This window comes from Bacteroidota bacterium, assembly GCA_016718825.1.
GTDB lineage: Bacteria > Bacteroidota > Bacteroidia > J057 > JADKCL01 > JADKCL01.
Window position 1 is genome coordinate 1 of the sequence record JADKCL010000015.1, and the last position, 57,436, is coordinate 57,436.

The 57,436-nt window shown below is 52.0% G+C and carries 54 protein-coding genes and 1 pseudogene (1 of these 55 cut by a window edge); 24 read left to right on the plus strand and 31 right to left on the minus strand.

From position 1 onward, the window contains the following. Nucleotides 1-90: 90 nt before the first annotated feature. The 7 genes from IPN95_17635 to IPN95_17665 all read right to left on the minus strand — a co-directional run bounded on the left by IPN95_17635 (nucleotide 91) and on the right by IPN95_17665 (nucleotide 10,539). The gene (locus IPN95_17635) at nucleotides 91-261 is read right to left on the minus strand and encodes a hypothetical protein (GenBank protein ID MBK9451191.1); all 171 of its coding nucleotides are present in this window, start codon (nucleotides 259-261) and stop codon (nucleotides 91-93) included. Nucleotides 262-553: 292 nt separating this feature from the next. Further along, nucleotides 554-1,198 (minus strand): hypothetical protein, encoded by a 645-nt coding sequence (locus IPN95_17640; protein ID MBK9451192.1) that lies wholly within the window; start codon nucleotides 1,196-1,198, stop codon nucleotides 554-556. Nucleotides 1,199-1,332: 134 nt separating this feature from the next. Further along, nucleotides 1,333-2,676 (minus strand): hypothetical protein, encoded by a 1,344-nt coding sequence (locus tag IPN95_17645; protein ID MBK9451193.1) that lies wholly within the window; start codon nucleotides 2,674-2,676, stop codon nucleotides 1,333-1,335. Nucleotides 2,677-3,134: 458 nt separating this feature from the next. Then, nucleotides 3,135-4,184, minus strand: a complete 1,050-nt coding sequence (locus tag IPN95_17650) for a hypothetical protein (protein ID MBK9451194.1) — start codon at nucleotides 4,182-4,184, stop codon at nucleotides 3,135-3,137. A 584-nt stretch (nucleotides 4,185-4,768) separates the two neighbouring features. After that, the gene (locus IPN95_17655) at nucleotides 4,769-5,509 is read right to left on the minus strand and encodes a zinc-ribbon domain containing protein (protein MBK9451195.1); all 741 of its coding nucleotides are present in this window, start codon (nucleotides 5,507-5,509) and stop codon (nucleotides 4,769-4,771) included. 666 nt (nucleotides 5,510-6,175) lie between these two features. Further along, the gene (locus IPN95_17660) at nucleotides 6,176-7,945 is read right to left on the minus strand and encodes a S8 family serine peptidase (protein MBK9451196.1); all 1,770 of its coding nucleotides are present in this window, start codon (nucleotides 7,943-7,945) and stop codon (nucleotides 6,176-6,178) included. Between the two features lie 209 nt (nucleotides 7,946-8,154). Then, complete coding sequence (locus tag IPN95_17665) at nucleotides 8,155-10,539, minus strand: hypothetical protein (protein ID MBK9451197.1); 2,385 nt, start codon at nucleotides 10,537-10,539, stop codon at nucleotides 8,155-8,157. Nucleotides 10,540-10,705: 166 nt separating this feature from the next. Here IPN95_17665 and IPN95_17670 point away from each other — a divergent pair, with 166 nt between their 5' ends. Beyond that, nucleotides 10,706-12,139: a hypothetical protein gene (locus IPN95_17670; GenBank protein ID MBK9451198.1), complete on the plus strand. Its 1,434-nt coding sequence runs from the start codon at nucleotides 10,706-10,708 to the stop codon at nucleotides 12,137-12,139. Nucleotides 12,140-12,328: 189 nt separating this feature from the next. Here the strand turns inward: IPN95_17670 and IPN95_17675 are convergent, their stop codons facing one another. The 6 genes from IPN95_17675 to IPN95_17700 form a co-directional block, all read right to left on the minus strand. Further along, a complete protein-coding gene (locus tag IPN95_17675) occupies nucleotides 12,329-13,444 on the minus strand; it encodes a hypothetical protein (GenBank protein ID MBK9451199.1) in 1,116 nt (371 codons plus the stop codon). 566 nt (nucleotides 13,445-14,010) lie between these two features. Beyond that, entirely contained in the window at nucleotides 14,011-14,688 is a 678-nt protein-coding gene (locus tag IPN95_17680; GenBank protein MBK9451200.1) for a hypothetical protein, read from the minus strand. 139 nt (nucleotides 14,689-14,827) lie between these two features. Continuing rightward, the gene (gene mnmE, locus IPN95_17685) at nucleotides 14,828-16,351 is read right to left on the minus strand and encodes a tRNA uridine-5-carboxymethylaminomethyl(34) synthesis GTPase MnmE (protein ID MBK9451201.1); all 1,524 of its coding nucleotides are present in this window, start codon (nucleotides 16,349-16,351) and stop codon (nucleotides 14,828-14,830) included. Next, nucleotides 16,308-17,024, minus strand: coding sequence for a DUF4412 domain-containing protein (locus tag IPN95_17690; GenBank protein ID MBK9451202.1), 717 nt, complete (start codon nucleotides 17,022-17,024; stop codon nucleotides 16,308-16,310). Before IPN95_17690 ends, mnmE begins: the two co-directional genes overlap by 44 nt. A 188-nt stretch (nucleotides 17,025-17,212) precedes the next feature. Next, a complete protein-coding gene (locus IPN95_17695; GenBank protein MBK9451203.1) occupies nucleotides 17,213-17,884 on the minus strand; it encodes a DUF4412 domain-containing protein in 672 nt (223 codons plus the stop codon). A gap of 94 nt (nucleotides 17,885-17,978) precedes the next feature. Continuing rightward, nucleotides 17,979-18,359 carry a diacylglycerol kinase family protein gene (locus IPN95_17700; protein ID MBK9451204.1) on the minus strand — a complete coding sequence of 127 codons (381 nt, stop codon included), beginning with the start codon at nucleotides 18,357-18,359 and terminating at the stop codon, nucleotides 17,979-17,981. A 110-nt stretch (nucleotides 18,360-18,469) separates the two neighbouring features. Here IPN95_17700 and IPN95_17705 point away from each other — a divergent pair, with 110 nt between their 5' ends. Continuing rightward, nucleotides 18,470-18,967, plus strand: coding sequence for a tail fiber protein (locus tag IPN95_17705; GenBank protein ID MBK9451205.1), 498 nt, complete (start codon nucleotides 18,470-18,472; stop codon nucleotides 18,965-18,967). Nucleotides 18,968-19,454: 487 nt separating this feature from the next. On the opposite strand, the gene IPN95_17710 is transcribed toward IPN95_17705, so the two are convergent. Beyond that, nucleotides 19,455-21,011, minus strand: a complete 1,557-nt coding sequence (locus IPN95_17710; protein ID MBK9451206.1) for a lipopolysaccharide biosynthesis protein — start codon at nucleotides 21,009-21,011, stop codon at nucleotides 19,455-19,457. A 112-nt stretch (nucleotides 21,012-21,123) separates the two neighbouring features. Between IPN95_17710 and IPN95_17715 the strand changes: the two genes are divergently transcribed. After that, nucleotides 21,124-23,190: a hypothetical protein gene (locus IPN95_17715; protein MBK9451207.1), complete on the plus strand. Its 2,067-nt coding sequence runs from the start codon at nucleotides 21,124-21,126 to the stop codon at nucleotides 23,188-23,190. Nucleotides 23,191-23,244: 54 nt separating this feature from the next. Further along, a complete protein-coding gene (locus tag IPN95_17720) occupies nucleotides 23,245-24,276 on the plus strand; it encodes a hypothetical protein (GenBank protein MBK9451208.1) in 1,032 nt (343 codons plus the stop codon). A 1-nt stretch (nucleotide 24,277) separates the two neighbouring features. Here the strand turns inward: IPN95_17720 and IPN95_17725 are convergent, their stop codons facing one another. The 6 genes from IPN95_17725 to IPN95_17750 form a co-directional block, all read right to left on the minus strand. Further along, nucleotides 24,278-24,637 (minus strand): hypothetical protein, encoded by a 360-nt coding sequence (locus IPN95_17725; GenBank protein ID MBK9451209.1) that lies wholly within the window; start codon nucleotides 24,635-24,637, stop codon nucleotides 24,278-24,280. A 342-nt stretch (nucleotides 24,638-24,979) separates the two neighbouring features. Continuing rightward, nucleotides 24,980-25,960, minus strand: a complete 981-nt coding sequence (locus IPN95_17730) for a hypothetical protein (protein ID MBK9451210.1) — start codon at nucleotides 25,958-25,960, stop codon at nucleotides 24,980-24,982. Next, nucleotides 25,953-26,684, minus strand: a complete 732-nt coding sequence (locus tag IPN95_17735) for a DUF2071 domain-containing protein (GenBank protein ID MBK9451211.1) — start codon at nucleotides 26,682-26,684, stop codon at nucleotides 25,953-25,955. The genes IPN95_17730 and IPN95_17735 overlap by 8 nt, the downstream gene beginning before the upstream one ends. Next, nucleotides 26,681-27,433 (minus strand): hypothetical protein, encoded by a 753-nt coding sequence (locus IPN95_17740; GenBank protein MBK9451212.1) that lies wholly within the window; start codon nucleotides 27,431-27,433, stop codon nucleotides 26,681-26,683. The genes IPN95_17735 and IPN95_17740 overlap by 4 nt, the downstream gene beginning before the upstream one ends. 76 nt (nucleotides 27,434-27,509) lie before the next feature. After that, nucleotides 27,510-28,016 (minus strand): ArsR family transcriptional regulator, encoded by a 507-nt coding sequence (locus tag IPN95_17745; GenBank protein ID MBK9451213.1) that lies wholly within the window; start codon nucleotides 28,014-28,016, stop codon nucleotides 27,510-27,512. Nucleotides 28,017-28,275: 259 nt separating this feature from the next. After that, nucleotides 28,276-29,400 (minus strand): glycerate kinase, encoded by a 1,125-nt coding sequence (locus tag IPN95_17750; GenBank protein ID MBK9451214.1) that lies wholly within the window; start codon nucleotides 29,398-29,400, stop codon nucleotides 28,276-28,278. Between the two features lie 164 nt (nucleotides 29,401-29,564). Here IPN95_17750 and IPN95_17755 point away from each other — a divergent pair, with 164 nt between their 5' ends. From IPN95_17755 to IPN95_17775, 5 genes are all read left to right on the plus strand, one after another. Further along, nucleotides 29,565-29,864: a DUF1311 domain-containing protein gene (locus IPN95_17755; protein ID MBK9451215.1), complete on the plus strand. Its 300-nt coding sequence runs from the start codon at nucleotides 29,565-29,567 to the stop codon at nucleotides 29,862-29,864. Nucleotides 29,865-29,868: 4 nt separating this feature from the next. Then, on the plus strand, nucleotides 29,869-30,327 hold the full coding sequence (locus tag IPN95_17760; protein ID MBK9451216.1) for a hypothetical protein: 459 nt from the start codon (nucleotides 29,869-29,871) through the stop codon (nucleotides 30,325-30,327). Between the two features lie 44 nt (nucleotides 30,328-30,371). Then, nucleotides 30,372-30,695, plus strand: coding sequence for a hypothetical protein (locus tag IPN95_17765; GenBank protein ID MBK9451217.1), 324 nt, complete (start codon nucleotides 30,372-30,374; stop codon nucleotides 30,693-30,695). 183 nt (nucleotides 30,696-30,878) lie between these two features. Then, complete coding sequence (locus IPN95_17770) at nucleotides 30,879-31,598, plus strand: methyltransferase domain-containing protein (protein ID MBK9451218.1); 720 nt, start codon at nucleotides 30,879-30,881, stop codon at nucleotides 31,596-31,598. Nucleotides 31,599-31,603: 5 nt separating this feature from the next. After that, complete coding sequence (locus tag IPN95_17775) at nucleotides 31,604-32,032, plus strand: hypothetical protein (GenBank protein ID MBK9451219.1); 429 nt, start codon at nucleotides 31,604-31,606, stop codon at nucleotides 32,030-32,032. Between the two features lie 3 nt (nucleotides 32,033-32,035). Here IPN95_17775 and IPN95_17780 read toward each other — a convergent pair whose 3' ends face one another. Beyond that, on the minus strand, nucleotides 32,036-32,623 hold the full coding sequence (locus tag IPN95_17780) for a hypothetical protein (GenBank protein MBK9451220.1): 588 nt from the start codon (nucleotides 32,621-32,623) through the stop codon (nucleotides 32,036-32,038). 251 nt (nucleotides 32,624-32,874) lie between these two features. Here IPN95_17780 and IPN95_17785 point away from each other — a divergent pair, with 251 nt between their 5' ends. The 4 genes from IPN95_17785 to coaD all read left to right on the plus strand — a co-directional run bounded on the left by IPN95_17785 (nucleotide 32,875) and on the right by coaD (nucleotide 35,696). After that, nucleotides 32,875-33,711, plus strand: coding sequence for a DUF3822 family protein (locus IPN95_17785; protein MBK9451221.1), 837 nt, complete (start codon nucleotides 32,875-32,877; stop codon nucleotides 33,709-33,711). A 154-nt stretch (nucleotides 33,712-33,865) separates the two neighbouring features. Then, the gene (rsmD, locus tag IPN95_17790) at nucleotides 33,866-34,405 is read left to right on the plus strand and encodes a 16S rRNA (guanine(966)-N(2))-methyltransferase RsmD (GenBank protein ID MBK9451222.1); all 540 of its coding nucleotides are present in this window, start codon (nucleotides 33,866-33,868) and stop codon (nucleotides 34,403-34,405) included. After that, on the plus strand, nucleotides 34,402-34,842 hold the full coding sequence (locus IPN95_17795) for a hypothetical protein (protein ID MBK9451223.1): 441 nt from the start codon (nucleotides 34,402-34,404) through the stop codon (nucleotides 34,840-34,842). The genes rsmD and IPN95_17795 overlap by 4 nt, the downstream gene beginning before the upstream one ends. Nucleotides 34,843-35,207: 365 nt before the next feature. After that, nucleotides 35,208-35,696 (plus strand): pantetheine-phosphate adenylyltransferase, encoded by a 489-nt coding sequence (coaD, locus tag IPN95_17800; protein MBK9451224.1) that lies wholly within the window; start codon nucleotides 35,208-35,210, stop codon nucleotides 35,694-35,696. 25 nt (nucleotides 35,697-35,721) lie between these two features. Here coaD and IPN95_17805 read toward each other — a convergent pair whose 3' ends face one another. Further along, the gene (locus tag IPN95_17805) at nucleotides 35,722-36,099 is read right to left on the minus strand and encodes a hypothetical protein (protein ID MBK9451225.1); all 378 of its coding nucleotides are present in this window, start codon (nucleotides 36,097-36,099) and stop codon (nucleotides 35,722-35,724) included. 303 nt (nucleotides 36,100-36,402) lie between these two features. Here IPN95_17805 and IPN95_17810 point away from each other — a divergent pair, with 303 nt between their 5' ends. Both IPN95_17810 and IPN95_17815 read left to right on the plus strand, forming a co-directional pair. Continuing rightward, nucleotides 36,403-37,896, plus strand: a complete 1,494-nt coding sequence (locus IPN95_17810; GenBank protein ID MBK9451226.1) for a PKD domain-containing protein — start codon at nucleotides 36,403-36,405, stop codon at nucleotides 37,894-37,896. Nucleotides 37,897-37,982: 86 nt separating this feature from the next. Continuing rightward, nucleotides 37,983-38,312: an ATP-dependent Clp protease adaptor ClpS gene (locus IPN95_17815; GenBank protein ID MBK9451227.1), complete on the plus strand. Its 330-nt coding sequence runs from the start codon at nucleotides 37,983-37,985 to the stop codon at nucleotides 38,310-38,312. Nucleotides 38,313-38,363: 51 nt separating this feature from the next. Here IPN95_17815 and IPN95_17820 read toward each other — a convergent pair whose 3' ends face one another. The 3 genes from IPN95_17820 to IPN95_17830 form a co-directional block, all read right to left on the minus strand. Further along, nucleotides 38,364-38,744, minus strand: a complete 381-nt coding sequence (locus IPN95_17820) for a hypothetical protein (GenBank protein MBK9451228.1) — start codon at nucleotides 38,742-38,744, stop codon at nucleotides 38,364-38,366. 65 nt (nucleotides 38,745-38,809) lie between these two features. Then, nucleotides 38,810-39,106 carry an antibiotic biosynthesis monooxygenase gene (locus IPN95_17825; protein MBK9451229.1) on the minus strand — a complete coding sequence of 99 codons (297 nt, stop codon included), beginning with the start codon at nucleotides 39,104-39,106 and terminating at the stop codon, nucleotides 38,810-38,812. After that, nucleotides 39,103-39,882 (minus strand): SAM-dependent chlorinase/fluorinase, encoded by a 780-nt coding sequence (locus tag IPN95_17830; GenBank protein ID MBK9451230.1) that lies wholly within the window; start codon nucleotides 39,880-39,882, stop codon nucleotides 39,103-39,105. The genes IPN95_17825 and IPN95_17830 overlap by 4 nt, the downstream gene beginning before the upstream one ends. 78 nt (nucleotides 39,883-39,960) lie before the next feature. Here IPN95_17830 and IPN95_17835 point away from each other — a divergent pair. Then, nucleotides 39,961-40,991 (plus strand): annotated as a pseudogene (locus tag IPN95_17835) (PhoH family protein). A 211-nt stretch (nucleotides 40,992-41,202) separates the two neighbouring features. Further along, nucleotides 41,203-41,634, plus strand: a complete 432-nt coding sequence (locus IPN95_17840; GenBank protein MBK9451231.1) for a hypothetical protein — start codon at nucleotides 41,203-41,205, stop codon at nucleotides 41,632-41,634. A gap of 123 nt (nucleotides 41,635-41,757) precedes the next feature. On the opposite strand, the gene nhaD is transcribed toward IPN95_17840, so the two are convergent. Continuing rightward, on the minus strand, nucleotides 41,758-43,110 hold the full coding sequence (gene nhaD / locus IPN95_17845; protein ID MBK9451232.1) for a sodium:proton antiporter NhaD: 1,353 nt from the start codon (nucleotides 43,108-43,110) through the stop codon (nucleotides 41,758-41,760). 118 nt (nucleotides 43,111-43,228) lie between these two features. Then, complete coding sequence (locus IPN95_17850; protein MBK9451233.1) at nucleotides 43,229-44,455, minus strand: amino acid dehydrogenase; 1,227 nt, start codon at nucleotides 44,453-44,455, stop codon at nucleotides 43,229-43,231. 244 nt (nucleotides 44,456-44,699) lie between these two features. Here IPN95_17850 and IPN95_17855 point away from each other — a divergent pair, with 244 nt between their 5' ends. Beyond that, nucleotides 44,700-45,425, plus strand: a complete 726-nt coding sequence (locus tag IPN95_17855; protein MBK9451234.1) for a ComF family protein — start codon at nucleotides 44,700-44,702, stop codon at nucleotides 45,423-45,425. A 132-nt stretch (nucleotides 45,426-45,557) separates the two neighbouring features. After that, a complete protein-coding gene (locus IPN95_17860; protein MBK9451235.1) occupies nucleotides 45,558-45,851 on the plus strand; it encodes a PAAR domain-containing protein in 294 nt (97 codons plus the stop codon). Nucleotides 45,852-45,925: 74 nt separating this feature from the next. Here the strand turns inward: IPN95_17860 and IPN95_17865 are convergent, their stop codons facing one another. Beyond that, entirely contained in the window at nucleotides 45,926-47,416 is a 1,491-nt protein-coding gene (locus tag IPN95_17865) for an aryl-sulfate sulfotransferase (GenBank protein ID MBK9451236.1), read from the minus strand. Nucleotides 47,417-47,421: 5 nt separating this feature from the next. Next, nucleotides 47,422-48,804 carry an aminopeptidase P family protein gene (locus IPN95_17870; protein MBK9451237.1) on the minus strand — a complete coding sequence of 461 codons (1,383 nt, stop codon included), beginning with the start codon at nucleotides 48,802-48,804 and terminating at the stop codon, nucleotides 47,422-47,424. A gap of 189 nt (nucleotides 48,805-48,993) precedes the next feature. Between IPN95_17870 and IPN95_17875 the strand changes: the two genes are divergently transcribed. Continuing rightward, nucleotides 48,994-50,733 (plus strand): hypothetical protein, encoded by a 1,740-nt coding sequence (locus tag IPN95_17875; GenBank protein ID MBK9451238.1) that lies wholly within the window; start codon nucleotides 48,994-48,996, stop codon nucleotides 50,731-50,733. Further along, entirely contained in the window at nucleotides 50,730-51,284 is a 555-nt protein-coding gene (locus IPN95_17880) for an NUDIX hydrolase (GenBank protein ID MBK9451239.1), read from the plus strand. Before IPN95_17875 ends, IPN95_17880 begins: the two co-directional genes overlap by 4 nt. Here the strand turns inward: IPN95_17880 and IPN95_17885 are convergent, their stop codons facing one another. Continuing rightward, nucleotides 51,285-52,700 (minus strand): TlpA family protein disulfide reductase, encoded by a 1,416-nt coding sequence (locus tag IPN95_17885; protein MBK9451240.1) that lies wholly within the window; start codon nucleotides 52,698-52,700, stop codon nucleotides 51,285-51,287. A 94-nt stretch (nucleotides 52,701-52,794) separates the two neighbouring features. Then, nucleotides 52,795-53,484 (minus strand): class I SAM-dependent methyltransferase, encoded by a 690-nt coding sequence (locus IPN95_17890; GenBank protein ID MBK9451241.1) that lies wholly within the window; start codon nucleotides 53,482-53,484, stop codon nucleotides 52,795-52,797. Between the two features lie 225 nt (nucleotides 53,485-53,709). On the opposite strand from IPN95_17890, the gene IPN95_17895 reads away from it, so the two are divergent. From IPN95_17895 to IPN95_17905, 3 genes are all read left to right on the plus strand, one after another. Continuing rightward, nucleotides 53,710-54,987 carry a PDZ domain-containing protein gene (locus IPN95_17895; protein ID MBK9451242.1) on the plus strand — a complete coding sequence of 426 codons (1,278 nt, stop codon included), beginning with the start codon at nucleotides 53,710-53,712 and terminating at the stop codon, nucleotides 54,985-54,987. Between the two features lie 107 nt (nucleotides 54,988-55,094). Continuing rightward, on the plus strand, nucleotides 55,095-56,210 hold the full coding sequence (locus tag IPN95_17900) for a hypothetical protein (GenBank protein MBK9451243.1): 1,116 nt from the start codon (nucleotides 55,095-55,097) through the stop codon (nucleotides 56,208-56,210). Nucleotides 56,211-56,276: 66 nt separating this feature from the next. Next, a protein-coding gene (locus tag IPN95_17905; GenBank protein ID MBK9451244.1) for a tetratricopeptide repeat protein crosses the window boundary here: on the plus strand, nucleotides 56,277-57,436 show its 5' portion. 1,195 nt of this gene lie beyond the right edge of the window; only the first 1,160 of its 2,355 coding nucleotides appear in the window; its start codon is at nucleotides 56,277-56,279; its stop codon lies off the right edge, out of view.

Below are 57,436 nucleotides of genomic sequence, written 5' to 3' on the forward strand. Positions count from 1 at the left end.
CTTGCAGGAGCACAGCGACCTCATCCTGTGCAGGATTTGGGTAGAGCAGGACGTTCCACGGCGTCGGCGCTGCGCCTATGGCGTTGAGGATCACGGGGAAAGGCAAAGATGCGCTCGTGCATCCATCGCTGTTTGTGACGACCACGGCGTAGTTGCCTTGACCGTGGGTTGGTAGGTGATCACAGTGGCACCGGTGATGGGGTTACCGTTGGAGCAACCACTGGTAGCTCGCTGCGGGATTGGTGGATAGTAGGACCCCATTGAAGGTGATTTGCGGCTAGGGTGGCAGGCTGTTCTGCAGTGATGTTGATGCTGGCGGAATTGCTGCATTGGTCGGTACTCGTGACGGTGACCGGCTTAATGGTGGTCGCACGGGCTGGCCAATGGGTTGATCGTTGTGCTGTCTGACAAGGATGCGGTTAGGAACCCGCGAAGCCTGAGTGGCAGTGCCTGTGTAGAATCCATTGATCGTGGCGCAACCACCTTGGCACAGCGCGGTATCGGCACCGAGGGTGATTTGAGGCAATGGAAAGGCCCCCGACCAAGATGCTGTTCAGTTCTCCTGCAGCCGATTGTATCGGTAATGGTGAGGATGTATTGGATATTGCTGCTGATGCTGGCGGTGGGGGACTGGGCAGATGGATTGCTCCAAGCCGGTGGCGGGTTGCCAATTGTAGCTGTAGCCCGTGGGGCCCTGAAGCACGATTGTGCCCTGCGCACAAACCATCGTGTCGGCACCCAGACTGAAGGGCGGTACCGCTGAGACCGCAAGCTGGATACTGTCGGCACCCGTACAGCCGACGGTATCGGTCGCTGTGAGGATGTACTGAATGCTGGTGTTGACTGTCGCCGTCGGGCTTTGGGCGGCGGGATTGCTCAATCCCATAGTGGGTTGCCAGTCGTAGGCATAGCCGGCGGGGCCCTGCAGCATGACCGTTGCCGGTGCACAGACGATGGTGTCAGCACCCAAGCTGAAGGGCGCGACCGAGGAAACGGCGATCTGGATGCTGTCCGTGCCCACGCATCCCGCGGTGTCGGTCGCCATCAGGACGTATTGGATATGGGTGCTGACAATGGCGGTCGGGGACTGCGCAGATGGATTGCTCAGGCCGTTGGAAGGTTGCCAATTGTAGCTGTAGCCTGCGGGGCCTTGGAGCAGGACGTTCGCATTCTCACAGACCGTGGTATCATTTCCCAAGGCGAATTGTGGCCGAGGATGGGTGGCAATCGCGATGCTGTCGGCGCGGGTGCAGCCGATGGTGTCGGCAACGGGTGAGCGTGTATTGGATGTTGCTGGAGATGAGGGCGGTGGGTGATTGTGCCGACGAATTGCTAAGGCCCGTCGCGGGCTGCCAATTGTAAGTATAGCCCAGAGGGCCCTGCAGCACAAGCGCAGCGGGAACGCAAATGGTCGTATCGGCCCCCAAACTGAAGGGCGCGACCGAGGAGGCGACAATCGCAATGCTGTCCATGCCTGCACAACCCGCAGTATCGGTGGCTGTGAGGGTATACTGGATGCTGCCGATGATACCTGCCGTCGGAGATTGGGCAGATGGATTGCTCAAGCCTGTAGAAGGTTGCCAGTTGTAAAGCATATCCGGTAGGACCTTGCAATACGATGGAATCCTGTTCACAGACGGTGGTGTCGGCCCCGAGGCCGAATTGCGGCAATGGTCGGGCCGTGATGGCTATGCTGTCACTGTCGGTGCAGCCCGTCGTATCTGTGATCGTGAGGCTGTACTGTATATTGGTGTTGATGGTGGCGACTGGATTGGCGATCGTCGCATTGCTCAGGCCTGTGGAGGGTGCCCAAGAATATGTGTAACCTGCTGGCCCCCCGAGTTGGAGCGTTGAATTTTGGCAGACAGCGGTGTCGTTTGCGAGGGAAAGCGCCAGATCGGTGATGGAAACTGTGAAGGCATTGGAAACGACAGGAGGAGCTAGCGCAAGCCAGGTTGGAACCATGCTCGCCTGCATCGACATCTCCGTTGTGCAAATTGCTGGTAACGAGGTGGAACGGTATTGGCAACCGGCAGACCGTTCACCGTCCATGTAGGTCGGATTCAATCCTCCGGCAAAGCTGCTGGTATTGAGCACGAGCGTGGTGCCCGCGCAGACCGTGCCTTGTGGATTGCCTTGCAGCGTGACCGTGGGTTGCAAGGAGTTACCGATGGTGATTGGGTATCCATTGTCTGGGCTGGTGATGACCGGATTGGTTGAGACGACCCTGATGCGGTAATTGTTGCCAACGGCATAGAAGGGCAAAGTAGCAGTGATCACGCCAGACTGGTAGGCGGCAGATGCCGGGGTGTAGGCGCCAATGTTGTCAGGCGCGGCAAAGCTACCAGAGGCATCGCTGAGCTGGGCTGTGAAGGTGGTGCCCCCACCATAATAGCCCTTGGCGTGGTAGGCAACAAAGATCGAGGCCCCCGGGCAGTAGGCGTTGGTGGAGGTATAGGCGCGGATGATCTCGGGCACTCCCGATTGCCGAACGACTCCGTCGAGACCACCTACACAGTAGCCGTGTAGGGCTCCATCGGTCATTGACATGCTGTGCATGACACTGAAAACGATGCAGGCCCCGGGTATACTGGTGAAGGTCTTGCAGCTATCCGTGGTGAGATATTGGCCATTGTCCTTGACGACCATCGCTTGCCCGGCACTTCCAAAACACATTTCCTTGGTGGCTTAAGTTGGCGGGATTGTTGTTGATGGGCAACCAGGTTGTTCCGGTGTTGGTGGTGTACAACGGCTTTCCAGATAATCCTGCGCAGTATCCTAGTGAATCGTTGATAAATACAATGTCTTGGAGGGTGCCAGCTACAATGGGAAGATAGGGAGTCCAGTTAAGGCCGCCGTTCATCGTCCTTTGAATTCTGCCTGAGCTGGTGACGAAGCCCGTATCCGCATTGATGAACATGCAAAACCTTCATTTGGTGAAACGATTGAATGTCTGTGATGGGTAGAAGCGTATTGCCAGGCTTCTGCACCCATTCGTCTCCCCGTTGATGGTTTTGAAGATCCGGCCGCTGTCGAGTACGCAAATCCCCTTTGCCCATCGAGGAAAAAGAATTTCTGGACCCTCGATTGCCCCGAGATCAATTTGGCTTGCTGGAAAAAGGTCGTCCCGCCATTCACGGTTTTGTAGACCAGCCCCGGGAGGCTTCCGATTGAGGCCGTGTCCTTGTGGGTGGCATAACTGTGAACGGCTCGTTATGCACGCCAGAAGTCATGTTGTGCCAGGTGTTGCCGCCATCGGTCGTCTTAGTGATGCGGCCGATCACGCCGGCAATGCAGCCGTGGTTTGCGTCTGTGAAATAAATCTTGTTGTAGGAATCATTGATACCATTGGGCGTATGCGTAATGTTCCAAGTATTGCCGGCGTCTGTAGTCCTGTAAATCCCCTCCCCAGGCACGCAGACATAACCGACGCTGGCCGTCGGGAAAGCGATCTGTGAACAGGGGAGACTGGCTCCGACATTCAGGTTGGTCCAGGTCAAGCCGCCATCCGTCGTTTTGCGCACATCGTTGCCAGTGTTTCCATAGCCCACGGTGGCGCTGGTGAAAAACAGTTGGCCAAATCCCAAAGGCGTGAGTGGTACGACTGTCCAAGATGTGCCGCCATTGGTGGTCTTAAGCATTTGGTTGCCACTGCAGGTGATGAAGCCGAGGGTAGGGGAGGCAAATGTGATGGTCCCCAAGGTCGCGGTCACCCCGCTAGAGATCGTTTGCCAAGTGGCGCCGCCGTTGAGGGACCGGCGCAGCATGCCGTTGTTGCCTGTCGCAAAGCCCGTGTTCAAGTCCTTGAAATAGATGTCGTTGTATCCACTTCCCACACCACTGGTTTGTTGCACCCAGGTCGCGCCACCATCGGTGGTTTTCCTGATCTCGGAAAGCGTCCCTGCAATCCAGCCGGTCAACTGATTTACAAAATGTACGGCGACGACGTTGTAGCTGAAGCCGGTACTCATTCTGATCCAGTTTTGGCCGCCGTCGATCGTCTTGAACAAGCCGTGGGTGGATGGACAATTGCCAAAATAGGCGCTCTGGAAAACGGCATAGCCCGTGTAGCGGTCGGTGAAGGTAATGTCGTTGATGTAAGACTCCACCAATTCATTTTGCCGCCACTGAGCGAGGCCTACCGCGGGTAAGATGCAAGCCAATAGGAGTAAAAGTCTTTTCATCTAAAGCTTGGTGAATTGATAGTCCGGTTGCGAATATAACGAATTAGAGGCGGCAATGAAAGCACTTTGTCGTAGGACATTAAGTTGTGTATGTCTTTGTGGACATGGATTTACGATCATCATTGAACTCTGCCGCGGTTCCTCATGTTGACCACTCGACCTTGGGTTCCACTCGGGGTCGGCCTTGCCCATGGAACATCAACCGTGAATTGGGTTCAACATTGCAAGCTATCATTTGTAAAAGGTGCATTTAAACCTTCCCAAGGCAATACGAAGACGATCATATCTCTACGTCGCACCACACACTTCTCCTCCCCTGCAACCTTATGCTCAGAAGTTCCTTTTCCTTGCACTTGGAGCAAAGTCAGAAAGCGCCATCGGCATGAAAAAAAAACAGGCGCCCGCAATCCACAAAAAAACCATTAGGAATGATTTTCCTATAATTTCCAAGATTATGTGAAGGATTCTTGGTTTAAATCAAGCCGCTTTTGGGGTTCGTCCCTGAGTCTGGAAATGCCAAGAAACAACGCATCTTCGGGCCAAGAAGACAAGCATAATGCGGGAACAGATAGAGTTTTAATTCCTTAGCGCCCCTTCTTCCCCCGTTCCAAACCCTTGATCCGCCGTGCAAAGTCCCTTCCCATCGGAGTATCTGCTTGCCCGGTCTCGGCAAGCAAAGCTGCAATCCGCTCCACTTCAGCCGCATCATTCACATTCAGACGTTCGAGCAAGGCGGCCAATTCTTCCAACCTTTGCGCTTTCACCTTGCGGGCCAAGCGGGACCAGTAATCGGCTTGTGTGGGTTTGTCATGGGCTTTGTAGAATGAAACCAATGCCTGCATGGCCTCCAACGATTGCGCCGTTTTTGCCCTGTCCTTCAGCGCTTGCACGGCGATGCTCACTTCCCGTCCTTGCCGCCTTTTCTTCCGGCATTCCGTGCAGGCACGGGGCTCCGCTTCCATCGGAATGCGCCACTCCTCATACCAAAGCCGCTGCTCCTGCGCTGTGAAGACATAATCTTGGCGACAATCTGCACATTTGCGCACCGCATCCCGGTAAACCACCATCGCAGGAGGAAAGGCATCCAAAGAGGTTTGCAACCGGTAATTCGCCACAATGGCCCGACCTGCTTGGATGCATATCGTGCAGGCCCAATCCCGCCACCGTTCGTTCCACAGCTCCACATTCGCCACATCCGGCTTGCGACCCCAGCAAGCCTTGTGATAAGCCTCAAAAGACCGCGAACCCAGGCAAGTATCCGCCAAGGCACGATGCTCCCCGCAGAGCGGGCAGTGGTATAAACGCGGGGATGCGGAGGCTTCCATGATCAAATATGGGAAAAGGAGACGAAATCAGGTGCACTGAAGATTGCGGAAGCAGCCAGCGTACGCCGAATCAAATTCTGCATGCCGCCACCCACAGGATCTATCGCCCGAGGTCCCGATTCTCGGCATCGGCATCCACCTGCGGCGCGAGAAAAACAATTCCCCGGTAGAGACGAGGCACGCCTCGTCTCAGTCACCAAAAAGGGTAGCCCCCTAGAGGCTCATTGGGGTTATCATTCTGCTATTCTGCAAATCCCGCAAGGCTTTTTCAGGATAGTTCAAAAGAAAAGAATCTCCGGCAAAGCCTTCACGGGCTATCTTCAACATCCCGCCGATCAATCACCCACCACATCGCGACCGCCAAAGCCCTGAATCTTTAGAACGCCGAAGACAAAGGCCACAATCCCCATGGCAAGGTGCAATCCTGCCCGTAAATTCCATCAGGTCCCCGAACCTGCAAAAGCTCTGAATCTTTAGATCCGCCAAAGCCCTGAAAGGGCGCAATCCCCTAGGGCGGGGTGCAGCCCTGCCCGTAAATCCGCCGCTTCCCGGCACGCAGTCGCCCGCAACGCAAACCCAAACCCCACTCGCAATACCCAAACCCAAATGGCAGCCCCTTGCGAAGCTGCCATCGGTAAAATCTACAACAATTGTGGTGTCATCAACTCAAGAAACCAAACCACTCGTTTGCAAATACCCGTAGCTGAGTTTGCTGCCGTCGCACAAGACCGTCCCATTGGGGTCCGCCCACAAGTGCACCATTTCCCCGGCGCCGTTGATGGCCATCGGACGCTCAGGGGCGAGCGCGAGTTCCACCGAGGCCGCAAGGATCGGCTTCGTCGCAATGCTGGGCACGATATCCATGTTCCATTGATTGTTCACCCATTTGATGTGCACGAAATCATGGAAGACATTGGCCGCAAAGTAGGCGTCGCGAGATGCAGCAAACCGCAATGTGCCCGGTACGATGCCAAAGGTCTCCGGGATCGGTGCGTATTGGATGGCGCCATTCCATGGATAGGTGTTGACCATGTTACCGACCACGTTGACGGCCGCCACGCGGTCATTGGCCATGTTGCAGAATGTGCCCGGACGAATCGGCGAACCGCTCACGGGGATCAAGTTTTGCACCCATGCAGACCCGTACAGGATATGCGCAATATGCCCACTCGTATGCAAAGCATAGCGTCCCACGTTGGTATAAACCGTGCTCTGCCGGTGTACCGTTTGTGGCGCGGGTGCGATCAAACGATAACAATTGAGTCGAAGGCCGCTGATCGGTCGGTTGGTGGTGATAGGATCCGCCGACTTCTGCAAAAAGTAGCGCAGGTTCTTGAAAGACAGGTGGGAAGCAAGCGAAAGAATCAGGGCACAAGCCCCCGTCACATGCGGCGCAGCCATGGATGTTCCGGACATGCGGGTATAATTGGCGGTGGTCATTTGGAGCGACAAGATGTCTTCGCCGGGTGCCGCAATATCCACTACTTTTCCAAAGTTGGAGAACGGGGATCTTTGGTCGGCCGTATTGGTGGAAGCCACGGTGATGACTTTGTCGTAGTTGGCGGGGAATTGCGTGCTGCAATCGATGTTGTTGTTCCCGGCGGAGAAGATACAATAGCAACCTTTGTTAAAGGCGTAATCAATCGCTGCCTTCAAGGTCGGGTCGGCAGAGACCGGGCCCGTACCACCGGGACCCCACGAACAGTTGATGAGCCGCGCACCATTGTCCGCAGCGTATCGGATGCCCTGTGCGCAGACACTGTTGAAGGCATTCGGGAAGACCTTGACAGCCATTACTTTTGCCTCGTAGGCCACGCCGACCACCCCGAGTTGATTGTTGCCTGCAGCGGCGATGGTGCCTGCGACGTGGGTGCCGTGACCATGGTAATCGCTGGGATTGGTATCGTTGTTGGAGAAGTCAAATCCAAAATGCCCGGCACCGTTGTTCCATAGGTTGCTCGAAAGATCAGGATGCTTGGGGTCAATGCCGGTATCGCAAACCGCCACGAGGGTTCCGCCGCCACGGGTGATGTCCCAAGCCTTCGGGGCGTTGATCTTGGGCATCGCCCAGAGTTGGGAATAGTTGGTGTCGTTGGGAATCAAGTACAGTTCATTGAGGCTGTCTTCGCGGGCATCCTGCACCAGAGGATGCTTGCTCAATTGCGCCACCGCCTCGGCAAGCAGGTCATCATTTTCCAGGTTCCCGCTGTAGCTGCGCATCAGCAGTTGTTCTTCTGCGCTGAGGCTGTCGTAGAACAGTTTGGTCAGCCTTTCGGGCGCAATTTTTTCCTCCCGTGTGGCCAGAAATGCCTCGAACTTTTCGCGGAAATCAAAGTTGGGGACGAGCTCGATTTTCTCGATCAGGTCGATCTTGATGGGCTCGGGAGTGGTGGTGCCGGTTTTGGTGGCTTTCAAAATGACGTTAATCCTTTTCATAATAAAACGAATGCTAAAAATTGTTTTTGTTGCCTACTCTGATTCTATAGCTTTTCGGCGACCGCTAGGGAATGCATGCCAGTGGCGTATCGTTTTTCCCGGCCATGCCTCACCCTGTCCGCATCTTGTAGGATGCGGCGCAGGATGGACATGCTTCTAATAACTAAGCCTTTAGGCCGGGTGATTCTGCTAAATTTGAGGTGCGTAGGTTACTGCACGGTAAACTCCACGATGGAGCTGTTTTGGGCGACGCCGCCGACTTCGACATAGACTCTGAAGGCATAATGTTGCGCGACGGTCAGCTGTGGCAATACAATCCCGGGTTTGGGTTCAAAGCTGATTTGGAGGGATTCATCGCCGGTGATACTGCTGGAAAGTTGCAAGGATCCCATTTTTTTGTCCGTGTCGAGGCGATAGCGCTGCGAACCGATGAGCGTCATCTGATCCGGGTTCGGAGTACCATTGTAGCCATTGAGCTGAACGATGAAGTCACCATAATGGGATGCGGGCAATTGCGAAGGGGATCCCACCTGTTCGACCACAAGCTTCGTCGGATTGGTCTCCCGGCGAAATGCGATCATGGCACAGGTTCCACTTTTGCCTGTTTGGATCGCAAGGGTGCTGCGCATCGCCACGTTGTTGGTGCTGAGAACCCAGTTGTGGACGTCAGATGTGCCCTGCGGCAGCGTGATGCCATCTACCGGAGAGTTGATTACAGCAAGGAGGCTCAAAGTCGTGCCACAAGCGGTTTGATTGGCATCGGATTCGAATATCGGTCTCCAAGGCAGGCTTACCACCACCGATTCATAGGCGGGAATCGCGGGGATGGCAACTGGATCAAGGTGGTTTTGGCTGAAGTCACTCCATTTTTCATGGGTATTGGCGTAGGTCCAATAGACATCAACGATGCCAGGTTGGGAGGTATTGCAGGAACGATTGAATACGCGCACAAACACCTCCTCGTCTTGGCCATTGATGGGCTGCTGATGCTCGGTGCTATTGGCCGGACTGCCTGCATGACGCACCCAAATATCGGGGCTGCTCCAGGCAAAAGCTTCGGGAGTCATTGCAAAGGTCGCGTCGTCTCCCGTTCCATCTCGGAGCAGAATATCGTTCACGTTGCATATTGTGAAAAGATCTACCTCTGTTTCGTCCGTACTGCATGCGATAGTTTGAGGGACCACCACGCCGTCTAGTCCTCGCACGAACACAACCCCATTCACCGTATGCTGTATCAAAGTGATGACGGAGGGCGGCGTGCCGCCAGTGGAAGGCACCAAAATATCGTCCAGGGTCACTTGGCATTGACCGATGCGCCATGGCGCAACGGGATTGAGGGGAGGGTCTCCAAGGCGAAATGCAGCAACATCCAGTACACGGTCCGTGGCATCGGCGCAAACACCATCGGCATAGTCGAGCTGAAAGTCGGGCCAGAATTTCTGCCGCCATACCGTTGCACTTGGAAGAGGATTGAATATTCCGGAGTTGGCAAAGTCTAGGCGGGTATCGTACAGATGATAAGCCGGTGACTCGGCAACAGGACGCGAAAAGGCAACTCCAAAAAAGTTTGAGTCGATCACAAAAGGAGAGCTTGGCGTTGTGACAAAGGAAATGTCGAAGGGCAGCCGCACCATAAACTCACCGTTACTGGTCAAGGGTAGTACAATACCACCACGGTTAGGCACATAAGCCGCGGTAAGGGAAGCCCCGTCAATCGCAGATTTCAGAAACTCCGGCAAATACATTGGGTCCATAACGGCACGCAAGTAGTCGGCATCCGATTCATTGATTTGACCATCCATATTGCAGTCGGCATGCATATAGTCGATGGTCTGGTTGTCCCAGAAAAAGGTGTTGCCCCAAGCACAAGCTGAGTAAAGAAAGTCCATGTCGCCAGTCTCATTAGGAGGGTACGAGAGCGGCGAAGGCAAATTGCAGCCGCTTGCAACCGTCACAGGATCCAAAACCACAGCATCCTTGATGGCCTGCGCGATCGCATACAAGTCCAGGATATTGCGGTAACCATCGGCATTGGCATCTCCAGGCCATAATTCCGCATTGGGATCGCTATAAATCATGAATGTAAATGGCGGAGAATTGAATGTCACGGTGACCGTCGTAGGAGTGAGGGTTGCAGGACCATTCGGACTCGGACCGCCACCCTTTGCGGAGGCCTTTCTTTCCTTGACCATCCAGAGTTTTACCTTGTCTCCCTTGGCTTCCATTCCGATGCCTTGTGGCATCGAATCAGGCAGGGTCACGGTGCAAGGAAAACTCAAAGTGACCGTGTCTCCCGAGCGCATGGTGATGGCATTGTATTCGGTGGCAAGGATGGTCGCGCCTTTGCCGAAGTACGGCATTTTGTTTCCCTTGGGTTGTTTGGTCGGCGGACCGATGGTGACAGAAGTCGTGCCAGTAGTCTTGTTGATGCAACCTGTCATGAGCCCCATGATGGCGCAACAAAACAAGACAAGCGCCCATTGTACAGGCAACGCGACCTTGAAGGAGGATCGGCCGCCCGCTTTCGCAAAGGGACGTGTAGGGTTGTCGAACACTTGCGCAACCGCAAGATTTTGGTGTGGGTAATTTTTCATCGTAAAAGTTATTAGAAGAAGTTGTTTAAGAATCTGTTACAAAGGAGGGGCTATTTGCGCGGGGTGGAAATGGAAAAAATTGCGAACCTGTTCGTTATGGATTGCCGAAAATGCTACATTTATGACCATTATGATTCCCATGGAGCGATTTACTGTTCGTTAGCGAATGCAAAATACCCAGTTTTTTCTTTGGTTGCGCACCCTCCGTCCCGAGGACATGTTACCCTTCCGGCAGTACCTTGCACAGCCTCAAAACGCTGTTTGGAAGCTCGCTATCGCCTTTTTTGACTATTTGCAGGTACATCAGGCCGCTTGGCGGGACGTGGAAGTCATTACGGCGCCGCAGTTGAAGGAGGCAGCAATTTTCACCCACCTCTATCCAGGGGAGACACTCAAGCCGCAACGCCTGCGCCGCATCATGATGGAATTGCGCACGCTTATCCAAGCTTATGCAACGCACAGCACACGCTCTTTCCTGCGGCCATCCTTGGATGCGGAGTTTCGTACGCTTTTGTACCTCTTGGAGCGCAATAGCCCCTTGTTTCTGGAGCGGTACCATGCCGTGACCACGATGATCGAATCCGCTGAATTGGCAGATGACCTCCCGCTTGCACGCATGTGGATCGTGCAGTTGTACAATGAATACCTGATTCACCGGCAGGCTCCCGAAGACATGTTTGAGCAGCAGTTGGACCATCTCGACGAATTTTACTTGCTGGTCAAGCTCGAGACTTGGACCTCCATGCGCACACGCGAATACCGGCATCCACAGCGGTATGCTTACCCGTTTGCGGAGGAGATTGACCGCATGGCCGCAGCGGTGGGCACCGACAAGCCGATGGTCGCTCTCTGGCGCGCGGTGTTTGCGATGGTTGGAAGCGAGGCTTCCTCAGAATTGTTTCAAGAGACCTTGGACGCCCTGGAATTGGTGAAGCCACGGCTAGGCATCCGAATATTGCGGCAAGTTCGCGGTTATCTCTTCAATGCCCTGATGCGCACACGGCAGACCGATAACCTGCCGTTTTTTCAGCGGCTGCATGCACTGCTCGACAACATGCTCCACGAAGGGACGCTGCACCTCCCGGATGGTCGTATGTCCCATCCCTTTTTTCTTTCTTATGTGCGTGCAGCCTGCCTGAGTGGCAATGGCGAAAAAGCCGATGCCTTCATCCAAGCCAACCAAGCGATGCTCGTGAGCGCCGACAGCGAGGGGCTATTGCGCTATTCCAATGCCTTGGTGGCCTATTCCCTCGCACAGCCCAAAAAGAGTTGGAAGATTTTGTCCGTTCTCAAATTCAATGACTTGCGTACCGATGCCTATGCCCGTATGTTGCAGGTTCAATCCGCCTACACCCTCGGTCAAGAAGACGATGTCTTCCGCTGCAACGACGCCTTGCGCAAGTTCCTCGAGCGCCATCCCGAGCTCGGCGAACGTTTTGTCTCCCTCGTAAAACGGTTTTCCCAGTTCGTCGACAGCCTTGCAAAAGTGAAATTTGGGCACAATCAACCCGCAAGCACATTGGTCAAGCGCATCCAAAAAGAAGATGCCGCCGAAAAATTGTGGCTGCTCACCGAGGCGAATACGCTGGGACTCAAATGAGGCCGCAATCCCCCACGGCAAGGTTTAGCCCTGCCCAAAATTCAATCAGGTCCCCGAACCCGCCAAAGCCCCGAATCTTTAGATCGCCCAAGCCCTGCAAGGGCGCAATCCCCGAGGGCTTGGTGCAGCCCTGCCCGTTAATTCAATCCGGTCCTCTAACCCGCCAAAGCCCTGAAAGGGCGCAATCCCCTAGGGCGGGGTGCAGCCCTGCCGTACACGAGCCCGTTGATCAACCCGTAAATCCACCCACCTACCAACCCGTCGACACCATAAACGGCCATTCCCCCGCACCCGACCACGATCCGCAGCCCTCATGCGTCCATTGGCCAAAACCACCTCACCCAAAACCCGCAGCCCACACGCAAATGGCAGCCGCACCCAGTGCCGGCCACGTTTTTCGCTGACTTCAACACCCAAAAAGGCCAGCACCGTCGCCTCCGATCCCAACCCGCGCTGCCAATCCCGCAAACCGCAAATGTCCAATTCCAGCCCATCGGCAGCATCAAGAGCGCACCAATCCGAACAAACACCGCAGCCTTTCCCATCCGAAGGGCTGATCAATTGCAGCCAAAACCGGGCACGGATGGCGCCCTTTGCTGTCGACACGCCTTCCGACACCACCGAACGAAAATTCTCCACCAAAAGGGGAGAGGCATCCGTGGAAGCGGTACCAAAATGATCCACATATTCCGCCTCAAAACCTTGGTACAAACCCTTCGCGAATTGCGCATTCCACGCTTTGTCCTTTGCCGAACCTTCATACCGTTGCGCGGGCCCACGGTGAGGCGCAAACTGCATCCCCAGATCATAATGCCCGTCACGTCGGGGCATCGCACCAAGCCGCCATTGCGCATCCACGCCATTCCGATACGGCGCCAATACCCGCCGCAACGACAACAATTCGCCAGACAAATTGAGTTTTCCCTTTCCAAGTGCCAATGAGAAAGCCTTCGAATCCAACCCTGTTTCACAGCCATTCAAGTCCGCCGCCATTCCAAAACGCAGACCTTCCAACTCCGCCCAATCCCAATGAAAACTGCCTTCCCGCGCCAGCCCCAAACAGGCCGAAACCCATTCATTGTAAGCCGATTCCCCACCCAACCGCCGCATTGGCGCAGGCATTCCACGCCACGCAACTGCCGCATCCGCCGAGACGCGCCCAAACAACCGCGAAGCCGCCAAAGCACCCGCCTCGCGACGGTCCCGACGGTCCACCATACGCGCTAACGGCTTCCCATCGTCCACATAGCCGTTCAAATTCGCACAAGTACCCAGAAAAATTGCCTTTGTTCGCTGCCTGCCCATGATTTTGGTCTTTGAACCAAATTAAAGATTCCCCGAAAAAAAAGCAAGACCCCTGCAAATCAACCTGCTCTGTACTTGCTGTCTACCCGCCGAATCCCGCTGTCTTCTTAGGACCTTCCCCGCAACCCGCCTTCGTCAATCGGCGAGGTTTTACACCGATTCGAGAGAAGTGGGCGCCCGACGACAAGGATATGCGTTTGGAATGATAAATTCAATGTTAGAAGGCTTTCACCTATAGTTACTCTCCAAATCTAAGGTCCCCGATCAAAAGCCTAGCTCGGTAGTCGGTCAAAAAACCAAGCGATGACTACAAAGCGAAAACCCAAATTTCACCACCCATCATGTAGCCCCCTCCCCAATAGCGAAGCGATGGGGAGGGTCGGGGAGAGGCCAACGCAACGCAGACGAATACGATTGATGGATCGCCAATCACTCCGATGGCCAAATTCCCACGTTTAGAAATAGATAGCCTTGCGACGCGCACCCGTTTCCCGCAATGCGATCCCCATCCTATTTCGACGGTTGATGTTCATTGAAATGCCCTCCCTCGCCCAGCCACTCCCGCTTCAACTTCGTTTTCGCGATGAAGGCCCGTTGCTCGTCTTCCGTGGCATAGTCAATGACGAATTGGTGTCCTCCGTTGTCATATTAAGTGTACGACCTTTGGTCTTCAGTTCGCAGTGAGATAGGAAAACCGCTGGAAAAGGAGTCGTCGATATACCCGACCTGTTGCAATTCCTATGATTTTGGAACACCATTGACAACAAAGTCGATCCATTCGTATTGCGATCGTCCACCCGGAAGCACGCACGGCTCGAATATTCAATCTCCCCATGGGTAATGGCCCCCATACGTTGCATGAATGTGATGTATTCTTCACTCGGGTCAATGAATTCAAGGTCATACCAAATACAGTCGTTGGTAAAATATTCCCTTGTACCTTCCTTGGTCCATCCCAAATAATAGTAAAGCTCCTCATAAGGATTCGCAACAAACAAGTCCTCCGGATGGGCTCCAGCTTCACCCGATTCCAGGGCACTGGTCAAGATATCCTGAGGAGTAATCCCCGGATTGAGTCGGTAGCCAAGGTCCTCAAAAACATCGAGTTGTTGCTGAAATGAAGGGTTTTCGTTCTTGCTGGAATTGTTTTTCGGTGGATGATTGTCGGAACAAGCATTGCCCGATAATAGCAACAAGATCAAAATGACCTGCAAGGTGGAATTCATGGAAGAGATTGACCGCATGATGTTCCGAAGGTATTGATTTTTAGACAATTTCCGTTTCGTGGGGCTATTTTTCGTCTCGAGAAATGGGCCAAGTGCGGGAAAAATTCTCGCCGGGGCAAATGTTCGAAACGCATGCGGCGGGAGGTCCGCTGCGTCGTTACTTCCCGATGCAAAACTTCCCAAAAATATTCCCCAAGATCTCGTCCGTGGAAATTTCGCCCGTAATGCTGCCCATATGATACAATGCAGCGCGAATATCAATGGACACCAAATCCCCGCTCATGCCGATACCCATCGCTTCCCGCGCCGAAATGAGGCTCTCATAGGTTTGCCGCAAAGCATGCAAATGCCGCGCATTCGAGATGATCGTCGCCTCCGGATTGTGGCTCCCTTCCCAATAACTCCGCACAGACGCCACCATCGCCTCCTTCAACAAATCCACCTGAAACCCAGTCTTCGCACTAATCCGCAAAACATCCACAGCCGCAATATCATCTTTACCCTCCAAGCCACTCATTTCACCACCCGCACGAGAATTCACCCCCCCAATGTGATTCTGCAAATTCTGCTTCTGGAAATCCTGCAAATTCTGTAAATTCTGATCCAGAAACTGATCGGCCTTATTCGCCACCCTCAGGATATGCGTACTCTCCGGCAATCCCAGCGCGGATATTGCGGTCTCCACATCGCCGGGTCCTTCCTCTGCCGGATCAAACAAATAGAGCACCAGACTTGCCTTTTGCGCCAGACCAATGCTGCGTTGCACGCCTTCGGCCTCAATTTCGTCGACCGTCTCCCGAATTCCCGCGGTGTCTTGCAGTCGAAATTCGATGCCGTCGATGACGAGCCTTTCCTCGATCATGTCGCGCGTCGTGCCTGCGGTGGCGCTCACGATGGCGCGGTTGTCTTGCAGCAGCTGATTCAGGAGGGTGGATTTGCCGGCATTCGGTTTGCCAACGATGGTCGTGGGAACGCCTTCGCGCACCGCATTCCCGAAACTGAAACTCCGGATCAGGCCCGCAATACGGTGCAGCATTTCGCCAAGCAATTGGTCAAACTGCAAGCGGTCCGCGAATTCGACATCCTCCTCCGCGAAGTCCAATTCCAGTTCCAGCAGCGAAGTGAAATCAAGCAGGCGTCCGCGGAGGGTTTGCAATTCCCGGGAAATGCCACCACGCATTTGGTGCATGGCGAGGGCATGGTTTTGGGCATTGCTGCTCGCAATCAGGTCCGCGACCGCCTCCGCCTGCGCGAGGTCCATGGCCCCGTTGAGGTAGGCGCGCTGTGTAAATTCGCCGGCGGTGGCCAAGCGTGCCCCGTTGGAAAGCAAGGTGCCGAGGGCCTCCCGCAAGATGAAGGGGCTCCCGTGGAAGGAGATTTCGACGACGTCCTCGCGGGTAAAGGAACGCGGCGCGCGAAAGACGGTCAGCAGCACTTCATCGAGCGTCTTCTCATTCGCCAGGAACTGCCCGAAATGCAACGTATATCCCTTGGCCTCCGCAATATTTTTACTGAAGACGCGGTCCGCAATCGAAATGGCATCAGGACCGGACAAGCGAATCATGCCGATCGCACCCAAGCCCTGTGGTGTGGAAATCGCGACGATGGTGTCAGTCATATCCTGCGAATGAATGGTGTCATTGACGTTTTTTTTGCCGTTCGTTGCGCCTCCTTGCGGCATTGTGGCCCCGATGGCTCGGAAAATCCCCGGCCTTGTATTGCGCATACGTCATCGGAATGCAGAAATCCACCACACCGAGGTCATACAAATCACGGCGGGCAGGGGTGAAAAAGACCGTATCAGCAACATAATGGGCGACAATGGCACCCAGATGATCTTCGATCTCCAGCGGAAACCCGTCGATGCCATAATAGGAGAAACTGGAATTGCCCGGGCTCGCCTTCAACGCCGGCGTGACCCAAAGGTCAACATAGCCGCGTTCATCGCGAAAGCGCACATGTTTGCAGGAGTATCCCAAAATGTCCTTGCGCTCGATGAATTCCTCCATCTCAAAGCTCATCTCGGGCAAGTATTCCGCCAATTCGGTCGTTTGCAAGCGCACGCCATAATAATCCTCATGTTCTTGATGCAAAAGCACCCCGCGGCCGCTGTCGCCATCGTAAATCAGGGTAGTGCCCAAAATGGTGTCAAGGCTCACCTCAAAATAGGATTTGTTGCCTTCCACGACCATGATAGCAATGGCAGTGCTCATGATCTCGTTCACGTCTTGCGTGGAACGCGGCGAATAGAATTCGATGCCATAAGCAACACCAAAATCCTGCACCGGCTGCCCAAACAGACGGCAAGCAGCGAGGAAGAACAACAAAATCAAGCACCTACGCATCAGTTTCATGGGCGGATGTCCATCGGGGAGTCAATGTCGTTGAGCTGGAATATTGGAGTTGCCCCGAGCAAGCCGAAAGTCTATGTAACTCTCCATTCTCCATTAGCTTCGCTGAACCCTTCGCGTTTACTTTGTTGAACCCTTCTCAATTCTCCATTCTCGATTCTCCAAACAACTTTCACCTCACTTTCCACTTTTCACTTCTGAAAGTCTTTCATCATCTCTTCCTGCGACTTGACTTCATACCCCGCCGGAATCGCCGTGGAAAACAGCTTGGCATCGGGCTTCTCCAAATTGACTTTGGTGGCCGTCATTTTCATTTTCATCCCGTCTTGGTTCATGTCCATTTCGAGCGGAAAACCTTCGACATTTTTGAAGGAAAAGTCTGTTGCAGTGGTACTCGGTTTGATTTTGGCCGTGCACCACATATGCATTTCTTCGCCCGTTTTGTTTTTGACGATATACTCTTCGCATTTGTAGCCGGCGATGGTTTTGGTTTTGCCCGTTTTGGTGCTTGTCGCTGCGTAGTCTTCCTTCATTTTGGTCGGATCGTCTTCGGGAATCATCGCCATTTTCTTGCCGGCCATGTCCATGAAGACCACACTCTTTTTGGTGGTTTCATCCGAAATCGCGACGGTGCGCATCATCGCGTTCATGGTCATGTCCACACGGCTTTTTTTGCCGAGGAACGAAATGCTCATCTTGGCACCGCTCATCATCATCTTCGCCATCGGATCCATGTCGGAGCCGTTGAGGTCGATTTTGTAGTCGATTTTACAATCCGAAACGGCCTGTGCGTTCATGTTGGTGAAGGCGAAGGCGACGAATGCGAGGGCCAACAGGCCCATGGAAAGAGATCTTTTCAACATTGTATTCATTTTTTTCAACTGCAAAATTACGGAGAAATCCCCGAAGCTGTTTGTCAGCCCATCCCGGAACAACTCCTTGGGCTGACAAACGGCATCACGAGCAAACCCAGTGCCAAACCTTCGGCCCTAAGACCATCAAAGCAATGGCCACAGCCCCTAAGGAAGCCAACAAAACCGCGCCCGCCGCGACATCCTTTGCCTTGCCCGCCAGTTCATGCCGTTCGGGGGAGGCGAGGTCCACGACAAATTCGATGGCCGTGTTGATGGCCTCCGCTACCCAAACCATCGTGATGGCCACGGTGAGCAAGGCCCATTCCCCGAGGCTCACTTCCAACAAAAAGCCAGCAACGATGACCAAAACGGTCGCCACCAGATGAATCTTCGCATGTGCCTGCGTCAGAAACAAGGTTGCGATGCCCTTGAAGGCATACCCAAAGCTCCGCACACGCGTTCGGAAGTACTGTTGCACACTCATGACGGGAAGATACGGAAGGAATGGAAAATGGAGAATGAAAAATGGAGAATGAAAAGGGAATAAGTCCATTCTCAATTCTCAATTCTCAATTCTCCATTAGATTTGTGTTCATGGATGGAATCGTCGGAATGATCAAATTGTCGCTGCACCCCGCCGCACCGGATGGATGGCTGCTGTGTGATGGAGCAATGCTGGAAATCAATGCCTTCCCCGAATTGTTTGCGATAACAGGCAAGAAATTTGGTGGCGACGAAGGGCATTTCGCGCTTCCCGACATGCGGGGCGAACAGGCGCATCACCTGATCAAAGCCAAGCCAAGCCCTGCCGATGCGGGTTACCAAGGCCTTGTTTCGCAGATGGTGTTATGGCCCGGCGAAGAAATTCCGGAGAATTGGCTTCCCTGTGATGGCCGTCCGATTGTGGGTGCAGACTACCCCATTCTGCAAAAAGTCGCCGCCCAAGGTATGCCCGGCGGACTCCCCGAAGCCTTTCACCTACCCAAAAACGAATCCAAGCCCGGTCTCAGGTTCATCATCTGCATGCACGGCCAAGACCCATTGGTGGCGATGGCCCCACCCTCCGCACAAAACGACGACGACGATTATTGAGCCCGTGGCCTCCGGCCACAGGGCTATCGACAGCACGCCTCTGGCGGAATTTCATGCAATTGTCGATGTCGCGCTGATTTAAGCCCAAAGGACGCCCCGATCGCAGGAACGTCACCGGTTCGCAAAGGCAGAAAAATCGCAAAGTACACAGATGTTTGGACATCAACTTCCTAACAAATAACGATCCATTCGATGGCCTTTTGAATAGGCGGCCCCTTCGGGGCGCAAACTGCGGGGGGGGACGTCTTGCACCCGAGGCTCCCACCTCGGGCTACCGATAGACGGCCCATTCTGGGCGGGAAGGCGATGTTCATAAAGTACACATTTACAGGCGATTGAAGTCGAACTCTAAAGTGGTTCCAAAGTGCCGCAAAGGGAGAAAAACCGCAAAGCTCTCAACTCTCAACTCTCAACTCTCCACTCTCAACATCTCAGCACAAAGCTGAAACTCTGAACTCTCAACAGACCACTTTTCGTTTTTCACTTTTCACTTTTCACTTTTCCCTTCCTCCACTTCTTTCCAACTAATCGGAAAAAACCGCTCCACAGCGTAGCTGATGCCTAAAGCGAGAATACAAACCAGCAACTTGTTGAAAAACAGTGCGCTGAAGATTTCCGAACGTCCCATGGCGGCCGCGATGAAGTAGGCGCCTACAAAAATCGCGGTATGTACCAGTATCCTGCCCATTTTGTACGGGATGTAATAGTACTTCTGCCCCGAAAAATAGACCATCGCGGTGAGCAGCGCGTAGCAAATGATCATCGCAAAAGCTGCCCCCATGTAGCCCCAAAGCGGAATCATGATCCAAAACAGCAGGATCATTGACACCACGCCAATTCCGGAGAAGAGGATGCCGAAGCGCACTTGTTTGGTCAGTTTGTACCAAATCGTGAGATTCGTGTAGGCGCCCCAGAGGACCGCCCCGAAGAGCAAGGGTGCCACCACGGCCAGCCCTTTCCAGTATTTTTCGTCGATGAGTTGGAAGCCCAAGATCTTGATCGAGACAAATTCGTAGGCGAATGTGCTGATCAACAGGAAGGTAGCCAACGATGCCAACATGAAGTAGTGGAAGACCTTCGCAAAGACCACACGCCCCTTCTTCTGGCTCGCATGCCGGAAGAAAAACGGTTCGGCAGCGTACCGAAAGGCCTGTGTCACCAGCAGAATGAACACGGCAAGCTTCTTATTCGCTGAAAAAACACCGGCCATTTCCTCGCCATTGAGCAATTCGCCGCGGTAGGGCGTGGGATTCTCCGTCCAGAGACGGGTGATGAAATTGACGTCACTGTTTTGGTTGATCATCCCGAACAGCCCCGCCAACATGATGTAGAGGCCAAATCCGGCCATGCTCCGCATCAGTTGTTTGTCCACTTCCCACTTTTGCGGCAGCAATTCGATCCCCGCGAATTTGCTGGCGATCTTGCCTTTGCCTTGCAAATGCTTCATAAACGGCATCGAAATCAGCAGCAGCACGCCAAATTTGATGGCCGAGGCGATCAGGTTGGCGAGGAAGACGTATTCGGCGGAGGTTTCTTTGAGTCCGAGAATGAAAAACAGGTTGAGGGCGATGGTAATGAAGATGTTGAACAAGCTCAGCGAGGCGAAGACAATCGGCCGTTCGTCGTACCGCAGTTTGGCCATCGGGAGGGAGGTAATCACATCAAAAAAGGTGATCCAGACCACCATCATCACCAAATCGGGTCGGTCCGCATAGCCGAGCATCGATCCGAAAGGCTTGACGCCCAGGCTGAAGAACAGAACAAACAACAATCCCAGTCCTGTGACAAAGATGAGTGACTGCGAATACGGTTTCTGATTGGTTTTGTCGTCATTGGAATACCGGAAGAAGGCCGTTTCCATTCCGAAGGTCAAAATCACCAGGAAATAGGTCACAAAGGAGTAAAGGTCATTGAAAATGCCATATTCGCCGACCTCCATCTTGGCGGTAAACAGCGGTGTGAGCCCCCAAACCGCGATGCGGCCGATGATGGAACTCAAGCCATAAATCGCTGTCTGACTCGCAAGTTTTCGAATGACACTCATTGCTCGGGCAAATATCCACAAAAATCGTGAAGCCTTTCCCCGTTCTCCCCGCCGCATCCTTAGACTGCCAACTACAATGGACGTTTCTGGAGTTTTGCACTAAATTTGTCCCATGATCCGCCTCAAAACCTGCCGCTTGCTTTGGATGGCCTTGCCGTTACTCGTTTGTTCGGTTTGGGCGAATGTCCATGCGCAAGCGAATCTCAATCCCGCAGTTGCAGGTGGATTCAGCATCCGTACGCAAGAGATTGTGCCCGATTTGGAACGGAATGGCTTGCATGGAATGGGGATTGTCTATCAGGTCGTTGCACCGGATGCCCGCCCCGAAAGGTTGCTGCAGATTTGGGGGCTTTCTTGCCGCTTGGAGGATGAAAACGGCTATCCGTTGACCGCGACGCAGGGCACTTCCTCGTATGCAAAAGCAGGCTATTGTGTCGACAGTCTCCTCCTGACTGGAAAATCCTGGGAAAAGGCCACCAAGGCAGACACGCTTTTCTATCCTTATTTTGCATTGGGTACTGAAGCTGGAAAGCAGCGGCTCGTGGCGCGTTTGGCCTTGTTTGACCTCGTGAACAATGCAAAAGTCGCCTCAGTTTCCACACCGTTGGCCATGATCAACAAGCCGCCCATGCGCATGGTGCGCCTGCAGATGGAGCGCATGCAAGCCAAACCCGTCAATGCCGATGGCGAAACCTGGGACTATAAATTCTTCAACCCCAAGGACGTCTTTCCCGACTTGCAATGGACCTTGAGGCGCGGCTCCGAATGGGTATTCGAAGGCGAAAAGCAGAAAAACGATACCTTTTACCTCGGCAACGTGGAAGATCGCAGTCCTTGGATCTTCATTTCGCAGGGGGACAAATTGCAGCTTCAGGTGATCGATTTCGATATTTTGGGCGCTTCGGATCAGATCGGAACCCAGGAAATCGACGTGGAGGAACGGCGCTATGCCGCCGGAGTCGCCTTTGACTTTAGGTTTGGGCAGGTGCATTCGGCGAAGGTCATCATTGATGCGGTTTTGCCTCCCAAAGTGGTCATTTCCAGCTTGGAACTTGTCGAGGAAGACAGCAACCAAGGCGTTTCCGGGATGCGGCTGCGCTTGAATTATGACCAGGAAATCCGGAGTCGTGACTGCGAATACCACCTTGGATTGGCCTATGTCACGCCCAACGGCGTTTATCCAGTGCAAACAATGCGCATTTTGGGCCCCGGTGCAGTTCCCAATGGCGATGGAACCGTCCTCCTGACCGCCACCCGCAGCCCGCTCGAATTGTTTGTGCCCAACTACGCTTTGGCCGCTTTTCCGGCAGCGACGAAACAAAGAATGCGGTTGGTTTTGTTGACCAAAATCGACGGACAAATGATGGTCGTGGGGAACCAAGACCGCCAAATTGCCAACGAGCGCGCTGACATTCAGGACATGACCTTCGGCCAATGGAAATTCGGGCTCGAAGACCTGGAAGGGGAGGGCGGCATTCGGATGTCACTCGACTACAGTCTGCCGGCTGGTTATTTTCAAGGCTTGCCCGAATATTCCGAGATCACCTTGGTGCCGTCCATGAAGGCACCTTGGGGGGACGTTTACCACATGAATTTCGTGTTCATGGGCAGCGAAAAGGCAAATTGGCTCAATGGGAAGCTGATCTTGAACGAAAAGAATCGCCAAGGCACCTTGGATATTTTCATGCCTTATCGAAACTGTTTTCCTGCCGCAGGCAAAGGCAAATTCGCGGTTTCGTATCGTTGCTTTTTGTATCTGGACGGCGAATTCATCGATTTGGGCAAAAAAGGCATGGATGCGGCGATTGAACTGCCCAGTTTAAAAGTCCTGCATTTTTCAGTCCGCGAGGCAGCCGTCAGCCGCCGGAAATGGTTGCTTTCCGATCCCAATCTTTACTGGGTGCTCAAAGTCGGCAACACCGAGGTTTTCCGTTCGCCCACCAAAACAAGCACCCGTGATGCCAAATGGCAAGATGAGATTGAAAAGCGAATGGTCACGGCTCCCACCGACAAGTTAACGGTGGAGGTGATTCACAAAGGCGTCGCCGGCGAACCCGACAAAGTCGTCGAGTCCTGGCAAGTATTGGCCTCCGAAATGCCCGACAAGCCCAAGGGCAATACCCGTTTGGATCCCAAAGCCCTCCGGAAATTGGTGATTCATTCTTGGTGGGACGAGTAAACACCGAATGGGCACATTCCCGAAAACCTGATTAACTTTCTCGAAATTTAGAAGATGAAGCCATTCCAGTATCGATATTTTGGCCTGATTTTCATTGTGTTGTGGACCTGCTTGCCGCATATCGGCGCGGCCCAGGATCTCAACGACCCCGCCATCGTACTCAAAATCATGGACAAATCCGATGTCGCCTACCAGGTGATGGCGGATCCGACCTTTCAAGCCCCGATTCCCGAACGTGGCGAACGAATTTTTCCTGGTTTTTACCAAGAAATGACCGACGACGGACCATCGGTGGCTTCCTACGAATTCGATTCGATCACAGAACCCTTGCATTCGGAGGCAGAGAAGCTTTTTGCCGCTGCCAAGTATGCGGAAGCAAGAGGAAAATACCTGGAAATCCATGAATTGCGCCCCGATATCGGTTTGGTGCTCACCTACATTGGGCAGACGCACGAAGCAGAACAGAACTATTCGGAGGCTGTAAAATGGTACAGAAGGGCCATTTCGGTGAATTTCCACGATTATATGGCCCATTGGTTTTTGGCGGATGACCTCACCAAACTCAAACGACTGGACGAAGCTGCCAAGGAAATTTCGATCGCGTGGGTCCTCAACCGTACCCATGAGGGCATTCAAACGGCACTGATTCGGATATTTAAGGAAGCGAAACTGAAATGGGACGGCTTCGAATTCATCCCGCAATACAGCCTCAAAGAAAAGGACGACAAGATTGAAATCCGTTTTCAGGAGGATTGGATGATGTATGCGTTTTGCAAGGCCCTCTGGCGCTTCGAGCCCGATTATCACCGCGAACTCGGCGGCGGCCGGTCGGAATTCAACATCGATGAGGAAAAGGAATGTTTGTTGAACCTCGCGATCGGCTACGAGCGCGTGAATAAAGGCAAACAAGGGAAGGATGCAACGATCGATGCCTTGATTCGCGCGATCACGGAAAAGCAGATCAATGCCTTTATTTTCATGGAAATATGGCTTCCCCGCGAACCTGTGATCGCCTACACACAAAGTGAAGGAGCCATTTTGGAACTGGCCAATTACGTGCTGAAAGTACGGGGAAGGAAAAAATAGGTCAGTTTAACCGCACACGAACAAAACCACCACAAAGGCTGCAAGTCCCTTCGATATGGGGTTCGCCATGGACCGTGAGGTACATCGGGTTGTAAAGGCCCATGCCTTTGTTGCAGTGATAGCAAACGATTTTGTTGAGCCTTGCCTCGCGGCGATGACCGGTGATCGAAGCAACAAGGTTACGAACACCCTGCATCAGGTGGTGCAAAACCATGGGAAAGCGCACGAGCACCAAGTAGGCGACAAGCAGCGCAGCGGCAGTCATAAACAGCGAAAACAACGCTGTTTGCATCCCGATAGGGAGATTAGCCTGCTGAAAACCAAGACTTTGACCAATTGTAGCGTAGAGCGGTGTAGGCATAATGATCCTTTATTCGGACAAAAACCTTGAAGGTCTTTACCGAAGATACGGATTTAACCCACGATTGGCTGAGTTGTTGGAGATAAATCATAAAAATCTATCCACAGCCAACATGAGGCGTCGGCGTCCCGCCGAAACGCCGACGCTGCAGCCAGCTTCCAGCTGAATGATTCCTACCCCGGTATGCTTCCCAAAGGTCCACATGAACACTGCGATATTTCTCAACCGAAAAATCAAACCCAGCTTTCCAATGCAAAGCCAGCTGAAGTTCCCCAGTGATGTCTGTGACCAAAGAGTGGTTCAGCGCGTAAAGAACGGCACCATCCGGACCAAATCCGTCAATCACTCCACAGCAACATGCAGCAATTGCCGCTCAGAAGGCTGCGCATCCGCTTCAACGAACTCCGTCCCCCTGGCTTCCGCCTCCCAAAACGGCCATGTCGAATGCGGCTTTCTCCCCAAAAGCGCTTCCGTGGCGGCAGCGTCCCCGACATTGTCTTGAAACAGCAGCTTGAATTGCTCCAAGTTGATGAGATTCGGGAACCAAACCCCCACAAAATGCGCGACAAAGGATTCCATGATTTCGCGGGACACCTCAATCAGCCGGATTTTCCGATCCTGCGCCGTGGCCATGCGTTCAAGCAGCTCCCCAAAGCGGATGCTTTCCGGTCCGACGACGTCAATGATGCCTTGCATTTCCGGATTCAATGCCGCCCGCAAGGCTGCCTCACCCACATCCGCGCCCATCACGGGCTGCACGCGCGTAAGCGGGAAGCCTGTGGGAACGAGCATTTTACCCAATCCGAAACGGGCAATCGTGAGCAACTTCCGCAGCTTTTGAGAAAGCATGGTGTCCGGGGTGCAGACGATGCTCGGCCGCAAAACCACCGTTTCGGATTCGTCGAGAAGCAAGGAATCGGCTTGACCTTTGGTACGCAAAAAATCCGACGAACTGCTGGAATCGGCTCCAATGGCACTGATTTGCACGATCCGCGGTTGGCCGAGCGCCGACCGGTGATTCAAAATTTCGGCCGTCACACCCCCGTGGATGCGTTCAAACGGCATTTCCTTCGATTCGGCAATGGCGCCGATCGCATTGATCACGACGTCGATGTTGCCGATCGCAGGCCAGTTTCCTGTAAGCGGATCGAATTGAACCCAATTTTCATTGGGAAATACTTCGCCTTTCCAGCGTTCGCGGCTGCCACAGATGATGGTAGTCGATCCGCCATGGGCAGCAAACGCCTTCCGAATTTCCAGTCCGATTTTGCCGGAGGCGCCGATCAACAGCACGGTTGACATGGATTTTTGCAGATTAGACATAAGACAGCGCAGGTTGCAGGATAGGCGTTGAAGGACGGAGAATTTGAACCGTTTCCGCGGGAAGCCATTCATAGTGAATCGATTCGGTGACCCGAAAGGCGCCTTCCAAGCGTGCGGATTCGAAGAAATTGGTTGCAAAACGGTTGACATTCATCGGCTGCAGCGGCCATTTCTCCCGAACGATCTGTGTTTTATGCAATGCATTGCCTTCCATTGCCCAAGAACGGTCAATCGCGCCGATTTTGGTTTGGAGCTCCAAGATATTTGCCGAAGGGGTAAGATTGGGTCCACAAAGGTCATATTCAAGGAAATGATCGCCGCAGTCCAGACGCAGTCCGGCAGGGTAATTGGTCAATTTGGCTTGCTGAAGCCTGAAATTCGCCAAAAGATTGCCCGCCCAGATCAAATACGGACGGTCGGTGAAGGAATCGAGGAAATAGACGCCTTTGTCTTGGTGTTCGGTATTCCAATCCGCATCATTGACCAGAACCCGGAAACCAATGTGCTGATAATTAAAGGTGAATGGAAGCCATGCCGACTTTGCGCGCATGTTCCGCAGGTTGACATCCACCATACTGATCAGCACGCGTCCCTGCTGCAGGCGTGGTCGAATCGGCTCCGGAATGCGGTCGGCAACCTCGCGGGCTTCGACGGAAAAATTGATGAGGTAGATGTCGTGCAATTCGCCTTGGAACTGCATGCCTTTATTTTTGACGGTTTTCATGACCAATAGATAAGGGGTTGAACAAACGGCAGGAAAGCGACGGCTCCCCATGCGGTGATTTGAAGCGAAAGCAACCACGTGAGCGTCCATGCCTGCGAAATGCCCAGGGAATGAACACGCAGAAAATGCGCGCGGGCCATCATCATGCTGCTGATCAGCACCGTAGCTGCAAATAGGGTAGCGGACATCGGGCCGGCCACCAAGACGATCAAACTCGTGACCGCGAGCGGCATCGTTCCCTTCCACATCACCGTGGCCATGTGGCTGAGGTAATCCAGCGACGAATTTCCCCTTGCTGAAAGGGCGAAAAGCGCTTGCAGCAACCATCCGGGACCGGCAACGATCAGCATCGCCAATCCGCCTTGCCAAAAGACCCAATCGGTTTTGGAGCGGGCAATCGCAGCACCGAATGCAAACGTTGCGAGGACCGAAATCACGGTCGCCATCGTGAAATAGGAGATGCGAAAGTGCATGGGCATCGTCCCTTCGACGGCCGTTTGTTTCCACGGCTTGGAATTGGAGGCGAAAAAATGACCGTTCCAATGGATCGTGCCCCAAGCGCAGTCATACATCGCACGGAAAAGCGTGAAGCGCAGCAATCCGCCGAGCCAATTTTGTGCTGCAATGTGGTCAGCTGCAGGACTATGCGCGCCGGTGCAGGTGGCGCATTGTTTCGGATGGGCGGTAAACGGGTGGCTGAGCGGGCATTCCGCTGCGGGGTTGGTGGAGGGTGTGCTGAGCGTTTTCATCATCAGTAGCTTTAGTATGTCTCAATATTTTCAAAGTTTCAATAATAAATGAAACAAATGGACAAAAAAAAGGGGCTCATCCCATGAGTTTCATGACGGCCCTGAAAAACCAATTCCGGTCACTTTTGGTCATTTTTTCGGTGACGGCGTCGAGCTTGCCCACGAAGTCTTGAATCCGGGAAATGGTTTCCTTGAATTCGAGCAATTCTTCGTCGTCTTTGTGCCCTTTGACTTGGCTGACTTCGTCCAATACACGGAGAATGGGTTCCAATTCGCGCTTTTTACGTTCAGCCGTGACACGGCGGGCAACTTCCCAGATGTCCTTTTCGGCAACGAAAAACTCCTTGCGTTCGCCGGCTTTGAGTTCGCGGCGCACCAAACCCCAATCGATGAGGGCGCGCAAGTTCATGTTGGCATTGCCGCGAGAAATCTGCAGTCCGGCCATGATGTCCTCGGCGCAGAGCGGCTTTTTGGTGATGAGCAACAGGGAATGAATCTGCGCCATGGTGCGGTTGATACCCCAAGAGGTACCCAACGAGCCCCAGCTCTGCACAAATTTCTCTTTTGCCTCTTCCAGATTCATGGTTGCAAATATAGTGTCATGTTTCATATTTTCAATAACAATTGAAAGTTTATTTTTGTTTCGGGTTCGCCACTTCGCTCCGCGCTGCGCAGGCATCGGCAAATGTTCTGTAGCCCTAAGGCGAGACGCCTCGAGCTCCTCGCCGAAACGCCGATGCTGAAAGGCCCTGCGCCCGGCTTGCGATGCGCATACGTTCCTCCCCCTGATTCCGAAATCAGTTCAAGCAACGAAAGACTTTTCACTAATCACTATTCACTTTTCACTCAATCCGCGGCGCAAGCTCCCGCAACAATTCCTCGGTCCTGAGCGCGAGCTCCTTGGCACTGTCCACCGGCAAGCCTGCCTCCTCGCTGCCCATCAGCGCACCTGAAAGCGTGATCCCCTCCCGGATTTGCAGGTCCGGCCGTAGGCTGATGCGTCCGCAAACGGCCAAGACGGGTTTGTTTTGATGTTGCGCTTGCCTTGCCACGGCAATTGCAGCCTTGCCTTGCAGGCTTTGTTCGTCGAGATGGCCTTCACCTGTGATCACCAAATCAGCCGTTGCAATGGCCTCGGGAATCTTGAGCGCGTCCAGTACAAAATCCGAACCGCGCGCAAGTTTTGCACCGAGAAATGCCATGCAAGCCATGGCGGCGCCGCCTGCCGCTCCCATCCCGGGCGTCTTGGCAACGACTGCATATTGTGCCTCTACCAAGTTGGCAAAATGATTCAGATTCGTCTCGAGAAGCGGCAATTGTTCTGAAGAAATGCCCTTTTGCGCTGCAAACATGGCCGCGCCCTCTGCACCCAACAACGGATTGTCGACGTCATGCAATACAATGAATGCAGTTTTGACTAGCGCTGCATGGCGGTTCCGGGCGTTGATGAATTCGATTTTGGGGAGGTTGCCGCCGATAGGGGAGAGGTGCCCGTTGAATTCGTCTTGGAATATGATGCCAAGTGCATGGGCGATGCCGATTCCGCAGTCGATCGTAGCCGAACCGCCGAGTCCAAGGACAATCCGGCTGCATTTCCGCGTGAGGGCATGGACGATCAATTGGCCGGTGCCGATCGTGCTTGTGCGGAAGGCATTGATTTCGTGGGGTTCCAAGCGTTGCAAGCCAGAGGCTTCGGCCAGATTGATGAAAGCGGTGGTGCCGTCGGCACTGATGCCGTATTGGCAGGAAACATAGCGCAGAAGCGGGTCTGAGGCACGTGCCTGAATGAAACTGCCGCCGCTTGCGGCTGTCAATACCTCCGCGGTGCCTTCCCCGCCATCGGCGACGGGCAGCAGCTGCACCGTCCAATCGGGGTTGTAGCGGGCGACACCTGCCGCCATTGCAGCAGCGGCTTCGGCTGCAGTCAGGCTTCCTCTAAATTTATCCGGCGCAATCAATACCTTCATGGCATCAATTTACGTCCCTGCCGCCAAATGAAAAGACATTCTTGGTTGCAATGGCTATATTTGCCGCAAATTCTGAGCGAAATGAAGAAATTTTGGGGTTCGTTGATGTTTTGCCTACTCTTGGGAGCCCGGTTTTTGCACAGAATTCGGAGAATCCCTGCGAAATGGAGCAGAATCAACACAACATGAACCTTTGCGCGCAGCAGGAATACGCCAAGGCCGACGCCGAACTCAACAAAACATGGAAGCAACTTTTGTTGTTGTTGGATGAGAAGCAAAAGGCAACGCTTCGGGAAATGGAAAAGGCGTGGATCAAATTGCGTGACCAACACTGCGAATTGCAATCTTCCGTTTGGGAAGGTGGCTCGATGCAGCCGATGATCCAATTTGGTTGCCTGCGTGAGTTCACGGAGCAGCGCATCCAACAACTTCAAGATTTGGTCGAAACATTCAGTGAAAATTGAGTTTATGCGATCCTTCACCTTTAATCGGCCCATTATTCTGCTTTTTCTCCTGCCCATGATGGTGCTCGTCACCATGTTTTGTTGGGGACTCACCGTGGAATTCAGGTTGAGTTTGTTGATCATGCTCCTGGTAACAGCGAGTTTGACGGGGCTTCTTTTTTACTACAGCCTCTTGCGGAGGCTGAAACTTGGCGAAGGAAAGGCTGTCTGGACCACGCCGATGCTTCGCCGCGAAATTCAGCTGCAGGAAATCCGCCATTACGGCGTTGTCAAGTTCCGCCGTTTCAAGTTTGCTTACCTCTCGCGCGCAGCGGAAGTTCCATTCCAGAATCCGGAGGCTCCCGTCGTGAGCGATGAGGACACCTTTATTATACAATACCGGCCGGGTGCCTGGCAATACATGCAAGGTTTGATCAAAGCTTTGCACCCCAGCTTGGAACCCGAATCCTTCGTCCGACAATGAATTTACGTCCCTGTTTTGTGCATTTATTTGATTAACAAGGTTTTATGAAGCCACTTTCAATAGTTCTGTCCATCAACATTGCATTTTTTGCCATCTGGGGACTGTTTTTTGGGTTGATGATCAATCGTCCCGAATTGATTCCCTTGTTCACCTCGATTCAGGCCGCATTCAACCTGTTGGGTGCTGGTGTATTTTACCTCGACCGTAAAAAGGAGATTACAAAGGCTTTCCTGATCGGCGTTGTGGTCGTGATTGCCGTGACGGCTGGCGGCTACCTGATCTTGAACAAATACCGCCATTTGATCGGTTTGGAGGAGGGATTCACCGTCCAAATCGAGCAACCCGCGGCACCCGAAAATTTGGGCTGATTTTTTTTTCAAACCTCCTGTATCTTTTTTCAGCGGCGGCGTTATGCCTTCGGAAATTAGGTTTCCTGACGGGTGATTTATGCCCGTACCTTAAAATTTCCTGTCTGAATCTTAGCGGTTTCAGCAGCCCGGGGTCTGAAAGCTCCGGGCTTATCTTTTGGGGCGAATGCGTACTTTTGCAAAATGGCATTTCCAGCATGGCTTCCCCTTGGGCTCGGAATCAAGGACTATTTCGAAAGCGGTGAGCGCACCCAAATCAAGGTACACACGATCGACGGGGAGACGACGCCCTATCCTGCCGAGTTGTTTTTCCGTGATTATGAGGACTTTGGGATCTTTGACGAGCTCGCGTGCTTCTATGCGCGCGGGCGGGTACTCGACGTAGGCGCAGGCGCGGGATGCATCAGCCGATTCCTTCAAGGGATGGAATTGGAGGTGACGGCGATTGAAATTTCGCCGGATGCAGTAGAAGTCATGCGAAAGCTGGGGGTCAAAGATGCACGCGTCGGAGATTTTTTTGACCTGAAGGGCGAACAATGGGACACCATTCTGCTGTTGATGAACGGCATTGGATTTGTCGGCAACCTCGACGGACTGGACCGATTTCTGGCCCATTGCAAGCTCCTGCTCAAGCCGGGTGGACAGATCTTGTTTGATTCCTCCGATCTAGCCGAAGCCGACTTGGATGGAACCGACTACACGGGAGAAGAAAGCACCTACGAAGGCGAAGTTTGGTACCAATTGGAATACAAGGGCATCAAAGGAGCGCCTTATTATTGGTTGTACATCGACCAAATGACGCTGCAAGAGCATGCTGAAGCGGCGGGTTTCGAATTTTTGCTGATCGAAGAAGCTGAAGACGGCTATTACCTCGGGCGGCTAAGCTTAGCGCCAAAACCCTGAATCTGATGGAAATTCAAGCAATTGCAAATTTGTTTTCCGCCTTGCGCGACGGTGAAATCCAAGACCTTCGGATGGAGGATCAAAACTTGCAATTCCGCGTTCACCTTCCCCAATTGGCCGCGCTCAGGGGCGAGGGTTTTCAGTATTTTCTTTGCGCCTTTCAAGGGCTCAAGGCATTGAGCTTTCAGCCTTTTCGCAATGAGAGCACAGAAATCAAGGATTTGAATCAGATCAACAAGCTGCAAATTCAGATCGTGCGTGCAGAAGTAGGAGAGGGGAATTGGATTCGGGTGATGTGTAGCCACAAGGGGAGCCAATCCGGTGCAAGGTTGAGTCTTCAGGGAGCATCCATGTCGGTTTGGGACGAGACGTTTGATGCCGTTTCGGCGGCTGACCTATCGATTTTGCGCGGGAAATCCCTCAGCAAACCTTAGCCATTAAAACGTGTAGAAAATGCTGATTCCAGTGAGTCCAATGCTGTAATCGCGTGGCCCATTGCCAAAATCGACTTCCTTGGTCTGCCGCATCAAACTCCAATTAAACCGAAAAAGGTAGTTGCTCCCCCGTGTGCGCAGGCTCAGTTCGGCAACGGCACCGGGATTGAAGAAAAACGTGCGTGGCCCACCCGTGGAGGTGAAATAAGAAGCTGATCCGCCAATTCCGGCCCCGATCCCGAATTTTTGTTCATTAAAAGGTGTCGCTCCTGCGCCCAGGCGCGCGAGCATGTACGCGGGAACGCTTCCCAGAAACGTCAATCCGGAATAGCTGCTCAACTGAAAACAAAGATTTGCATTCGGATTGATCCCCAGACTCACCACATCATTGGAATGTGCCAGGACGTAGTTCATGCCGGCACCGACGCCATAGACGTAGGCGAGCGAGGGTACGGGGGAGCCAACTTGGCTGAAACCAACAAATTGATAGGTAATTCCGCCATGAAAGGTAGCCTTTTCAGCGAATTGGCTTTTGCCCAACGTGGCCAAAAACAGCAGCAAAGAGAAAAGGACAACTATTTTCTTACTCATCAGAAGAGGCGTTTTGGATCGCTAAAACTAGGGATTTTGCCCAACAAATGAAACCTTCATCACTTGGTGTAGAGGGTTTACCCTCGATTCTGTTGCAAATTCCATGCCTTGCAAGGGACGCCGCTGTTTTAAGCGGAATTAATTTAATCCTCTCAAAATGAATTCTTTATCAGATTCTTGCATTTTCTGGAAGCTTCCCTTGCAAATCCATCTTTTTCTTTATTTTTACGCCGTACCCCTACCAGGTTCCTGTGAGCAATATCTATTCGGCATATCAGCATCAAAGTTCTGCCTTCCAACCCGAGAAGTTGAAGCAGTATCGACTGCGCATCGTTTATCGGCCGGATCTGTTGTTGTATGCAGTGCTTTCCGAAGAGAACAAGTTGCTCGCTGTCAAGGAATACCGCTCCAAGGTGCCAATGTCCTTCCCGGAAATTTTTGACCAGGTATATGCGCAGGACTACTTCCTGAAAGAAGACTATCGCGCGGTCGAAATGGTCAACAGTTCGTTGGAGTTTTCGTTGATCCCGACGGTCTTTTTCAAACCGCAGCAAGTCAGGGAATTGGCAGGTGCATTGATCAAGGAAAATGCTGATTTGGACCATCTCGAATACCGCGACATGGAGCATTCAGGGGCGACGGCGATCTACACGGTGCCGTTTCCAATGAAGCAGAAATGTGATCATTTTTTCCCGGACCTTCAGTATCAGCCTTTTTGCTATCTGATGGTCAACATGGGCCTTGAAATGGTCGCGCAGCACCCCAACTTGTTGTTGCTCCACATTTTTGAAAAGCAATTTGTCATTACAGCCTTCAAAGACGGCATACTGCAGCTTTGTAATGCCTATGACTATGAAGGTGTAACCGACATGGTTTATTTCCTGCAACTTGTCATGGAGATTCTCAAATATGAAACCGTGGGCACCAAGGTGCTCCTCAGCGGCGAATTTGAAGAAGACAGTGAAATTTTCAGGCAGTTGAAAAAGTTCGTTCCTGTTGCCGAAATCCCAAAAAAGGAATTTCAAGACCGATTCGAAACCAAGGGGGACAAACTTCCCGTCTGGAAATACGCCTTTTTGAGCTGGTGACAATCAATGAATCGTGGATGATGGAAAATGGATCTTTTCGTGCGACGCTCAATTTCTCCATTCAAATTCTGAACTGCTAACTGCTAATTTCTAACTGCTCACTCCTAGGCCAGCTTTTCACTATTCACTTATAACTTATCACTTTTCACTTCCCGTGAGAATCGTCGCCGGCAAATACCGTGGTCGTATGATCCGTCCTCCCAAGGGGCTGCCGGTCAGACCGACGACCGATCAGGCCAAGGAGGCCTTGTTTAACATCCTTTCGCATCGGTTGGATTTTTCCGAGATTTCGGTGCTCGATTGTTTTGCAGGAACGGGGAACATGAGCTACGAATTCCTCAGTCGAGGGGTGAAAAAGCTCGTGGCAGTGGATGCTGATGCCAAATGTGTGCAATTCATTCAGTCCACATTCCGTGAATTGGGTGCTGCGGATATGCGTGCGATGAAGATGCCTGTTGAAAAGTTCTTTCAAGGAAAGCCGGAGGCATTTGATTTGATTTTTATGGATCCGCCTTATGCCATGGCAGGTCAAGAGGCCTTGATTGCAGGGATCTTACACAGCGAATGGTTGGCCTCCGACGGCCTGCTCATTCTCGAGCATGCGAGCACCAATCAGTTTGATAGTTTGGCAGAATTCGTGGAATTGCGTAAATACGGCGGTAGTTCGTTTAGTTTTTTTGAAAAATGTCAATGAAAATTTCAGCAAAGGCAACAGTTGCATCAATCTTGGTAGTCATGGCAATGATGGTCATTGCCTGCGGACCTGCAGAACAGAAACCACCAGTGAAGTCCAAGTCCGACCTTGCCGAGGAACGCAAAACCCCACAAATCACATGGCGAGACATCGCCTATATCGATACGATTCAAGCCGGGGACACCATTGTGCGGGACTATATTTTCTACAACACAGGCTGGAAACCCGTTGTGATCAAACATGCCATACCCAACCGCCCCGAATGCACCTGCCGCATTCCGAGCAAGGAAATTCTGATTGGCGATCAAGACACGGTACAACTCCGCTGCTTCTTCAAGGACTATGAACCACGCGCTACGGTCGAAATCATCGTGGAACACAACACCCCTCAGCCATCGCCCGTGCTGGTCTTCATGGGCACGATGCTCGAGGACTAAGCTCATTTTCAGTCACTCTGTTTTTAGACGGGGCAAAATCTTTACCGAAAAAGTCTTTCCGGCTGTTACCGCATTGGATTGGTGAAGTCAGGAAACCTATTTTCGTTCTTCTTAGAATTTCTTCTTAATCAAGAGAAGACTCCCGGTCCCTCTGAATGCTCTAATTTTTTGCGCCTAGAGCTTTTGGAATGGTCCGGGAGTTTCTATTTTGGTCCGGCAAAGTCATGGAATTCCGCGTTGCCAACCCTATCAGCACACGGTGTTTGGGTTGGCAAACGCTACCCACACGCCCCTTGACAAAATGAATTTTCCCAATTCCCGCGTGTGACTGTCCACTGCTAGCTGCTAACTGCTATCTTAGCCCCATGCGAAAGGCAATATTTCCCGGCTCATTTGATCCGCCCACCTTGGGTCATACCGAAATCGTAATGCGTGCAACCGCATTGTTTGACGAAGTGATCGTTGCAATTGGCACAAACAGCGCCAAATCCACCTATTTTACCTTGGAGGAGCGACTCGAAATGTTGCGCGTCAGCTTTGCCCACCTCCCCACCGTGCGGATTGAAGCCTATGGCAATCTCACCGTCGACTTCGCGCGCTCGCAAGGGGCGCGCTTCCTGTTACGCGGCCTGCGAACGGGACAGGATTTGGACTATGAGCGACCCATTGCTTTGATCAACAGGCACATGGATGTGCATTTGGAAACGGTGTTTTTCATCACCTCCGGCGAACACAGCCATATTTCCTCGACGCTTGTGCGTGAAGTCATTCGCTATGGACGGGATGCGACGGGATTGGTGCCGGGCGTGATTTTGCCGATCATCCACAACAAGCAAAAGGCTGCGAATACTTGAGCCAAAGCAAATTTTGCTGCGAAGGCTACAATTGAAACGGAAAAAGCTCCAACAAATCCGTTCGCAACGTGATCAGGCTGCCGAGCGCTAGATCGGCTGGCAGATTTTCCACCTCCACCATCAAAGTCCCCGAGGCGTTGAGCCGTAGGATGATCAAGTTGGGCGCATCGATGGATTCGACGAATCCCGTAATTTCCGTTTGGCCATCGTGCAAAGTGATGCGAGGACTGCTCTCTACGGCAAAATCAATGTCCTTTTGCCATTCATACACCGTGTCGATGCGCAACTCAGCGTCCAATTCGTCGCCGATTTGCACTGCGGTGGTCGTGATGGCCAATCCGGCTCCGATATCCGTGGCAAAATTGGTTTCACCATTGGTGAAGTCGAGGATTTTGATTTTCATGATTCGTATTTTTTCGTTTCGCGTTTTCCTCAAGGTACTGCTTTCGCATTCGGGGGACAAGGCCGACGCTAAGAAAACCATTTTTAAAGGCATTTATATATCCGTCCGTTCAAAGGTGACTTGCTTACATGTGCTTTTGGACGTTTCCGGTGATTGGATTTGATCGCATTCCGTCTCGCTCATGCTACGCAGCGGGCCTTATGTCTGTGCAAAACTTGCAGCGTGAACTACTTCTATTCCTCTAATTTAGCCGTCTATGAAAAATTGGCTATGCGCTTGAGGCGAATCTGTATTCCATTTCTGATGCTGTTTTTGTTCCTTTCTGCTCAAGGACAGTCCTTTCCCGTTCTCAAGTGGCAAAAATTCTACGGATCCGAGTACGACGATGTGCCTGCCCGTATCCTGAAAGCGCCTGATGGCAACCTTTTTATCGGAGGAAGCCGTGGCACTGCAAGTGGGACGAGCAATTGTCAAGATGTCTGGGTGATGAAGGTGGATACCATGGGCAAGCTTCTTTGGGAGCGTCCATTTGGCGGGGCAGGGTGTGACGAATTGCGCGACATGGTGGTTACGCCGGACTCAGGCGTCATTTTTGTCGGCACCACCAACTCCTTCATTGAGCATCCGGAAAAGGGACAGCCTGAATATCAGGGAGATTATTTTGTCGGGAAAGTCACCAAACAGGGCGACATCGAATGGCTCAAAACCTATGGCGGACTGGATGTGGATCAAGCTTATTCGATCGTACGCTCCGAAACCTGGCCGGAATACTTGGTCGGAGGCGTCTCCAATTCGCAGAATTTTGACGTGGAAACCGATTTGCCATTGGCCAATCTATGGGCAGTGAAAATCGACGAATTGGGCGACAAGCGCACGGCCTGGGCATTTGGAGGCAACAAACACGACTGGGCCTACAGCTTGGCTGCTTGCCGGGACGGTGACTATCTTTTTGCCGGATTTACCAGTTCCGAGGACATTGACGGCACTGAACGGCGCACCAACGGCGATGGCTGGGTGGGCCGCATCGACCGCTACGGAGCCGTGGAATGGCAACGTATTTACAGCGGAAAGCTCGAAGATTATTTTATCAAAGTCCTGGAAGACAGGGAAGGCCGAATCGTACTCGTTGGGAATTTTGAATCTGAAGACAACGGCAAACAGTTTTGGTTCATGAAGTTGACCCCGCAAGGCAAGAAGATCTACGAACGCATCTTCGGGGACAATTCCGATGAATATGCCACATCAATTCTGGAAACTGCGGACGGATCGTTTCTCATGACCGGTTACAGCAAATACATCAACCTCGCCAACAAATACATCAAGGGTGGCGAGGACTTTTGGGTGTTCAAACTCAATCCGCGGGGAGAGGTCCTATGGGCAAAAACCTACGGAGGACGCGACGACGAACGTGGGATCGACGCCATCGAATACCGCAAAAACGTGTACTACGCCTTGGGTGTCAAGCGCAACAACTTTGAAAAAGAAGGAACCGTTGACAAAGGCAACGACTTTTGGCTGCTGCGTATCGACGAGCAGACTTGCGATGACTTGGACATCAAAATTTACCTCTCGGTCCAAAACCATACCGCCTACGTCAAGAAAAATTTCAAGCTGAAATGCCTCACAGATCGCGGGGAACGCTTCCTTTGGGACTTTGGCGATGGCACAACAAGCACCGACAAGGAGCCTGTCAAGGCTTATGAAGTCCCTGGCGTTTACGAGATCAAAGTAACGGTATTCATCACCGAAAACTGCCACAAGACCTATACCATGCCAGAATATTTGATGGTTTGGTAGCCATTTTCCGGAGATTTTCAGGAAGTTTGCAACTACGAATGGATACAAACGGTATTCATTCAATGGCTGATGAACGAATGATCAAAATGGCGGGTATTGAACTTCCGGATGTGCTCGAGGTGGTGCAGGAGGACCTTAAGACGGTTCACGTGCCGATGTACAATGTTGTTTTGCTCGACGACGATGCCCATACCTATGATTATGTGATTGAGATGTTGGGCCATGTTTTCGGGCATAGCATTGAGCGGGCCTACAAAATGGCTTGCGAGGTCGACGCCAAGGGGCGCGTCATCGTGGATACCACCCACCTTGACCGGGCAGAACTCAAGCGTGATCAAATCCATGGATTCGGAGCCGATTGGCGTATGACCAACAGCAAAGGCGGCATGTCGGCGGTTGTGGAGCCGGTGGATTGAATCCCCAAACAAGTCAACAAGATTTTCGAAGGCGATAAACGTCCGCGAGGTTTATTTCCCTTCGAATACCAGCTTTGCTTTCAACCACTTTTCGCCGGAATCCAGTGCCACAGGCGCAAAAACGAAGTCGTAAAGCGCAGATGTGCAGGCAAGCCTCAATTCGTAAAATTCCGAGCTGACCCTGGGTGAGCGCACATACTTGACATTGCCATTGGGGGTGACAAGCACCTCAAATGTGATGTCCAAAGGTTGTGCAATGTAAAAGGAAGCCGTTTTTTCCTTCAGGATCACCCGGTCAATCTCTCCAAATGAAAAAGTGCCTATTTGGCTTGTGGAATGGAGGCTTCCATATCCAATGGGATGTTGCGCCATGGCGCAGGTGGCAGAGCCCAAAAATAGAACGAACAACGTAAGTCTGAGGAATCTATTCAAAACAAATAATTTGGTGGTCTTAATGCATGCAAAGCTAATGCGGTAACAGCGAAGGTTTTCCACGATTAATCCACGACCATTTCCTGGATCAGTGAAAAGGCCTGCGGACGTCCTCCAAAATAGGATTTGGTCTCTTTCCAGACATTCGCAAAAAGTTCACTCAGACGGTAGGCCTCGAGCGCTTCGGCATTTTCCCATTGTGAATAGGTATAAAACACATGCGGTTCATTGGCATCCCGGTGCAACTCCAAGTGCAGCACTCCCGGGAAATGCCTGATCTGCGATTTGGTCGCGTTGAACATCCTTAAGAAGTCCTCGACCTTGTCACTGTCAAATTCCATTCTGACGATGCGTGTGATCATCCGTAAAATTCGATGGTAATCATGTCTTGTACCTTGAGGCCGAGCAATTGGGCTGCAGATCCTTCACGAATGGCGATTTCGAGGTGGCCATTGTCACTGAAGAGGGCCAAGGCCTCTCCTTTGGCGACGTCGGCATAGCTGCCCACGATGCGCTGCATACGCAGGTTGCGGATGAAAATCTGGAACGACTTGTCGCCCTTGATTTCCATAAACGGATCCTTGCGCACATTCGTAATCGCATTTCCAAAGTGGTCGATATGCAAAATGACGCCGCGCAGGCTGTTTTCCGTGAAGGAAGGTTCTCCCCAGCGGTATTCCTTGATTTCGCCAGATGTACCCAGGCTCTCCAGCAATGCGCCGCCTGCCAAAGCCGCAGCGACAGGAGCCAACCGATTTTGGACCAAAAAGGAGCGTCCGTGAATGGACAAAGGCAAATGATCGACATTGACCAAAACCCATTCGGCCGCCGAACCTTCGCGAATCAGACTGAGAACCCCATTGTCGGGAGCAACGAAAAAGTGGCCTTCCTGCTCCATGGCTACGACCCCCAGCCGTGCACCGCCCTCAGGATCAATGCCGATGATATGCACAGACCCCTTCGGAAATTTGAAACAGGCACTCTTGGCCACAAAAGCAGCCTCCAGAAGGTTGAAATGCGCGATCTCGTGGGTAATGTCCACGACCACGGCGCCGGGCAGCATCGTCAAGAGTGTCCCCTTGAGTGAAGCTGCATAGTGATCACGGGTTCCGAGGTCCGTTGTGAGGGTAATGACCATCCACGATATTTTTTCCAAAGATTTGTTTATTTTTGCTTCACTCGTTGCGGATTAATCCACAAACACCTCCGCGACTGTATGATTATTTTGACCGAGCACAGTTTTTTTCTTGAAGAGGTAAGTCCCCTCGAATTTTACGGAGTCAACAATGCGCGCCTCGATCAGCTCAAGGCCAAGTACCCCAATGTACTTTTTGTTGCACGCGGAAACGCTTTGACCCTGAAAGGTCCGGCCCAGGAACTCAGTCTCGCACGCGACATGGTCGAGGTGCTCTTGGACGAGCTTGCACAACGCGGAAGTATCTCCCAGCAGCGTTTTACCGAACTTTTGCTTGCATCTGCGGGTGGCGAGGGCGTGGCCAATTATGAAAATGATGAGGATTTTGTCTTGCATGGAACCCGCGGAACGGTCATTCGTGCCAAGACCGCCGGCCAACGGGAAATCCTCAAAGCAGCCTCGGAAAACGACATCGTTTTTGCGCTTGGACCTGCCGGAACGGGCAAAACCTACATGGGTGTAGCCTTGGCAGTACGGGCGTTGAAAGAAAAGGAAATCAAGAAGATTTTTTTGGTGCGACCGGCTGTGGAAGCAGGGGAGACGCTTGGCTTTTGCCGGGTGATCTCAAGGAAAAGGTCGATCCGTACCTGCGCCCGCTCTACGATGCGCTCGAAGACATGATTCACTTCGACAAGCTCAAAGCCTACCTCGAAAAGAACATCATCGAGATTGCCCCGCTCGCCTACATGCGCGGCCGTACACTCAGCAACTGCTATGTGATCCTCGACGAAGCCCAAAACGCCACAGAAATGCAGTTCCGCATGTTCCTCACGCGCTTGGGCAAGGGCGGCAAGATCATCATCACGGGTGACGACAGCCAAATCGACCTGCCGCGTAACCAACGTTCCGGTTTGTTGCAAGCCAAACGGATCCTGAAAGACGTTCCCGGAATCGGCTTTGTGCGGATGAAGCCCAGCGACGTGGTACGTCACAAACTCGTGCGGGAGATCATCGCGGCCTATAAAAAGGAGGACGACGACAAGGATGCGCATTTCCAAGCCCAAAAGCAGGATCAGCCAAAGGCCCCCAACGGGATCGAACCAAAGTCCTGAAGAGGCATATTTCAAGTTTGGCGCATTCCTGAAATCGTTGTAACTTAGAAGCATCCAGTTGTTGTGCTGAATGCACGACGGTTTGGGTGCCAAAGTTGTGTGAGTGCGGAATGTTTTTTGTTTGCAAAGTGATCAGGAAACGCATTTCCTTTGCCATCTGAGGCGTTTTTATAGTTGTAATTGGAAAGTCGAATCTGAGTTTTTGAATGTCATGAAGTTTAGATATCAGTCCCTCGTTGTAATGTTTGTGTTGGCTGCTTCTTTGTTGGGTTGCGATCCACGAGAGAGCATTATTAAATACCAAATTGGCGTTTGGAACGTCACGAGCCTCAAAACAGTGGAATATCGGGACGAGGTGCTTGCTTCAGAGCAAACGCGGACCGACAGCCTCGGCCAAATGGAATTTCTGGACACGGGGGAGGGTTTCAGAACCGACGCTTTGGGAAACACGGAAGCATTTACCTGGGAGCATTATCCCAAGCAGGATCGTTTGGTCATTTATTACCTCACGAGGCAATTTGAAAATGCAACGATTCTGGAAAAGGAAGATGATGCGATGACCCTTACTTGGGTCAATACGGGCGCAGATGGCATTGTGCAGTTGAGGACAGAGAGCACTTCCACCATCGAACGCGTGAAGTAAGCCTGTTTTCCTCGGCTCAACTTCTTTGCGCACACTTGTAAAGCCATTCTTCTCAATCCTTGGGAGGGCCTGATCGCTTTTTCCTTCGAATGGGTTCACCTCCACATCGGTTGGATGGGAAAGTCAGGCCATCAACAAAAACGCTCCAACGCCGGCCAAGTATCCGATCAGGGCGAGCCAGGAAATGCGTTTGACATACCAGAAAAATTCGACGCGCTCGATGCCCATGACGGCTACGCCTGCTGCCGAGCCAATGATGAGGATGGAGCCGCCGGTGCCCGCACAGTAGGCCAAAAATTGCCAAAAGGGATGGTTGGGAGTTGCCAATTCCGGATAATGAATGGGATCGTACATCTGGATCGCGCCTGAAACCAACGGCACGTTGTCTACAATCGCCGACAACAATCCGATCATCACGACAACCGAATTCCGGTTTGGGAGCGAAGTATCGAGCCAAACTGCCAATTCACCCAGAATGCCTGAAACTTGCAAAGCGCCAACCGCCAACAAAATACCGAGGAAAAAGAGCATGCTCGGGATATCAATCCGCTCCAAGGCATGCGCAGGACTGAATTTCTCCTTGAAATCATCTTGTTTGCGCTTGTGCATGACTTCGGTGAAAATCCACATCGCGCCGAGACTCAGCATCATCCCCATAAATGGCGGTAGATGCGTGAAAAGTTTAAAAACAGGGACAAATACCAAACATACCAAACCAATTACCAAGACTGCCAATTTTTGGTTTTGGGAGACCTCTGCTTCCTTGTTTGATTCTGTATTGGAGCCGGGATGACCTTTGAGCCATGCGGCAAGATTCTTTTGGGTTTCGATCGAATCATCCGTTTCCACCGCGATGGGTGCCTCGACGCGACCTTTGATCCAAAAACTAAGAATGAAAAGCGGGACCACCAGGGAAACCAAACTCGGAAGGAAGAGATTGGTCATCAATTCAATGGGCGTAAACTTTTCCTTGATCCAAAGCATGGTTGTCGTGACATCGCCGATGGGAGACCAAGCACCGCCTGAATTCGCTGCAATGATGACAATACCGGCAAACAGCAGGCGGTCCTTGCGGCTATCGATCAGCTTTCCTATCAAGGAAACCATCACGATCGCGGTGGTGAGATTGTCCAATGCTGCCGAAAGAAAAAATGTGATCAACGCGATGATCCATAGCAAGGAAACCTTTCGTTTGGTCCGTATCGCCCGCGTTAGAATATCAAAACCACCATGAACGTCGATCAACTCGACGATCGTCATCGCACCGATCAGGAAAAATAGAATTTGGGCGATTTCAGCCACTTGGCCCTCCAAGGCATGAAGGGTCGACTCGGGATTTGACTGCGATAAAATGTAAACCGTCCATGCCAATACGCCCGTCAACAAGGCTGTCGCAGCCTTGCTCACCATCAACGAATGCTCAAATGCAATCGCGACATATCCCGCAACAAAAATGATTAAAATCGCAACTTCCATCCGCGCAAGTATCTGCCAATCAGTCGATAATGCAATAGGCTCGTAGCCTCCTACAAACGATCGAACTGATCACTTTTCACTTTTCACTTTTCACTTTTCACTTATCACTTTTCACTTCTCAGCTTCCCAGTTTGTCCAGCGCCAACCCAAGTCCAGCCTGCCAGAGCGCCGTCGTCTCCGGATTCATGGAATTGACATCGGCCAAGGCATCGTAGATGCAATTGCTCACATCTTTGAAGATCGCCTCGTCCTCGAGCGGGCCGTCGCTGCCCATGAAATAGGCAAAGGCACGCGCCATGCCACAGTTGGCAATGAAATCGGGGAGGACCGCCAAGGAATTGTCGGCATGAATCGCCGTCGGGCCGAGGAAAATTTGCGGATCGTCGAAGGGGACATTGGCACCGCTCGAGATGACTTCCATGCCTGCCGCCTTCATTTGGTCGACCTGTGCACGTGTAAGCACCCGCGAGCGGGCGCAAGGGAGGAAAATCTCGGCCTCGACAGACCAGATTTTTTCCATCAATTCGTCGTAGGGGATGAGGTTGGGAGCCGCGAGACAGTTGCCATCGCGGGTCAGGAAAAGCTGCCGGATTTCGTCGAGGCTGAAGCCTTCGGGTTTGAGCAGGCCGCCATTGCGGTCAATGATGCCAACGACAGGCAGGCCATATTGGGCGGCATAGTAGGCAGCTGCGGCGCCGACGTTGCCAAATCCTTGGACGATCACACGTTTGCCAGCCCATCCGCTTGCCCAGAGGTCGTAATAATGGCGCACAGCTTCGACGACTCCCCAGCCGGTAATCATGTCGGCCACGACCCAAGGTTGGCCGCCAGGCGTATAATAAGGTGTATCAATCACCTTGCTCACGCCGTTTTGCAGGCGCGAAATGATGCGTTGCTTTCCGTCGGCATCGGGTTTGAAGTGGCCCACCGCGATACCTTCTTGGCAATGAAGCAATCCCATCGCCTTGGTGATGGGCAAAACTTCCTTGATTTCATCGACATTGAGGTCCCCGCCGGTACCATAGTAAGTCTTGAGCAAGGGCAAAACGGCGGCATACCAGCGTTTGAGCACGCCTTCTTTGCGTGGATCTGCAGGATTGAAGTTGATCCCTGATTTGGCACCGCCGATTTGTGGTCCACAGACCGAAAATTTCACTTCCATGGTCTTGGCAAGTGACAGCACCTCGTGTTTGTTGAGGCCTTCGCGCATGCGCGTACCACCGCCTGCAGCACCGCCGCGCAAGGAGTTGATCACCACCCAGCCTTCGGCTTCAGTTTCAGAATCCTTCCATTCGAAGACAATTTCGGGTCTTTTGGCCTCGAAGGCCTGCAGTCTTTCCAGCATGTTCTTTGTGAATTATTCTTCCAACAACCAATTTACTCCCGCAAAACTATAAAAAAAGTCGGGTGCAATGAGATTCCAAGGGATTTCTAAGCGGTGCCTCAGGCTAGTGTTGCCAGAATCCATGATTTAAGAGGGTTCTATTGCACGAGAATGCGGTAAAAAGCCTTTGTTCAGATGCCACGGAGCAATCCTGGTTCAAAATTATCATCACCATTCAAGTCGATTTTGGCGGTAATTTTATACCTTGGAACTTGCTTGGGCTTGGATTCGGGCGCACAAAACATTGCTACGCGACATTCTGCAACTCATATTTCCTAAAAACTGTCCCGGCTGCGAAAACACGCTGCTCAAGGGCGAAGGCGCGGTTTGTTTGAAATGTCTGCTTGAAATCGGGGAAACCCATTTCCATTCGGCTCCCCAAGACAACGAATTGTATTTCAGATTGGCAGGAAAAGTTCCCTTGGATGGGGCGGTTGCGCTCTTTTATTTTGACAAGCGTGGACGTTTCAAACGCATCATTCAAGCTTTAAAATATGGCAACCGACCGCAGGTGGGGCAGTTTCTTGGTCATTTTTACGGGGAGAAGTTGTCGGGAATCGTTGCGTTTTCCAAGGCAGATGTGATTGTACCGGTTCCATTGCACCGCAGCCGCTACGCCGAGCGAGGCTATAACCAAAGCGAAATGATTGGAAAGGGGCTAAGCAAAGCCTTGGGAATCCCCATGGTGACCGATGCGTTGGTGCGCTCTTCCAAAACAAAAACGCAGACAAAAAAGTCACAGACCGAGCGCTGGCAAAATGTCGAAGACGCATTTGAGCTGCGTAAGCCCTTGGGCGGCAAGCTGATCTTGGTGGACGATGTCGTGACAACCGGGGCGACCTTGGAGGCTTGCATCCGCGAATTGTATGCGCAACCGGTTCCGCCTGAGGCCGTTTACGTGCTGGCTTTGGGCATGGCAAGGCATGGATAAGATGTTGAGGTAAGCGATTCAAGTTTACGGAGCTGCCTGCGGCTGCTTTTTATCAACATGTGTTTTTGCATTTGGCATTTTCCAGGGAATTCGTTAGCTTCACGAAGTTTTAACCTCTAAAAAAGAAAAGCAATGGGAATGATGGCCGCAAGGGTTGGTGACATGCATACTTGTCCAATGGTAAATCCCGGGCCGGTACCTCATGTAGGAGGCCCCATTCTTCCTGCGGGATGCCCGACTGTGATGATTGGAAAGATGCCGGCTGCCCGTGTAGGGGATATGTGCGTCTGTGTAGGCCCTCCCGATTCGATTGCTGTAGGTTCTGTGACGGTGATGATTGGCGGGATGCCAGCCGCTCGTATGGGTGACAGCACTGCGCACGGTGGCGCAATTGTCGTCGGCTGCCCTACGGTCATGATTGGTTGATCAAAATTCAATTGTATACATATCGAATGGTGCGTTTCCTGATGGAAGTGCACCATTCTTGATTTTGGCAGCTTTTATTGCAAGATCACCTTTCGGGCTGAACCATCACTGTAACGCTCCAAGACAACTTGCCAGGGTTCCGGATGTGAAACAGGCCTGCCCAATAGATCAAAATAGCCTATCCGTTGGGGTAACTTGGGTCGCGGGGTCGTTGTCTCCGAACGCTCCAAGGCAAGGCAAGCATTGGTCAAGCTGCTGATTTCCAGTGGTTCCGTACCCATCATGCCGATGCCACGCGGCACAAAGGCTTGATAGGTACCTGGACCGTGAACCACGATCGTGGCTGAATTTTCGCCAGTCGTCCATTCGAATTGCGGATGCGTGCCTTCCACGCCTAGAATGAGCTCACCGTTGACCTCCTCGCAGGTCAGCTTCGGGCGTCGCAAGTCGAAGGGGAGCTGCGCTGAGTTGGCACGGTAGGTCCCACAGCTGTCAATGGAAAATATATCCCAATTGCGGGTGGAATCGGCTGAAAAATAGCTGACAATGGGTTGATTCGCAGGAAAAACACGGCCAAAACCGACGAGTCCGGATCCATCCGACATCGATTGAAAACTCCCCATTGCATCGCTGTCAAGCCCTGGAACGGTAAATTTTCGGGCAATGCTTGCCCGCATTTGAAGGGTATCCAGATCGTAAATCAAGGCGCGTGCATTCCACGCCCGGTTCCCATTGTCAAAGGTGGAGATTCTTCCACCGGGTAAAAATTCGGCATCGTGCTGCCCTTTGGTTCCCGGATCACCCTGCAGGTCAAATTGGTTGAGTTTTCCGCCCAAATGCCAGATGAAATTTCCTGTCTGCCAATCAATCAGCGAAATCTCATTCAAAGCTCTGTGCGAAAGCAGCATCCGCCCATGGCCGTCCAAGTCGATCGAATTGGTATGGTTCAATTCGTAGATACCGGAATTGGTAAAGTAGGTCGAATCCGCATCCGTCAGTGAAAAATGATCCAATCCATGCCATTCCTTCACCACATTTTTGGCACCATCCAGTTCTTGAATCACCACGCCATCGACCCGTGCATTCAGTGCTCCCGGGTTGCCATCTGCTGTCAGGATCGACCTCAAATCCATGATGGTATCTTCGATGCAAATCAGGAAATAGTGGCCGTCGGCGGTCATGCGCATGTCATGGGGATCATTCCGGTAGCCGCGACAAACAACAGAATCCACCTCAGCGAAGTTGCTGTCCAAAATGTGCCAATAACGGTTGTCGTTAAAGGCCAACCGACCGTTCGGATGCAATTTGAAATCCAGGGCCCACATCTGACCCTGCTGATACCAAACGACATCGCCATTGCGGTCGAGCAAAAAGTTGGTCGCAGGCAAGAAAAATGGCGTTTGCACGCGGTAAAGGCCCATCAATACATAGTCAAAGCCAACGTTGCCATTGGAATTGTACCGTTGGATACTGTAGCGTGGCGAACCCGGCGGCGAAAATTGCCCGCAGACATTCGTTCCCAGCAGGAGCAGGGCCAAGGTGAGGAATCCGAAAAGACGATGCATATTTTTCAAGAGAGGGCGACTTGACGCAAAGCCTCGACATCTTCTATCGTCTTGGGCACATTTCCACCCAAAATGCGGGCGCCATCCTCCGTGATGAGGTAGTCATCCTCGATGCGGATGCCTCCAAAATCCTTGAATTTTTCAACCTCGTCATAGTTGATGAAATCCTTGTGCAGGCCCTGAGAGCGCCATTGATCGATCAACTGCGGGATGAAATAGATTCCAGGTTCGACGGTGACCACAAATCCTGGCCGCAACGGCCTTGCCATTCGAAGGAAAGCCAAGCCAAACTGCGCACTGCGTTCAAAACCATCGCCATAGCCAACAAAATTTTCGCCGAGATCCTCCATGTCATGCACGTCGAGGCCCATCATGTGGCCAAGGCCATGGGGAAAAAACAGGGCGTGGGCACCCGCAGCCACGGCGGCATCGAGGTCCCCTTTCATCAATCCAAGGGATTTCATGCCTTCGGCGACCACGCGCGCTGCGCCCAAGTGCGCCTCCTTGTAGGGCAAACCGGGCCGCAACATCCCGATGGCAGCCATTTGGCTGTCCAAAACGGTTTGATAGACAGCCTTTTGGCGTTCGGTAAATCTTGCATCGACCGGAAAAGTGCGCGTCATGTCGCCCGCATAGTGCGAATCGGGTGCCTCGGCACCGAAATCGACCAGCAATAACCGACCGCTTTTCAGGGTGTTGTGGTGGGCATGGTTGTGCAAAATCTGACCATCGGTGCTGATGATCGCCGGAAACGAAGCCAAAGTATTGTTGCGGTGAATCACCTCTTGTACTGCGGCATGCACGTCGGCCTCACGCGCGCCAGGACGCGCTGCAAGCATCGCTGCCACATGAATATCGTTGGTGATTCGCACTGCCAATTCGATTTCGGAGACTTCCTCGGCGGTTTTGATGCTGCGTTGCGCGATCACGGCCTTTACCAAGTCTGTCGAGGCGCAAACCTTCACAGCCGAAATGGCAAGCGAAAGTAATTCGCTGATTTTGATGAGGTTGTCGTGCCGGTAGGGGGGCAGGAAATGCGCGGACTTGTCAAGCAGGGGTGCCAATGCACCACTCGGCTTTGCATGTTCGATGCCCGCTTTTGCAGCCATTTCGGCGATGGTAGGCATCGCACCGGTCCAAACGATATCATCCATGGTAAGCTCCTCACCAAAGACGGTTGTTTCGCCGGTTGAAGCATCGATGATCGCTGCCAAACCCGGACGATCGAGGCCGGTATAATATAAAAAGGTACTGTCTTGGCGGAAATGGTAGGTATTGGAGGCATAGTTCATGCCGAGTTCCTGATTGCCGAGCAACAATATTTGGCCGCTGCCAATGGCCTTGCACAACTGCGTGCGGCGTTCGATATAAGTAGAGGTTGGGAACATATCAAATTGACTAAAGTGCTGAAAATCTTTCTAATCCAATTCCAAGGAGTCGTGGTTTGAGCAATGTCACACCGCTTTCCGTTGGAAATTCTGTTGAATATCGGCAATATTCGGAAGGGCTTTCCCATTTCCCATGCATTCCCCCTTCTTTTTCTTACATTTGGCATTTGATTTGAACACCCTGTCTTCATGAAAAGTAGTATTTACCTGTTGTTGATCATTTCCCTATGGGCCGGTGGATCAGTCCTTGCACAGGCACCCACCAAAGTCATTGCCTCCAAATATGAAAATGGCAAGCCCGAACTGATCAACTATTATAAAGGAGAAACCACGCCACAAAACCTTCTCAAGCAGGAAAAGCTCTCCGTAGATGGCAAAAAGCTGATGGAGAAAAACTACGTCAATGGCAAGCTGCATGGCTTGTTTTCGGAGTGGAAGGACTTTGATGGGACCAAAATGATGGAGCTGAACTATCAGGATGGGCAATTGAGCGGTAAGCAGTCCTACTTTTTTTCGGATGGCAAACCCAAAATGGAGCTGAACTATGTCGCAGGTAGGTTGGACGGCCGCCAAGTTGAATATTGGTTCAAAAAGAGTCAGGATACGCTGAAATCCGAGCACAATTACAGCGGAGGTGTGTTGCAAGGCATGCAACGCCAATGGACCAAAGAGGGCAAAAACATCTACAATTACAATTTTGTGGCTGGCAAACCCGAAGGTATTCAGCGCAGTTGGAATGAAGCCGGGGAGATGAAAGAGGAGCGATGGAAGCAGGGTGTGTTTGAAGAATGGCTAAAAAATTGGACAGCTTCCCAACCGCAGCATGCCAAAATCTACGACTATGCCGCGAAGGGTGATTCGATGAACATCGTTTTGGGTAAAAGTCTTCAAAAAGAAGTCTGGTACTATGAAACCGGCGCCATGGAGGCGCTCACAACGGCAAATGGCGACATCGAAACCCAGATTTTTTACCTCAGCGGCAAGGTGAAAGGAAAAGGAAAGGGAACCTTTGATGCCAAGGAAGGCAAATGGGAATTTTCGCATCAAAACGGGAAGAAGATGATGACCGGCGAATACAAAGCTGGAAAGCAAGTCGGCCTGTTTGAAAGTTGGGACGAAAATGGCAAGCTCATTTCCGAGGAATTCTGGAATCCGAGTGGCAGTGGCCGCGAAACTTGGAAGGTTTACCGCTATCATTCCAACGGCAACAAAGAGAGCGAAGGTTCTTTGGATGCAGCGGGCCACAAAAAAGGCAAGTGGAAATATTGGTATGAAAGCGGCAACAAAAAGGCCGAGGAAGATTGGGATGCCGCCTGTACATCCGGCAAAGGTCGCCCGTACATTACCAATTTGAGCCTTTGGGACGATTCAGGCCGACTCGTTGCCAAGGGGAACGAAGGTGCACAGCTGTTCTACACCTATTTCCCCAATGGAAATCCGCAAGTCATCGAAAGCAAGATTTTCCCCAACCACGATGCCTGCGCCAAAGGCCCTGTGGAAGTCTACAAGGATGGCAGCTTTGCCATGGAGGTAGAAAAACCGGCTGATCTTGAGAAGTTTGTGGTGATTGAAAAAACCACCTTCTACGAAACCGGAGACACGATGCGCATCGACCGTTTCAATGAAAGCGGCAAACGTCATGGCAACCAAGAAGGCTGGTTTACAGACGGGAAAAAACAATACGTCTATCATTACAAGGACGGCAGCGTTCAAGGCAGCGTGAAGGAATGGTATGCAACCGGCCAAATCATGCTGGACCATAAATACAGCAGTGTAAGCGGTGGCGCACCCTCCTTGCAGGAAGGCATTTATTATTCCGACAAGGCCAAAGACTACCCCTACAATGCCGCGGATGGCAAGAAAAAGAAGGCCATGGAGGAAATCGACCTTCTGTGCTACTTCACCAAGTTTTGGCAAGAAAATAAATGAGTCACATCCGTCCTTGGCGCCTGAAACGGTCGGAAATCGTCTTTGATCATCCATGGTATCGCCTGCGTCGGGATTGGCTTTTACTGCCCGACGGCCGCCAAATCGACGATTATTTCGTGAGCCTGCGACCCGAGGTGGTCCTCATCTTTGCATTGACAGCCGACGACGAAGTCGTCATGGTGCGCCAGTACAAACATGGTGCCGCTGCGATCCTCCTCGAATTTCCAGGCGGAACCTTCCTCCCTGCCACCGAATCCAGCACAGCAGCCGCAGCAAGGGAACTTGTCGAGGAAACCGGTTATTCCGGCACAAACCTCGAATTGCTGGGAAATGCTTGGGATGATCCCACCCGTCAAGACAATCGCGTGCACATGTACCTCGTCCGCGATGCGCAACGTACGCAAGATCAGGATCTTGACGAGAATGAAGACATCGAAGTCGTGCTGATTCCCCTGCGCAAATTCAAAGCGATGTGCTTGAATGGCGAAATCTGCGTGACCGGAACCTTGGCAACGGCCTTTCTCGGGTTAAACGCTTTGGGCCGAACCTGATCACTTGATTTCTTTCAAGATCTTCTCAAAAACGGGCTCCAACTGATTGGGATGCAAGTCCTTGGCGACAATTTTGTTGCTCGGATCAAGCACATAACATTCTGGCGTGATGTCGGTGTGGTACTTGTAATAGTACCTGCTTTCCATTTTGGGATCGATGATGTTGTGGAAGGATTCGATATGGTACTTGGTGATGAATTCCTTCCACTTGGATTCCTCTGCGTCAAGGCAAAGCGCATAAACATCGACCTTGCCCTTCCATTTTTCAAGCACCTCCCTCAGCACCGGCGCACGTTCCTGGCAATGGCTGCAAGTATAGGAGTACATAAAGACGATCTTGATCGGCGTTTTGAGGTCATAAAGACTTTCATATTCGCCGTTGACGTTTTTGGCGCGAAGGTCTTGGCCGGTTTTCCCGAGCAAACTCACCCGCATTTCGTTGACTTTTTTCCGAATTTTTGCAAGCTCTTCCGGTTTCCCGGGAAACCATTTGTTGGCAATGTCGTCGGTGAAGTATTTGTCCACCACGTGCACCAAAATGGCCTCTCCGCCCATAAATGAAGGTTTTTCATATTGAATCGCGATCCAATTCACGACAAATTTGAAGCATTCGTCGCATCCGCGTGTCTTTTCAATCACTGCATCGGCATAACGAATCACGGAATCAACCGTCTGCGGGGTGAGTTGCGTCATGTAGGTCTTGAGTTTGTTGGGTACCACCGGGGTGCGCAACAGTCGCTCATCGGTCAAACTGGTATTGTCAAAATAGGCTGCACGATAGGTGACGAGTTGCCGTAGGGTATCGAGGGTACCGTTGGGCTTTTTGGGGGTCGTCAAATCGGGGTTTTGGCCTGCTGATTTGAAAATTGTGAAAAATGAATTCGGATAGTTTTTGGCGAATGCGGCCACGTGGGCTTTGCGTTCGGCAACCATTTTGTCGCGCTGACCTTCGAGATAGGAAAGATTGGGGCTGCCGGGCGAAGTGGATTTGATCACCACATCGAGCGAATCAAATTTGGTTTTGAAGGCCGCTTCAAATTGCAGATTCTGGTAAAAAAGCATGTTGTCTTCCGTGCCTTCCGTGCGCATGTACTTGGTGACGTCGCGCGCATCCGTACGCAAGGCAAATGTCTGATCCTTGTCCACCAAAAACTGAACGAATGATCGCTGATCGGGGAAAACAAAGTAATAGAGACCGCCCTTGAGCGGCTCGGTCGATGACTCATAATGCGCTTTTCCGCCTTTGGATAACATCGAATCCACCAAAAAATTTTGGCCACCGAGCATACCGATGATGCGGCAATAGCCTTCAGGCATGCCCGCCACTTCAAAATCAAGTGAAACTTTCTGTTGTGCAGCCGCCAATTGGGCCAACATCAATGCAGCAGAAATGAAAAATAGACGCCTCCAATTCATAGGTCCAAATTATCCTCGGTGAGGCGATTTAGCAACTTGTATGCCGAATTCGATTAAAAAACGTGCTGGGCAAATCAGGAAACTCCCATCAGGTCTATTTTTCAGCCCGTTTCAAAACAAACATCTTCGTCCACCATCTTCCAAGTGCATGTATGGCCTCCACTTCGAACCCTTGCTGCTCAAAGTCCCAGCGCAGGCCCTCGACCGTATTTAGCGGATCGTTGCAAAGGCGTTTGCGACGCTTTCCAGCTTTGCGCACGACATTCTCTATCAAATAGATACGTCCATCGGGCTTCAATTTGGTCGCGATATCAGCCAACATGCTCTCCGGATTGGAAAAATGGTGATAGCTCGCCGTGACCAATACCTTGTCAAAAATTCCGTTGGGAAGTTTTGTTTCGGTTTCTGTGCCCTCCACCAGTTGGAATGTGCAATTCAGGGGTCTTCCTTTGATTTTTGCGTAGTAGTCACGGACGTTGTCCAACTCTTTTTCATTCAGGCAAAGGGTGTCAAGGTCCTCGATGTAGAATGTCAAACTGTCATACAATACAGCAAACATCGCCATACGGTAGCCATTGCTTCCGCCGACATCGGCAATGACCTGCCTAGGGTGCAGATCTAAAATCGTCAGTTCGGGTGCATACACCTTCCGGATGGCCGCCTCCGAATCGAGCACAAAGCCACATTGGTAAGGCAATGCTGTTTGTTTTTGTGCCAGCAGTTGCGCACAATGCAGCACTGATAGCAAAGCCAACATCCCCAATCGATTCCAGCATGGATTCATCGTCTCCAAATTACACCTTTCTTGGTCATCGACGAAAAGCAGGGTGTATAACCTATTCGGTTGATTTTCGTAGATTCGATGGTTATCCACAGGTGTTTGTATCTGAAAATGGACGGTGATCCGCTGATTTGTCGATTGGTCGCCAAAAATTATTGGTAAAAATGCCCGTGTATTGCATTTTTATTCCTTGCGTGAGGGTTTGGTTGAATGCTCTATGAGAAATCAATGGTCAAAATGAAATCGACGGGGTTTACCACGAAAATCGTCTTGATCGCTTTTGCTGCTGTTTTTGTGCCGATGCTCGGGTTCTCCCAGCGATCGGATGAAAGTGTGCGTGTAAAAGTTCACAAAACGCAAGAGGGACACTCCCTGCAAATTGAGGATGATGTTCCGGCAGGAGATGCCGAGAATCTCAAAGAACTCATGAGCAAATCGGGCGTGACCAATCAAATCAATGAAATGAAGCCGGGTGAAGAGGTTGATATCGTCATCCACCGCACCCAAGAAGGAAACAATCCGGCAGAGGTTACATTTGAAGTCGCCAACAAGACCACACCGGTAGCCGATTCCTTGGTTGCCAAGTCGATTTCGGTGCCCGTTGCCGTTCCGACGCCCGCGCCTTTACCTGCGCCCAAGCCCGTTTCCAAGCCCGTCGTAACGCCGACTCCGACCCCCAAACCCGTGGTTACGCCGGCACCGAAGCCAACCCCTGCGCCCAAGCCGGTCGTAGCAACGACGCCCAAACCCGTCGAAAAGAAACCGGCATTTTTGGGTGTACATTATGAAATGGAATTCGGATCTACCAGCGGATCTCACATTACAAAGGTTGAACCCGGCACACCTGCATTTAAAGCAGGACTGAAGCCCGGTGACGTCATCACCCAAGCCGATGGGGTGGATCTCTACCAATTGGAGGATTTGGCAGAGATTATCTCCAAAAAGAAGGCAGGGGAGAAGGTACGCATCACATTTGAGCGTGCCGGAAAGGTGATTACCTCCTATGTGACCTTGGAAGAGCGTGACGACCGGTTCTTTCAAAACAACCCCAATGGAGCGCCTACCTATCGTCTCGAGCAGATTTATGAAGAGGCGCCAACGAGCAATACCAAAACCCCGGATGACCGTTATTTTAATGCGGATGCTGCAGCAGGCCCGCTTTTGGGCGTCGTGATGATCCAACTTCCGAGGAAATTCGATTCCAACGGTGTTGAAATCATTGAAAAGTCCAACGGTGCTTTGGTGGACAATATCATTCCAAATTCGGCAGCTGCGGAAATTGGCTTGCGCAAAGGCGACCGCATCATCGCGGTCAATGGCAGGTCCATCTTTAATCCATCCGATGTCACCACGATGATCGGCAAGTTAAGGACGGGCGACAAGATCAGCTTGGCTTATATGCGTGCAGGTCAGCGCCTTATCGGCGCAGGAACGCTCAAGGATCGTCAGCGTTTCAACCTTCCAAATTTGGACAAAGGCGGCAGTACCATCATTTCCATGCGTTAAAATCGCGCGTGAATTCACGACGATTCTTGCAAAAGCCTTGCAGGCGATGCGCCTTGCCATGACGTTTTTGTCTTTTGAAACTGCCGGATTCCATGCAAATTGAAGCAATGAATTCGGAAGTTGAGCCACTAATGCTGCTGCAAATGCGCAACCTGAGTTTGAAACTCGGGCGCAAGCCGCCATTGTCGGCCATCCGATTGCTCGAGGAAACGATTTGGGGTACGCCGGGCGGAATGCGGTATCAGCATTTCGGAACGGCCGAGAAAATCAAGGATTTGGTGGATCCTTGGTTCATGTACATGGAAAAAGACGCGGAAACCCTCGGGGTTTTATGCCTCGATCACCGCAGTTCGGGCCCTTTTGAGACCTTTTACATCCGGTATTTTTCGTTTGCCGAGGCGATGCGGAGAAAAGATGTTTCGGAAAATGCCGGAGAGACACCCGCCTCGCGGGGGCAAGGATTGTTCAAACGGTTTTCAAGCAAATTCTTTGAATCCCCGACGCAGCTGCTTGAGGCGGCCGACACCTCCAAGGCGATTTTTTACGCCTACGTGGAGTTGGAAAATGCCAGAAGCCGTGATATGGTCAGCCAAATGGGCCTTACCGAATGCGGAAAATTCAGCACGCGGTTGTTCAGCCGCATGTTTCCACGCCACCAAACCCAGGTGCGCAGGTGCAAGCTGGCGGAACGCGAAGAGATGCGGCGACTTGTCGCTTCAAACTACCGTGACCACGCATTTTTTACCGACCATGGCCTCTTTTACAAAGACAATTTCTTCGTGATCGAGCAGGATGGCAAAATCGTTGCCGGATTGCAGGCGCATGAAACGCATTGGAAAATTGTGGACATCCCGGGAGCTTCGGGCAAATTTATGATGCGGTTCCTGCCTTGGATGCCCTTGCTCTCCCGCCTTTTTAATCCGGATGCTTTCAAGTTTGCTGCTGTCGAAGGTCTTTTTTGCCTGCCGGGTTATGAGCATCTCATTGAAAAGTTGCTGGAAGGGGTTTTGGCCGAATTGGATCTTTATACCGCCATTTTGTGGATCGGCACAGGATCCAAAATGGACAAAATGCTCCATGCCAATGTCCGGTGGGGCTTGATGCAGAAATTCCGAAAAGACACGCCGGCCACGGTCGTGATGCGAAATTATGGGTATGATTCCGCACAAATGTTGGAATTGGCCGATAATCCCGTTTATGTTTGTGCCTTTGACTCCACCTAAGCGGTTCACGCTGACAATTACCGAATTTGCTTAGTGCCTTATGATGCCTGAAAATCGATCGAATCCATGTTGAAATCAAGGGAAAGCTTCGGCTTTGCTGCCTTCCAAGACAAACGCTTCACCGAGAACCATTTGGGCTGGATATTGCTGGGGATCTACGCCACCATGAGCTTGGTTTGGGCATTTTCCGCCGATGCCCCTTGGGACGACGATTGCCCGACGAGATTCCTCAATACCCGCAATGCCTTGTCTGACCCCAATCAATTTGTTTCGGTCTGGAATCGACCACTTTGGGTGTTGATTTTTGCCATTCCTGCGCAACTGGGCAAGGTTTCCGTGCCGCTGTTGATGACCCTGATTTCCTCGCTCGGTGCTTGGATGCTGTGGCGCGGCGTGGTCAAACTCAACGTTCCCCATGCTTGGTTGGTCATCGCTTTGTACGCTTTTCAACCATTCTTTTTCGGGACCTCGCGCGTCGCGCTCACAGAGCCTTTGGCCGCGACTTTGATTTGCGCGGGATTCTTTTTCCTTGTTCACAAAAAATGGGGTCTGTATGCACTGATGGGTGGTTTGCTGCCTTTGGCAAGGCTGGAAATGTCCCTCGTGCTCATCGTTTGGATGCTGCCATTGCTCAAAGAGAAACAATGGAAGTCGATCCTTTGGATGCTTGCTCCCATGCTCCTCTGGAACTTGGCAGGCGGTCTTCTCACGGGAGATTTTAACTATGTTTTCAACCAGACTTTTGGTTTGGACAAAGGCGTGAATCGCTATGGACAGACCAGTTTTACGCATTACTTCGAAAGGTATTTTTATGTGACTGGCCCCGTTGTGGGCTTGCTCTTGACCCTCGGATTCGTCTATCGCATTCGGAACAAGTCGTTGAATGCTTGGATCGATGGCCAATTTCTGTTGGGCTTTTTGGTCTACGTGCTGTTCAGTTGGAAACTGAGCATGGGAAACGCAGCTGGTTTTCTGCGCAACCTTGTTCCGCTTTCGCCGTTGGCAGCTTTGATTGCCTTGGACGGATTCAATTTTGCTGCTGCAACGGTTTCCAAGGCAGGGTATGCGCAGCGGCTCAAAGCCCTGAAAAACGATCAACTGCTGCTGTCACTTTCGGTTTTGGCCTGTCTGGGAATCAGCATGGTATGGTTCAGTAAAACCTTGGTTTTGCATCAAATTCTCGATCCGAGGCCGAGTTATTTGCTGCTGGCTTTTATGGTCGCGGT

Coding starts and splice junctions, on each gene's coding strand:
- IPN95_17635 (MBK9451191.1), bottom strand. CDS start 261: ATGGGGTCCTACTATCCACCAATCCCGCAGCGAGCTACCAGTGGTTGC.
- IPN95_17645 (MBK9451193.1), bottom strand. CDS start 2,676: ATGTGTTTTGGAAGTGCCGGGCAAGCGATGGTCGTCAAGGACAATGGC.
- IPN95_17650 (MBK9451194.1), bottom strand. CDS start 4,184: ATGAAAAGACTTTTACTCCTATTGGCTTGCATCTTACCCGCGGTAGGC.
- IPN95_17655 (MBK9451195.1), bottom strand. CDS start 5,509: ATGGAAGCCTCCGCATCCCCGCGTTTATACCACTGCCCGCTCTGCGGG.
- IPN95_17660 (MBK9451196.1), bottom strand. CDS start 7,945: ATGAAAAGGATTAACGTCATTTTGAAAGCCACCAAAACCGGCACCACC.
- IPN95_17665 (MBK9451197.1), bottom strand. CDS start 10,539: ATGAAAAATTACCCACACCAAAATCTTGCGGTTGCGCAAGTGTTCGAC.
- IPN95_17670 (MBK9451198.1), top strand. CDS start 10,706: ATGCAAAATACCCAGTTTTTTCTTTGGTTGCGCACCCTCCGTCCCGAG.
- IPN95_17675 (MBK9451199.1), bottom strand. CDS start 13,444: ATGGGCAGGCAGCGAACAAAGGCAATTTTTCTGGGTACTTGTGCGAAT.
- IPN95_17680 (MBK9451200.1), bottom strand. CDS start 14,688: ATGCGGTCAATCTCTTCCATGAATTCCACCTTGCAGGTCATTTTGATC.
- mnmE (MBK9451201.1), bottom strand. CDS start 16,351: ATGCCGCAAGGAGGCGCAACGAACGGCAAAAAAAACGTCAATGACACC.
- IPN95_17690 (MBK9451202.1), bottom strand. CDS start 17,024: ATGAAACTGATGCGTAGGTGCTTGATTTTGTTGTTCTTCCTCGCTGCT.
- IPN95_17695 (MBK9451203.1), bottom strand. CDS start 17,884: ATGTTGAAAAGATCTCTTTCCATGGGCCTGTTGGCCCTCGCATTCGTC.
- IPN95_17700 (MBK9451204.1), bottom strand. CDS start 18,359: ATGAGTGTGCAACAGTACTTCCGAACGCGTGTGCGGAGCTTTGGGTAT.
- IPN95_17705 (MBK9451205.1), top strand. CDS start 18,470: ATGGATGGAATCGTCGGAATGATCAAATTGTCGCTGCACCCCGCCGCA.
- IPN95_17710 (MBK9451206.1), bottom strand. CDS start 21,011: ATGAGTGTCATTCGAAAACTTGCGAGTCAGACAGCGATTTATGGCTTG.
- IPN95_17715 (MBK9451207.1), top strand. CDS start 21,124: ATGATCCGCCTCAAAACCTGCCGCTTGCTTTGGATGGCCTTGCCGTTA.
- IPN95_17720 (MBK9451208.1), top strand. CDS start 23,245: ATGAAGCCATTCCAGTATCGATATTTTGGCCTGATTTTCATTGTGTTG.
- IPN95_17725 (MBK9451209.1), bottom strand. CDS start 24,637: ATGCCTACACCGCTCTACGCTACAATTGGTCAAAGTCTTGGTTTTCAG.
- IPN95_17730 (MBK9451210.1), bottom strand. CDS start 25,960: ATGTCTAATCTGCAAAAATCCATGTCAACCGTGCTGTTGATCGGCGCC.
- IPN95_17735 (MBK9451211.1), bottom strand. CDS start 26,684: ATGAAAACCGTCAAAAATAAAGGCATGCAGTTCCAAGGCGAATTGCAC.
- IPN95_17740 (MBK9451212.1), bottom strand. CDS start 27,433: ATGAAAACGCTCAGCACACCCTCCACCAACCCCGCAGCGGAATGCCCG.
- IPN95_17745 (MBK9451213.1), bottom strand. CDS start 28,016: ATGAATCTGGAAGAGGCAAAAGAGAAATTTGTGCAGAGCTGGGGCTCG.
- IPN95_17750 (MBK9451214.1), bottom strand. CDS start 29,400: ATGAAGGTATTGATTGCGCCGGATAAATTTAGAGGAAGCCTGACTGCA.
- IPN95_17755 (MBK9451215.1), top strand. CDS start 29,565: ATGGAGCAGAATCAACACAACATGAACCTTTGCGCGCAGCAGGAATAC.
- IPN95_17760 (MBK9451216.1), top strand. CDS start 29,869: ATGCGATCCTTCACCTTTAATCGGCCCATTATTCTGCTTTTTCTCCTG.
- IPN95_17765 (MBK9451217.1), top strand. CDS start 30,372: ATGAAGCCACTTTCAATAGTTCTGTCCATCAACATTGCATTTTTTGCC.
- IPN95_17770 (MBK9451218.1), top strand. CDS start 30,879: ATGGCATTTCCAGCATGGCTTCCCCTTGGGCTCGGAATCAAGGACTAT.
- IPN95_17775 (MBK9451219.1), top strand. CDS start 31,604: ATGGAAATTCAAGCAATTGCAAATTTGTTTTCCGCCTTGCGCGACGGT.
- IPN95_17780 (MBK9451220.1), bottom strand. CDS start 32,623: ATGAGTAAGAAAATAGTTGTCCTTTTCTCTTTGCTGCTGTTTTTGGCC.
- IPN95_17795 (MBK9451223.1), top strand. CDS start 34,402: ATGAAAATTTCAGCAAAGGCAACAGTTGCATCAATCTTGGTAGTCATG.
- coaD (MBK9451224.1), top strand. CDS start 35,208: ATGCGAAAGGCAATATTTCCCGGCTCATTTGATCCGCCCACCTTGGGT.
- IPN95_17805 (MBK9451225.1), bottom strand. CDS start 36,099: ATGAAAATCAAAATCCTCGACTTCACCAATGGTGAAACCAATTTTGCC.
- IPN95_17810 (MBK9451226.1), top strand. CDS start 36,403: ATGCTGTTTTTGTTCCTTTCTGCTCAAGGACAGTCCTTTCCCGTTCTC.
- IPN95_17815 (MBK9451227.1), top strand. CDS start 37,983: ATGGCGGGTATTGAACTTCCGGATGTGCTCGAGGTGGTGCAGGAGGAC.
- IPN95_17825 (MBK9451229.1), bottom strand. CDS start 39,106: ATGATCACACGCATCGTCAGAATGGAATTTGACAGTGACAAGGTCGAG.
- IPN95_17830 (MBK9451230.1), bottom strand. CDS start 39,882: ATGGTCATTACCCTCACAACGGACCTCGGAACCCGTGATCACTATGCA.
- IPN95_17840 (MBK9451231.1), top strand. CDS start 41,203: ATGAAGTTTAGATATCAGTCCCTCGTTGTAATGTTTGTGTTGGCTGCT.
- nhaD (MBK9451232.1), bottom strand. CDS start 43,110: ATGGAAGTTGCGATTTTAATCATTTTTGTTGCGGGATATGTCGCGATT.
- IPN95_17850 (MBK9451233.1), bottom strand. CDS start 44,455: ATGCTGGAAAGACTGCAGGCCTTCGAGGCCAAAAGACCCGAAATTGTC.
- IPN95_17860 (MBK9451235.1), top strand. CDS start 45,558: ATGGGAATGATGGCCGCAAGGGTTGGTGACATGCATACTTGTCCAATG.
- IPN95_17865 (MBK9451236.1), bottom strand. CDS start 47,416: ATGCATCGTCTTTTCGGATTCCTCACCTTGGCCCTGCTCCTGCTGGGA.
- IPN95_17870 (MBK9451237.1), bottom strand. CDS start 48,804: ATGTTCCCAACCTCTACTTATATCGAACGCCGCACGCAGTTGTGCAAG.
- IPN95_17875 (MBK9451238.1), top strand. CDS start 48,994: ATGAAAAGTAGTATTTACCTGTTGTTGATCATTTCCCTATGGGCCGGT.
- IPN95_17880 (MBK9451239.1), top strand. CDS start 50,730: ATGAGTCACATCCGTCCTTGGCGCCTGAAACGGTCGGAAATCGTCTTT.
- IPN95_17885 (MBK9451240.1), bottom strand. CDS start 52,700: ATGAATTGGAGGCGTCTATTTTTCATTTCTGCTGCATTGATGTTGGCC.
- IPN95_17890 (MBK9451241.1), bottom strand. CDS start 53,484: ATGAATCCATGCTGGAATCGATTGGGGATGTTGGCTTTGCTATCAGTG.
- IPN95_17895 (MBK9451242.1), top strand. CDS start 53,710: ATGGTCAAAATGAAATCGACGGGGTTTACCACGAAAATCGTCTTGATC.
- IPN95_17900 (MBK9451243.1), top strand. CDS start 55,095: ATGAATTCGGAAGTTGAGCCACTAATGCTGCTGCAAATGCGCAACCTG.